The organism is Pseudomonadota bacterium (assembly GCA_034189865.1).
Classification (GTDB): Bacteria; Pseudomonadota; Gammaproteobacteria; order UBA5335; family UBA5335; genus JAXHTV01.
In genome coordinates, this window is record JAXHTV010000012.1 from 1 (window position 1) to 56713 (window position 56713).

The following is a 56713-nucleotide window of genomic DNA, read 5'->3' on the forward strand; positions in this document are numbered from 1 at the left end:
CGTGGGCGCCCAGTCCGGATATGACGCCGGCAGCAATATCCGAAAAATAGGATTGTCGGCGAAAGGGTTCGCGGGCGTAAATATTGGAGAGATGAATCTCGATGAACGGCGCAGCCACTGCTAGCAAGGCGTCCCGGATGGCGACGCTGGTATGGGTAAACGCAGCGGGATTGATCAGTATGAATGCCACCCGTTCATCTCGTGCCCGATGAACCCGCTCGACCAACTCGTGTTCGGCGTTGCTTTGGAAGCAGATGAGCTCATGGCCGGCCGCTTGGGCCTGTTGGGACAAGCGGGTTTCGATGGTTGCCAGGTCCGTATGACCATATGTGGCTGTTTCCCGGTTACCCAGCAAATTCAGGTTTGGTCCGTTTAGCAGCAATAGTTTGGCCATGTGAACGATTCGAATACCCGGATCGAGTTCGCGTTGGTGGTTTGTATGCTACAGGTACGTTTGCGGCCGCCATGAATTTCGGAAAAAGTTCGCGAAATCGCTGGAATTGGCAGAAAAACGCAACGTAACAGCAGCGAATTTCACGCTATTTTGCATGGGCGCCGTGCGAGTTTCAATACTCGTAGCCGCTCATGGAGTGGCGGGGGATTGAGCGGCGGGCCGGGCGGTGATCGGAACAATGGCCTCAAGCCAGCCGTCAAGATCGGATTGGTCCAGCAGCCCGGTGTGGCTATCGAATAGGCTTCCATCCGGTGCGACGATGACAGTGTATGGAATCCCATTGGAGCGATTTCCGAAGGCGGTCGCCAGTTTGAATCCGGTTTTGGTCGCCAGCAGTATGGGGTAATTGATCTTCAGCTCAGCGGCAAATTTTTTTACCGGTTCTGCGCGATCGACTGCAACGCCGATGACCACGACGTCACGATCGGCATATCGTTTGTAGGCGTCGATCAACAAGGGCACTTCTTTGCGGCATGGGGCGCACCATGTTGCCCAAAAATTCACGATCAGAATCTTTCCTTCCCATTCGGTTGAGCTGCGATCACGCCCGTCCAGGTCAGGTAAGGTGAATTTCGGTGCCTTATTGGGAAGTGCGGTGGTGGATGATCCGCCACCTTCTCCGGCCACGTAGTAATAAGTAAACGCTCCGGCGCCACCGGCAAGCGCCAGTAAGAAACCAATTAAAATGCCTCGCACGATATGAATCACGGGGTCCGCCGATTGCTGTCAGCGCGGGTTGCCTCCCGGAGGTGGCGGACGAATTCGTTCGGTTCCATAAAACCTAAAATCCGGTAGTTGGGGAGTTCATCGCCCCGTTGATTGAAGATCAGTAAGGTGGGCGGGCCAATGACATCCAGTTGCCGCATCAGCTCTCGATCCGTTGCGTCATTGCGTGTGACGTCAGCTTGGAGAAGCCGGAACGACGACAACAAACTCGCGACCTCGGGGTTGTTAAAGGTTTCCCGCTCCATCTTAATGCAGTCCACACACCAGTCGGCGTAAAAGTCCAGTATCGCGTATCTGCTTTCGCTGCTTGCGCGTGTGATTTCGCGCTGAAGGTCCGCAAATGACTTGATCGGGACAAATTCAACTTCGTTTAGTGTTGCCGACTGATCGGACGGGGCACGCAGGTGGGCCAGTGGCGTTTGCAAACGGTCGCCACCGCTCGCGGCTGAGATGATCAAAATGACGCCGTAAACGAATGTCGACAAACCCAGCCCCTGAATGAGTTTTTGCAAGGGCGTGGTATCAGTGGCGCTACGGAAGGCGCCAAGCAAGAGCGCGGTCGCGATCGCCAAGCCGCCCCAAGACAGCAGGCTGATCTCGGCCGGAATGATACGCTGCAGGAGCCAGATTGCAACGCCTAGCAGCAAGACGCCAAAGGCGGCCTTGACCGTTTCCATCCAGGGGCCAGCCTTGGGCAAAAAGCCGCCCGTGGAAACGCCCACCACAATCAGAGGAACGCCCATGCCCAGTGACAGGGAAAACAGGGCTAATCCTCCCAGCACGGCATCCCCGCTTTGTCCAATGTAGATCAGGGCGCCTGCCAGTGGCGGTGCCAGGCAAGGGCCCACGATCAGGGCGGAGAGCAGCCCCATCACGGCGGCGCCTGTGAGTGTGCCGCCGTGCTGCCGGCGGCTGAGCGAATCCACGCGATCCCGAATGGCACCAGGCAGTTGCAGCTCATAGAGCCCGAACATGGATAAGGCCAAGGCGACGAAAATTGCCGAGAATCCGATGAGAACAGCCGGGTGCTGGGCAAAGGCCTGGAGGTTCGCGCCGAACAGCCCGGCGAAAATCCCGGCTGCCGTATAGGCCAGCGCCATGGCCAGCACGTAGGCCAGCGACAGGCTCAGTGCTCGGGCGGTCGAACGTTCTTGTGTTTGAGCCCCGACGATGACGGCAGACAAAATCGGCACCATCGGTAAAACACAGGGTGTAAACGCCAGCAGCAACCCCAAGCCGAAGAAGGTCATCGCGATCAGCCCGAGTTGGGTGGACGCGATCACTTCCACCAAGCGGTCTTGTTCGGAGACGAAAGGCGCTGTTGGCTCGGTTGACCCCGCAGGCGCTGTCGGGGCGGTGGTCGTCAGACGTTCGAGTTCGATGATCTGTTCTTGAGGGGCATAACAGATACCGCCGTCTGCACAGCCTTGATAGGTCAAGGTGATCGGGCCCGCGCCGGCGATGGGCTGGATGCGGATTTCCAGCAGATCGGTGTAAATGTGAGTTTCGCCGAAGTATTCGTCTGTTTTTGGCTTGCCCGACGGGATCTCGACCCGACCCATTGCGATCAGGTCCTGCCCGTCTTGCTCGGCGCCCAGTTGTTCCTGGTAAAGGTAATAACCCGGTTCAATGATCCATCGGGCAAGGAGCGTACCGTCCGACATCGCTTCTGATTCAAGCCGGAAAGCTTCATCGGGGGTCAGAAATTGCCGGGGTGCTTGTTCTTCCGCGGCGAACAGATCGTTGAGAACGCCTATGGTGAACCGCTCCTGTCCGATTGCTGCTGGGGCATGGACAAGCGTTAAACAAAGCATCCACGCAAAGTGAAGGCGAACGAGGGTTTTCGTGATGTGGCTCATAACTAACGGGAAGTCGTCGACTCGTCTATCCACGCCAAGTACTCGGGCAGCCCGGCGACGATGGGAATGGCGATAATTTCCGGCACATCGTAAGGATGGGCCTCGAAAAGTGTCCGCTCCAATTCTTGGTAAGCGGTGGTGGTTGTCTTGATGGTCAGCGAATACTCCGATTCTGTCTCGACTCGACCCTGCCAGCGGTAGACCGATTTTACATCCGGCGTGATGGTCACACAGGCTGCCAAGCCCAGGGCGACCACCGTCTCGGCGATCGTTTCAGCGGTATCGCCATCCGGGCAATTGCAAAGGACCAGCAGATGAGCATGTTTCATGCAATTAAATGACGCGTGTTATCTCGGCGTGCATTGTACTGCGTCGCGTTCACTGGTGCACTTGACTCGGTCGGATTAGTCACTATTATTAGCAGTCACTCGAGGTGAGTGCTAACGTGTCCTCGACCGAGTCAATACTACGCGATGGTAGCAGTTTAAGGAGAGCATTCATGAAAATTCGTCCTTTGCATGACCGGGTGGTTGTGAAGCGTTTGGAAGAAGAGCGCACTTCCCCGGGCGGGATTGTGATTCCTGATTCCGCAGCGGAGAAGCCGATTCGTGGCGAAGTGCTTGCTGTAGGCAATGGCAAGCGTTTGGAAAATGGTGAAGTGCTGCCGCTGGATGTGAAGGTCGGTGATAGCGTCCTGTTCGCCAAATATGCCGGCACGGAGATCAAGGTCGAAGGCGAAGATGTCCTGGTGATGCGCGAAGACGACATCATGGGCGTCATCGACTAGGCTGCCCGCTGCATAGATTCCTACCAGATTAACGCAGGATTTCAGAGAGGAAGTCGATAATGGCTGCGAAACAAATCAAGTTTGCCGAAGACGCCCGCGCGCGCATGGTAAAAGGTGTCAACGTTCTGGCCAACGCCGTCAAAGTGACGCTGGGACCGAAAGGCCGCAACGTAGTGTTGGAAAAGAGCTTCGGCGCGCCGACGGTCACCAAAGACGGTGTTTCTGTCGCGAAAGAGATCGAACTGAAAGATCGTTTTGAAAATATGGGTGTGCAGATGGTCAAGGAGGTCGCTTCCCAGACTTCCGATGTCGCCGGTGACGGCACGACCACCGCAACCGTGTTGGCTCAGGCCCTGATGCGCGAAGGTATGAAAGCTGTTGCCGCCGGTATCAGCCCCATGGACCTGAAACGTGGTATCGATAAAGCCGTCGTCCAGGCGGTCGAAGAGATCAAGAAGCTCGCCAAGCCGTGTAACGACCAGAAAGCCATCGCTCAGGTCGGTTCCATCTCCGCCAACGCTGACACCGTGATCGGCGAACTCATCGCCAAGGCCATGGAAAAGGTTGGCAAAGAGGGTGTGATCACCGTCGAAGAGGGCTCGGGTCTGGAGAACGAGTTGGAAGTGGTCGAGGGTATGCAGTTCGACCGCGGCTACCTGTCCCCTTACTTCGTCAACAACCAGGAGAGTATGTCCTGCGAGCTGGATGATCCTTACATCCTCTTGTATGACAAGAAAATCTCCAACATTCGCGAAATGCTGCCGACGCTGGAAGCCGTCGCCAAATCCAGCCGTCCTTTGTTGATCGTCGCCGAAGACGTGGAAGGCGAAGCGCTGGCCACCTTGGTTGTCAACAATCTGCGCGGTATCGTCAAGGTCTGTGCCGTGAAGGCGCCAGGCTTTGGTGATCGTCGCAAAGCCATGCTGCAAGACATGGCCGTGCTGACCGGTGGTCAGGTGATTTCCGAAGAAGTCGGCTTGAGCCTTGAGAAGGTGTCTTTGGACGACCTGGGTAACGCCAAGAAGATCCAGGTCAATAAAGAGAACACCACCATCGTCGATGGTGCGGGCCGTAAGGAAGATATCGAAGGCCGTATCGATCAGATCCGTCGCCAAATCGACGAAGCGACCTCGGACTACGATCGTGAAAAGCTGCAGGAACGCATGGCCAAACTGGCCGGCGGTGTGGCCGTGATCAAAGTCGGTGCCGCGACCGAAGTGGAAATGAAAGAGAGGAAAGCACGTGTGGAAGATGCTTTGCACGCCACCCGTGCGGCGGTGGAAGAAGGCGTAGTGCCCGGCGGTGGCGTTGCCTTGGTCCGTGTCAAAGCTGCAGTGAGCGGTGTGAAGGGCGACAACGACGATCAAAACGTCGGTGTGTCCATCGCCCTGCGGGCAATTGAAGAGCCGCTGCGTCAGATCGTGACCAATGCCGGCGATGATGCTGCCGTTGTGCTGAACAAAGTCGCCGAGGCCGATGGCGCCTTCGGTTACAATGCCGCTACCGGCGAATATGGCGATATGATCGAAATGGGTATCATCGATCCGGCCAAAGTGACCCGCACCGCGTTGCAGAACGCCGCATCGGTAGCTTCGCTGATGTTGACCACCGAGTGCATGGTCGCCGAAGAGCCTAAAGAAGAGAAAGATATGCCAATGCCCGGCGGCGGAATGCCGGATATGGGCGGCATGGATTTCTAAGATCCGGCTTTTCGCCTTGATTGGGAAGGCGCCTGGCTTCGGCTGGGCGCCTTTTCTTATTCAGAGTCTGCGCTGACGCGCACCTCCACAGTCGCTATTCCACCCCTCACGTAGGGCTACCGTAGCCCGGCGCTTCCGTCATCTGTTCACGCTATGCGGCCCAGTTGCCTGCGATGGGGCAGGCGAGGCTGTGGCCATCCAGACACCAACGCATGGCATCGTATTCGACCAGTTTATTGTCGCGGATGAGTCGAAGAATATCGCGGATGTACGCACTCGACCGTTCTGAATAGCGGGAGAGGCCGGGTGCCAACGCCGGTCCACTGAGAAACTGGCCGGCGTTTCGCAGGCGTCGGCGTTCGGCCCGAAACGTCTCGTAGGCCCGGTGCGTATTGAGGTTGTGAATGTAAGATCGAACCGAAGCGGCGGCGCTGGGATATCGAGCGAGCTGGTAGCGGGCATCTTCCGGGCGTGCCGCCGGCGTGAGGCCGCATCCGGGCCGATAGCAGTATTGGCCGAAATAGTTGTTTCCTTCGCGGGCGAACCGGGATGTTCCCCAGGCCGACTCGTTGGCTGCTTGGGCTAAGGCAATGGAGGGAGGAACCATATCCACCCGCATCATGAGTTGGTTCCACGCCTGGTGGTCATTCCAGTCGACTGTGCCCAGTTTGTAACGATGAGCCAGGGCGTTCAGCCATTTCAGATCGTGACCGCTCAGCGTGGCTTGTTCGCTCAATCGGCGCAGCCGCGCGCGGTCGCTCAATAGGTCGGTGTTAACGTGTTTGATGTGGCCGTAAAGGTAGGCGAAGAAAAGCGCTTTTCGTTGACGGGTCGAAGTGAGCGCCGCGAATCTAGGGGTTTTTTGGGGGGCTGAGGCCAGGACCCGCTGCGTGGCACGGACCGTGGGGACAGGTTCCGGTCTCGTCGGTGATTGGTGGTCGGATGGCATCTCCAAAGCGTCGGGAGACTTGCCGGGATGAGGCGCAATCGCATAGACCATGGTTGCGGTGGCCATGAGCATCATCAGCGCCGAGAGACGGGGTATCGCCTGGGGTATCGGGTCCGGCTCATGCTGCATCGGGCGAGGCCTCCAAGAACTCGAGTACGGCGCGATGAAAGGCCGCCGGTTGTTCCAGATGCAAGAAATGCCCGGCCTGGCTCAGCACCACTTCGCGGCTGAGCGGATGAGGGAAATCCCGTGCCCCCCCAACATACATTTCCGGGCCGATACAATCGTCCTGTTCGCCGACGATAATCAATGCCGGCAACGGCTTACGGGAAAAAAGAATCCGGAACTGAGCGCGCCATTGAGATTGAAAAAAGAGTTTCGCCGGATTCAGCAAAAAGCGGTAGTAGGCGACTGCTTGCTCCAGGATCATCGGTTCCTGGAGCTGTTGGGCGACGCGCTCGATTTGAGGGTGGTCCGCAGGGAGACCGGGTGACCATCGTCGCCAAAGCGTTCGGATATAGGCGAGGTCGCCTTGACGAATACGACGGGTGACCCCGGGCAACTGAAAATAATACATGTATCGCGACCGCACGATCTGGCGGATATTGATGTTCCTGACGAAGCGTCGCAGCGGCGGAACGGCCGCCAGGATCACGCGATCAATGTGGTACGGATTCGTCTCACGTTGTCGATGGATGCCCGCCAGGGTTTGCGCCAGGATCGAGCCCCAGTCATGACCGCAGAGCGCGACCGATTCCCCCGGCACAACCTGGGCGAGCCAATCGTCCAGTTGTTGGGCCATCGACAGCAGTGAAGCGTCATCCCCTCCCGGGAGATCGGAACCGCCGTAGCCGGGCATGTACGGGATCAGGCAGCGATAGCCGGCCTGCCCGAAAGCTGTGACAGATGCCTCGAAAGTATGGGGCGTGTCTGGGAACCCATGCATCAGGATCAGCGGCCGACCTTGGCCGATGTCAAAATAGCGAGTATTTCCCGATGCTGTGGAGCAGTTTTTGGCTTCGTTGCTACGCACAGGCTGTCCTTTGCCCCGGAATGTCTCATTGGGGCCGGGATTGTTTGAGAGTCTATTTAAAGCAGACTCGCCACGAGGGGGCAACCGGTATCACCGATGACTCCAGTTTGCCATCGACCGCGTGTTACCATGAGCGCCCATGTTGTCCTATCCGCAAATTGATCCCGTCGCCATTCAAATCGGCCCGCTGTCCGTACGATGGTATGGGTTAATGTATGTTATCGGTTTCCTGGCCGGTTGGTGGTTGGGTCGATATCGTGCCCGCCGTTCCGATAGCCCTTTCACTCCCGAGCAGGTGGGGGATCTGGTCACCTGGGTGGCACTGGGGGTCATCATCGGTGGCCGGCTAGGTTATGTGTTGTTTTACGATTTCCAGCGTCTGCTTTCCGATCCATCGATCATTATCCGCATCTGGGAAGGCGGTATGTCCTTTCACGGTGGGCTCATTGGCGTGTTGATCGCTGCGATCTGGTTTTCCCGTGTCGCCGGGGTGAGATTTTTCCAGACCACCGATTTCGTGGCCCCCCTGGTACCTATCGGACTGGGATTCGGCCGGATCGGCAACTTTATCAATGCGGAGCTATGGGGTCGTCCCACCGATCTGCCGTGGGGTATGGTTTTTCCCATGGCCGGACCGGAACCCCGCCATCCGTCGCAGCTTTACGAGGCCGGTTTAGAAGGACTGGTCTTATTCGTGGTGCTTTGGTGGTACTCGGCCAAGCCGCGTCCGATGATGGCTGTCTCCGGTCTGTTTCTCATCTTGTACGGTTTTTTCCGTTTCATGGTGGAGTTCGCGCGCGAACCTGATGCCCATTTGGGGTTTTTATGGGGGCAGTGGCTCACCATGGGTCAGCTACTCAGCGCGCCCATGATCGCCGCGGGGTGCATCTTTATGATCGTGGCCTATGCCCGGGCCCGCTCAGGTGTCGCGTCAACCTCGTAGGGATGCTATCGAAATTATGCAGCAGTATTTGGAACTGTTGAAACATGTGCGCCGTCACGGTACTCGCAAGACGGATCGCACCGGTACCGGAACGCTCAGTGTTTTCGGATACCAAATGCGCTTTGATTTGTCGGCCGGATTTCCCGCGGTTACGACCAAAAAACTTCATTTCAAATCCATCATTCACGAACTGATCTGGTTTATTCGTGGTGACACCAATATCGGCTATCTCCGCGACAACGGGGTGACGATCTGGGACGAATGGGCAGATGAAAACGGCGATTTGGGGCCGATCTACGGCCATCAATGGCGGTCGTGGCCGACCCCCGACGGTCGCCATATCGACCAGTTGGCCGAGGTGGTGCGCGACATTCAGAACACCCCGGATTCTCGACGCTTGTTGGTCAGTGCCTGGAACGTGGCCGATCTTGACCGCATGGCGCTTCAGCCTTGCCACACGCTGTTTCAGTTTTATGTGGCCGATGGCCGTTTGTCATGCCAGCTCTATCAGCGCAGCGCCGACCTGTTCCTCGGTGTGCCGTTCAACATTGCATCGTATGCCCTGTTGACGATGATGGTGGCGCAGGTCTGTGAACTCGCGCCGGGCGAGTTCGTCCACACCTTTGGGGATGCGCACATTTATCTCAACCATCTCGAGCAGGTCGATACCCAGTTGCAGCGTGAGCCGTTGCCGTTGCCGCAAATGCGCATCAACCCAGCGGTGACCAACCTATCGGATTTTTGTTTTGAAGACTTCGAACTGGTGGATTACCAATCTCACCCGGCCATCAAAGCGCCTGTGGCGGTTTGACATGAGGTATGGGAGCTCCAGGTGCATGTAGCGTTGGTGGTGGCCATGGACCGGCAGCGGGGCATCGGCCGGGAGGGTGCATTGCCCTGGCACTTGCCCGCGGATTTGGCCTATTTCAAGCGGGTGACGATGGGCAAACCCATCATCATGGGGCGGCGCACCTATGAATCCATCGGTCGCCCCTTGCCCGGGCGGCTCAACGTCGTGCTGACCCGTAACCCCGCCTATACCGCACCCGGCTGTGAGGTGGTTGCCACACCGGAGGCGGCCCTCGCCTGTGCGGCCCAAAGCGGTACGGAGGAAGCCATGGTGATCGGTGGCGCGGCTGTCTACCAGGCATTTCTCGGTCGGGCCGACCGTCTTTACGTCACCGAGGTCGCGACCGAAGTCGTGGCTGACACGCGGTTCCCGGCCATCGACCGCGAGCAATGGCAGGAAATCCAACGAACGGACCGCGCTGCGGACGATCGCAATCCTTTCGCCCTGTCCTTCGTGGTGTTCGAGCGACGCTCCGCTCAAAAAGATTAAGCGTTAGCGCGTTCAGTCGTCCCCAGGGGGTTGTTTCGCTTGGCAGCGGATGCAGGTCGCCGGCGGTGGGCTGGTATCCGAGTCCAGGCGCAAGGCGGTCAGTTCCCCGCCCCACAGGCATCCCGTATCCAGGGCATAAACGCCGGGGGCATCAACCGTACCCAAGGTCGACCAGTGTCCGAATACAATCTTCAGATCCCGGCTTCGTCGGTTCGGAATTTGAAACCACGGCACCAATTCGGAAGGTTGAGTGCCCGGTGCGCCCTTGTAGCGCAGGTCCAGACGTCCATTCGGGTCTACGAATCGCATGCGGGTAAACGCATTGGTAATGTAGCGCAACCGCGAGGTGCCGCTAAGATCGGAACGCCACTGTTTCGGCTTGTTTCCGTACATTTTTCGCAAGAATTTTGGGGCGCCGTCTGAGCGCAGGACCCGCTCGACTTCCGCCGCACACGCCATGGCCGTGGGCAAATCCCACGCCGGGGGCAAGCCGGCATGGACCATCGTGAAACCGAGTTCGGCGTCGTGATGCAATAACGGGCGATAACGGAGCCAAGTCATCAACTCCGCTCGGTCGGGGGCATCGAGGATAGGGCGTAAGGTCGGGTTTTCCTTGTCCCCGCCGAAGCCTTGATCCAGCGCCAGCAGATGGAGATCGTGGTTTCCAAGCACCGTGATTGCCGAATCACCCAGGGCTTTGACAAAACGGAGTGTTTCAAGGGACTGGGGGCCTCGGTTGACCAGATCCCCGGTTAACCAGATCCGATCGACCGAAGGGTCGAAGGTCACGCGGTCCAACAATGCTTGGAGCTCGTCGAAACAACCTTGTATATCGCCTATCGCGTAAACGGCCATGCTCGTTGTTTGCTCAATCGTCCCAGGTTAGCGTTGCCGGCGTGCAACGACGGAAAGAAACACCATGCCGCTATTTGCGTCGATCTCTCGGCGAGTTTTCGCTAAAAACGGCGTGAACCAGTGCCGTTAGACGGGTCGATGCGTGGTCGGCAACACCGCCAAGACATCACAGGGCGCACCGTGTAGTACGGCATCTTCCGTGTGGCCGAACAATACGGCCAGGCCATGTCGTTCGTGCCGGCCGATGACGATCAGATCTGCCGCCAGTTCTCTCGCCGTTTCAATGAGTTGCTGTTTCACGCTGCCGAGCCGTATCAGGCAATTCGCTTCGGCAAATCCTATGGCTTGGGCCATGTCCCGTAAGCGCGATTGTTCCGCTTCCAGAAGCTCAGCCGGCGGCAGGCCGACGTCCGGCAGCAGAGATTCGGCGGCGGGATCGGTGAGCAAATACTCGGTGACATGGAGCAAAGTCAGTCGGGCACCGCAGCGTCTGGCCAACGCGGCTGCTCGTTTGCCGACAGCCAGGCTGTCGGGTGACATATCCAGTGCCAGCAGGATATGTGAGTAGGCGCTCATCATCGATCGCTCCTCCCGAGAGACTCGATTCAGGGTACGGCGATATCTGCCAGCTGCGCAAACTGTTCGGGGGTGACTTGTTCAGGGCGAACGGTCGGTTTCAGCCCCGCGGCTTCGATCATGGCTTCCGATGCCAAGCCTTTGACCGCATTACGCAGGGTTTTGCGCCGCTGTGAGAACGCCTGGTTGACGATTCGCGCAAATCGCTCATGATCGCGTACCGAAAGCGGCGGTGGCTCCAGCGGGATCACCCGGACGACCGCCGATTCCACCTTCGGCGGCGGCTTGAACGCCCCCGGTCCCACGGTGAACAGCGATTCCACCCGGCAGCACTGAGCCAACATGACCGTCAGCCGTCCGTAAGCCTTCTGGCCCGTGCGAGCTGCCATTCGGTCGACCACTTCTTTTTGCAACATCAAGTGCATGTCCTCGATGGCATCGGCCTGATCGAGCAAGTGAAAAAGCAGTGGGGTGGAAATGTTGTAGGGCAAGTTGCCGATCACGCGCAGCTTTTGGCCTCGTTCTTTCGCCAGCTCGCGGAAATCGAAGCGCAGGGCGTCGTTTTCATGGACGCGCAGTTTGGAGCCAGGCGGGAAACGGTTTCTTAAGGCGGCGACCAGATCCCGATCGATTTCAATGACGTCCAGTTCGCCGAAGGCGGCCAGCAGCGGCACGGTGATGGCCGCGCGTCCTGGGCCGATCTCTACCGCGGCCTGGTCTGGCCTTGGGTTAATCGCACGAACGATGCGTTCGATGACCGCGGCATCATGCAGGAAATTCTGTCCGAATCGTTTGCGTGGTCGGTTCATGCGGGCAAGCGTCCCTGGGCGCAGCGGACGGCTTCGGCAACGGCCGCCCGCAGGCTACCGGGGTCAATTCCGCCGGTGCCGGCCAAGTCGAGGGCGGTGCCGTGGTCCACCGAGGTGCGGATCAACGGCAGCCCGAGGGTGACGTTTACCGCATCCCCGAAGCCTTTGTGCTTCAAGACCGTCAGGCCTTGGTCGTGGTACATGGCCAAGACCACATCGCATTTTTCCAGCTGCGGAGGCGTGAAGGCCGTGTCGGCGGGCATGGGCCCGAACACGTTCAACCCTTCCGCGGCGAGCTGTTGGATCACCGGTCGGATCACCCGGATTTCCTCATCGCCCAGATGCCCGTCTTCGCCAGCGTGGGGATTGAGCCCGCAGACCAAAATACGTGGTTGGTCGAGATGGTATTTGCTTTGCAGTTCCCGATGAAGAATCTCGACCGTGGTGCGCAGACGTTCCGGAGTGATGGCCTTGGGAACGTCCTTTAACGGCAGGTGCGTGGTGACCAAGGCCACGCGTAAGCCGGGGCAGGTGAGCATCATTACCGGAAGCGGGGCGCCGGTCCGTTGGGCCAGCCATTCGGTATGGCCGCTGAAAGGGATGCCGGCGGCGTTGATCACCGATTTTTGTACCGGCCCGGTGACCATGGCGTCGAATTCCCCGGACAGGCAGCCGGTCACCGCCCGCTCGAGTGTGGCGAGTACGTAAGGCGCGTTGTTCGGGTCGAGACATCCCGCCACGGTTGTGTTTTTCAGCGGCACCGGGATGACATCAAGACATCCCGCGGCTGAAGGGCCAGATTGTTCATGGTCTTTGAGTTCGCGGATTTGCAGCGGCAACCCCAGTTGGTCGGCTCGTTCGCCGAGTAGCGCCGGATCTGCCACGACCGCGATGTCGCACGGCGGATGGTCCTGGGCCAGCAAGACGCACAGATCCGGCCCGATACCTGCTGGCTCCCCAGGAGTTAAGACAATCCGTGGCGTGCGGGTCGGCGAACCGTTCAACTTTGATCGGCGGGGTTCAGGCGGATTTCCACGTAGGCTTCATCCCGCAACTGCCGGGCCCAGTTGGCAGTTTCCTCTTCCAATTTGCGCTGAAAGATGATCTGTCGGGCGCGTAGCCGCTGACTTTCTTCGGTGGTGTCGCGCTCCCGCCGCTCGAGCACCTGCACGATATGCCAGCCGAATTGGGAGCGGAACGGCGGGCTGATTTCTCCCGGATTCAGAAGGTCCATGGCCTGTTGAAATTCGGGAACCACCACCCCGGGCGGCAACCAGCCCAACTCACCCCCGCGGGACGCGGAGGACGCATCATCCGAGTGTTGTTCCGCCAACGCGGCGAAATCGGCGCCGCTTGAGATTTGTTCTCTCAGTTGCCCCAACTGGATTCTGGCTTGGCTGTCACTGGTCAGTGCGTTGGTTTGAATCAGAATGTGCCGCGAGCGGGTTTCTTCGATGCGGGTCTGGGTGCTGCCCCGGCGGTCGGCGAGCTTCAGGATGTGAAATCCGTTCGGGCTGCGCAGCACTTCAGTAATATCGCCGACGGCCAAAGAGTCCACGGCGTCCATAAAGAAGCGGGGCAGCTGGTTGGCACGCCGCCAACCTAAATCGCCTCCTTGCAGAGCGTTTTGTCCATCGGAGTAGCTCAGTGCGACCTGGGTGAAATCGGCACCGTCCATCAGCTCGGTGTGGAGCCGGTCCGCTTCTTCCCGACGGGATTTCAGTTGTTCGGGCGTGGCGCGCTCGGGGGCGGCGATGAGAATGTGCTGGAGACGCACTTCGATATCGGCTTCCGCACCACGGAGCCGCTCGTTCTCCAGCAGATTGTCGATTTCGCGATCGGTCACGGCGATGCGTCGCGCCACATCCCGCTGCCGCAGCTGTTCCATGCTGATTTCACGCCGGATACCTTCGCGAAAATCAGCGTAGTTCATACCATCGGCCTCCAGGGCCAGAACGAACTGATCCAGGCCCATGCCGTTGCGGCGGGCAATGCCGCTGATGGCGTTGTTCAAGTTCTCTTCGGTGACCTGAATGCCGGTTTTTTGTGCCAGCTGGACTTGCACTTCGGCGGCAATCATGCGCTCGAGCACTTGGCGTTCCAGGTCGGCCTGCGGCGGGATACGGGCGTTGACTTCGCGCAAGCGGCTGACCACTACTCGAACTTGATCATCCAGTTCGCTGGCCAGGATGACGTCATCGTTGACCACGGCCACGACCCGGTCGAGCACCCGCGGTGCAGCCATTGCGGGCGAGAGGGTGCCTCCAACGATCGTCAAAGCGAACATAAGGCCCATGATGTGCTTAGTCATTCGTTCCATAGCCTGAAATACTTCGATTAAGGAGCTCGTCGATATCGTTGCCCAGCGCGCCCAGGCCCTTGAGCTCGAGTTGTAAATAGACGCCGGCGTTGGTCTTGCCGTCCTCACCCCGAACATATTCTCGCGCCGCCACGCGTAGCGCCCAGCAGCAACTCTGGTACTCCACGCCGGCTAGCGTTTCCAGGTTTTGATCACCACGCAGCGAGTAGTTCCAGCGGCCCACCACCCGCCATTGCGGGGCCACGGGCCAGGCGAAACTCAAATCGACCTGTTCCAGTGGTTGTTGGGTATCTCGCCGCAGTCGGTAGCCCAGATTCAGCACCCGTTCATCGTCCGGGTGGTAACGAATTTGCGCCAACTGCCGGGTCAGGCGGTCGGCATCGGGGTTCCATTCTAACTGAAAGTAGCCGCCAATCTGTCGGTCTTGTCCGGCCTCCAATTCGGCCAGCACGTTGGAGTAGGACCGGTCCAAATTCGTTTCGTTCGCCAGTGCCACTTCGCGGTCCTCGAAGTAGTAGATCTGGCCAATACGGGCCGCCAGCTCGGTTCGGCCGGAACGCGCATCGATCCATCGGCTGCTAAGCGCGGTGCTCACTTGCGCTGTGTCCCCGATGCGATCGGCACCGATGTAGCGATTGGTGTCGAACAGCCGCACAAAATCGAATTCGCCGGCGCGGGTATCGAACAGGGGCAGCTCGTCTTGGGAGCGTTCGGGCACCCATAGGAAGAAAGCCCGCGGCTCCAGGGTCTGGATGAAGGATTTGCCGACAAGGGTCCGTTCGCGTTCCAGGCGCACGCCGGTATCCAGGCTGGCGCTGGGTACGCCCCGATCGGGATGTTGATCGCCATTGTCTTCGGTGGCTTGGTCTAAGGCGTAAGCGGTATAGCGGTAGGCCGCCCGCGGTATGACGAAGTATCCGCCGCGGTCCCAGGGGATCTGAAGGCCGAGTTCCACATCGGCGCGATCGCCCGTCAGTTGGTCTTCGCCTTCGAACCCGGTGGCCTCGGCATACAGATCCCAGGCTACCGGTCCGATGAGCGAAACCGGCTGGCGGGTTCGCAGCAGCAACTGGGGTAGCCGTTGATAGGGCTCGGGTTGGTTGACCAAATCCGGATCCACCAACTGAAAATCCTGGGCACGCAGCAAGAGATCCCATTGCGGTCCGGCGTAGCCGGCGCTGGCCCGGCGATTGAGATAACGCGAGCTGGTGTCCCGAAGGCCGTTGCCGAGATCTTCCTGGTATTGTACGTCGCTCACTTCGGTGAGATTGATATCCGCGTACCAGTCGCGCGCCGGTCGGGCTTGGTGGCGAAAAGCCCACAGCGTGCGGTCGTCGCCGAAATCTCGATCATCCGGGAGATACTCGTTGTAGATCATCCCCCGACCCCAATGGCTCAGATAGCGATATTCCGTCTGCAACTGAGCGCCTCGTTTGCTCATGACGCGGGGTGTGAAGGTGGCATCCTGGTTGGGTGCGATATTCCAGTACCACGGCAGGGCTAAATCGAAACCGGTATCGTCGGAGTTGCCCAGCCTGGGGGCAAGGAAACCGCTCATTCGACGATCGCTGATGGGAAACTGTAGATAGGGGCTGTAGAGAATCGGCCAGCCTTGAAACCAGAGGCTGGTACCCCACGCTTGACCGCGACCGGAATCCGGGTCGAGAGACAGCTCGCCGGCCCGCAAATACCAGGCTTCGTCGTCCACTGCGCAGGTGGTGAAGGTGGCGCTTTCCAATCCGATGGCGCCGCGCTCTTCGAGCTCGATCCGTACCGCCGTGCCGCGTCCTGACCGCGGCCTGATATAAAAGGCCGTATCCGTGAACTGCCCCGCCCCTGAGCTGGGGTGGAGTTTGGCCGATTGCGCTTGGACGTCTAGAAATTCTCCCAAGTAGCTCAGCGATTCTGAGGTTTCGATGAGGTCATGTTCCAGATCGACGTAGAGCTGTTCCGTGCGCAGGAAACGGTCGCCACGCTGGATGAGTACATCGCCGGTCAAAAGGCCCAGCCCTTCGTTTTCCATGTCGATCTGGCCGGCAAACGCCTGAATGCGCGTCAGATCCGGATCGGCTGGGGGCAGGCCAAGGTGCTGACTTTCCAAGGGGTTGGTGGTGCCGCACCAGGCGAGAGGTTCGGCGCCCGCCGGCGGGCTAAATATCAACCAGGCGAGCAACAGCAGGTGGCCGCGGCGTTTCATGCGGCCGTGAGATTGCCTAGAGCGACCACGGAGATTGCGCTCCTGCCGGACGAAGGCTTTTCGGGTACTATGCGCTGCATCCAATGGTTTGAAATTGTTGCCTTGGCTCGCCGGTGGAGCAGCATAGCAGCCCGGCGTGATGGAGTGAATGGTGTTGGGTACCGCGGGAGATGGTGAACGAATGACACCGCGCGAACAGGCGCGGGCCGTGTGGTTGTCGAGCACCCTGGGCGGTGAGCCCGAGCGTGTGGAAGCCTTGCCGGTGGATGCCAGTTTTCGCCGCTATTTTCGGGTTTGGCGAGGTGGCGTCAGCCGAATTGTGATGGACGCGCCGCCGGATCGGGAGAACGCCGAGCCGTTCGTGCATGTGGCGGGTTTGATGCGCCGCGCCGGTGTTCACGTGCCGGAGGTGTTGGCTTACCAGGCCGAGCGGGGCTTTTTGCTGCTCACGGATCTTGGCAGCCAAAGCTATCTTGATGTAATCGACGAAACCAACGCTGACGGCTTGTTTGCCGATGCCCTGGAAGCGTTGGTGCGCTGGCAAGGCGCGACCCGCGCCGGCGCGCTACCGCCTTATGATGCGGAACTGTTGGGTCGTGAGCTGGATTTGTTTCCCACCTGGTATGTGGAGCGTCATTGCGCCGTGCAATGGTCCGAGGCCGAGTGGGTGCGGTGGTCTCGAATTCGTCAAGATCTGATCGATAGCGCCGTATCGCAACCGCAGGTTTTTGTTCACCGAGACTACATGCCCCGCAACCTGATGATCAGTGAGCCCAATCCCGGCGTGATCGATTTTCAAGACGCCGTGATCGGACCGGTCACCTACGATGTGGTGTCACTGTTTCGGGATGCGTTCCTCTCCTGGGACGATGCGCACGTTTCGCGATGGTTCGAAGACTACTGGCAAAGGGCCCGTCTGGCGGGCATCGCGCTTCCGGCGGAGTTCGGCGCATTCCGGCGGGCGGCGGATTGGATGGGGGTCCAGCGGCACCTCAAGGTGCTGGGGATTTTCGCCCGGCTGAAGTATCGCGACGGCAAAGACCGGTACCTCGGTGAAGCGCCCCGTTTTATCGCCTATTTACGACGGGCCATCGCCTGTTACGGTGAGCTGGCGCCGTTGGGCGGTCTGCTGGACGGTCTATCGCCCACGGCCGGCGAGACCGTGCGGGACTGACGCCGGTGAAGGCCATGATTCTCGCCGCGGGCCGGGGAGAGCGGATGCGACCGCTCACCGACGAAATTCCCAAGCCACTGCTGAACGTGGGTAGTCAGCCTTTGATCGCCTACCATCTGCAGGCGCTGGCCGAGGCCGGTATTCGCGAGGTGGTGATCAACCTCTCTTGGCTGGGAGAGCGGATTCGCTCGGCGATTGGCGACGGCGGTGCCTTCGGCTTGTCGGTGGCGTACTCCGATGAAGGTTCCGAAGCCCTGGAGACCGGCGGTGGTATATTCCGGGCGCTTCCCCTGTTGGGCACCGAGCCGTTCATTGTGGTCAACGGCGACGTTTGGTGCGAATACGAGTTCGCTTCCCTGACCTTATCGGACGATGATCTCGCGCAGTTGGTTTTGGTGGACAATCCGCAGCACCATCCGGGCGGAGATTTTCATTTGTCTGATAACCGGGTGTGTGCGAAGGGCGAGCCGCGGCTGACTTTCTCCGGCATTGGCCTCTACCGTCCGCAGTTATTCGCCGGTTGCGAAGCTGGGGCTTTTCCTTTGGCGCCGCTGCTGCGGCAGGCCATGATGGACGGGCGAATCGGCGGGGAGTATTTTCGGGGCGCATGGTGCGATGTGGGTACCCCGGATCGATTGCGGCAGCTGGACACGCGATTGCGTCAGGCGCGTCACTAAGCCACCTCGGGTTTGCCGTCCGGGCCTGGCGCGTAAAGCTGCACCCGCAGCGCGGCTTCGAGCTGCGTTCGGACGCGCTCTAAGTCGACCGGTCCGGCCAGGTCGCTGAGCTGGGTGACGCGCAGACCGGCAAAGCCGCAGGGGTTGATACGGGCAAATGGCTCCAGATCCATATCCACGTTGAATGCCAAGCCGTGGTAACAACAACCGCGGCGCACGCGCAGCCCCAACGCGGCGATCTTCGCATCATTCACGTAGACACCCGGGGCGTCCGTGCGGGCCTCGGCCGCGATGTCGTAGCCGGACAAAACCTGGATGACGGCCTGTTCCAGGCGCGTCACCAGGGTGCGAATACCGATGTTCAACCGGCGCAAATCGAGCAAGGGGTAGACCACCCACTGTCCCGGACCGTGATAAGTGACTTGTCCGCCGCGATCCACCGCGACCACCGGGATATCCTCCGTGGCCAGCAGATGGGTTGCTCGACCGTTCATTCCCTGCGTAAACACCGGCGGATGCTGGAGAAACCAGATTTCGTCCGGGGTCGCCTCGTCCCGTTCGTCGGTGAACTGCTGCATTGCGCGCCAAGTGGGCTCGTAAGCCACTTGACCCAACAGACGGATCACGGGCGCGGGTGTGGAGGTCATAGCGCCATCAGGATTCGTGATTCAGCCGTCAACGCGCCGTAGATCCGGTCGAGTTGATGCTGGCTCTCGGCTTCGATGGTGACCGTCACCGAGCAGTATTTGCCGGCCCGACTGGGGCGGGTCTGGTGGGAGAGAATCTGCTCGTCGGCGACGTGCTGTCGGACAATGGCCAAGACCAAGGCCTCCAGGTCGGCCGCGTTCTCTCCCATCGCCTTGATGGGAAACCGGCAAGGAAAAACCATCCCCTCGGCGGTCATGTCGTTGCGGATTCCTCTATCTGTTCCGCCAGCCAAGTATGCAAGGACTGCCGCCACAAATTTCGAAGACGCAGCGAGACCGGCCCCGGCCGTCCGGTGCCGACGGGTTGATGGTTCAAACGGGTGATGGCCAGAACTTCTTTGGTCGAACTCGTCATCAGCAGCTCGTCTGCGCTGGCAAGCTCCGTTTGGTCCACTGGCCGCTCGTCGACCGGTATCCCGCCGTTACGTGCGACGTCGATCAAGGCGTCCCGCGTGATGCCGGGGAGAATGCTTTGGCTCTTCGGCGGTGTGATCAGAACACCTCCTTTCACCAGAAAAATATTGCTGGCGGCACCTTCGGTCAGCCGGCCATCGCGAATGTAAATGGCCTCGTTGGCATCGGCGTGGCGGGCTTCCTGCCGGCTCAGCACATTGGCCAGCAGCGTGATCGCTTTGACATCGCAGCGGGCCCATCGGGGGTCGTCCACGGTGATCGCTGACACGCCGTGCTCAATGGTTTCGGCCGGCGGTTCGCCTCGGCGTGAGGCCATGGCAAACACGGTAGGCGTCGTGTCATCGCTATAGAAATGATCCCGCCGCGTCTCAACGCCCCGTGTTACTTGAATATAGACGGCCAAATCGCCCCCGCCGTTTTGATGGATCAGTTGGGTGACCATCTGGTGCCATTCGCCACGCGTGAGCGGATCGGCGATTTGCAGTGCATCCAGGCTCTGCGCCAGCCGGTCCAAATGGGCATCGAGGCGGAACGGTTGGTTTTCGTAAACGGGTATGACCTCGTAGACCCCGTCACCGAACAGAAACCCGCGATCGAGGACGGAAATTCGGGTCTCGCTCAGTGCTTGAAACGCGCCGTTCAGGTAAGCGATTTGCGGGTTTGTCGTGGCTGCGTTCATGGTCGTCGTCATTGCCATAACAGCAGGACTTCGTCCCTTAGACGGCGCCAAAGACCGCCCTCCGGTACGGGTTCTAGTGGATATAAGGGGCGCTCGGCGAGTAACTCCTCGTGCAGCATCACCCGGGCAGTGCCGACGGACTGTTCCAGGCCGATGGGTGCGGTGATCAATTCGTTGAGGGTGATTGTGGCCTCCAAAGACTCGTATTGCCCTCGGGGGATGGTGACATAGAGCGGTTCTTCAATGCCGACCGCCACGGTGTCGCGGTCGGCCTTCCACACCGGCGCGGTGGTCAGGCCTTCGCCGGCGCCGTAAAGGCGGTAGGTTTGGAAAAATCGGAATCCGTAGTTCAACAGGGCTTGCGACGCGCTCTCGCGGGCGTTCTCGTTGTCCGTGCCCATGACCACGGAAATCAGGCGCATATCATCCCGCAATGCAGTGGCCGCAAGGCAATAGCCGGCGGCTTCAGTATGGCCTGTTTTCAGACCATCCACGGTTTCGTCCCGCCACAACAGGCGATTCCGGTTGTATTGATCGATGCCGTTGTAGCTGAACTTTTTAACGGCGTACCAGGCATAGTACTCGGGAAATTCATTGATCAAAGCACGGGAAAGCGCCGCCACATCGCGGGCCGTCGTGTAGTGATCGGGGTCGGGAAGCCCGGTCGCGTTCATAAAATGGGTGTTGGTCAAGCCCAGTAATTCGGCATGGTGGTTCATCAAGGTAGCAAACGCCGTTTCGGTACCCGCGAGATGTTCTGCCAGCGCCACGGAGGCGTCGTTGCCCGACTGAACGATCATGCCTTTGAGCAGCACTTCGGCCGGAACCGATTTACCCACCTCCACGAAGCTTCGCGAACCCGGCATGCGCCAAGCCTTTTCGCTGATACGAACAGGGTCGTCCAGTTTCAGCTCGCCTGATGCCAGCGCATGAAACACCACGTAAGAGGTCATGAGTTTGGTGATGCTGGCCGGTTCAACTCTAAGATCCGGCTGGTTTTCCGCCAGCACTCGCCCACTGTGGTGGTCAATCAAGACGTGGCTGTTTCCGGCCACCGGGGGTGGCGCCGGCACTGGCGCGGGTATTGCGCTGGCCGGAGAGGAGAATCCTGTCGCCAGGGTGGCCCAGAGCATGATCAGGGTGGGGAGAGTCAAGCGCAAAGGTAATAGGCTCATGTTTCCATCGTTTCGTCAGCGGATGGGTCCGCCCTGCCGGGCGTTCCGGAATAAAATCGTTTCGTGACCGAGGTCGATCCCGGTCGGTTCAGCATACATTCGGGCGCGTCATGATCACCCGACCCAGTTTAAAGATCACAAAACGCCTTGAATACATCAATCGATCACCACATGACGGGCTTGGATGCCAAGGCTTTCTACCCGATCACTGATGCGATTCAGGGAGTCGAGGTCCGCCAAAGGGCCGATATGGACCCGATATAATAACGAGTCGCCTTGGGATGTCTGGCGAATTGACACTTGTTCAATTCGGGCATTCTGCAGGCGATTTTGCATGCGTTCGGCGTTTTCCCGCTCTGAGAACGCACCGACCTGCAGGTATAGGTTCGTTTGGGGATCAGGGTTGGGTGGCCTCGGCGTTGCCGCTTCTTGCACGTTGATTGCTTCCACCTCCACCCGTGCTGTTCCGGCGGTGAGCATATCGAGCTTGGCAGCGGCGACGTAGGACAGGTCGATCAGTCGATTGTCTTTGAACGGTCCGCGATCATTGACCTTGACGATGACCGAGCGGCCATTTTCCACGTTACGCACGCGCACATAAGTCGGCAGCGGCAAAGTCTTATGAGCGGCGGTCATGGCATACATGTCATACGGTTCCCCGCTGGATGTCCGGCGGCCATGAAACTTGGTGCCGTACCACGATGCCACGCCCCGTTCCCGATAACCGAGACTGGATTGCTGAACATAATAGGTTCGGCCGAAGACCTCGTACTGGTCGGGGTTGCCATAGCGAGAGCGCGCTTCCGGGCGCGGCGTGGCGTCGGCGATCTGGCTGACGTCGGGTACGTCGCGCGCGTTGGGCGCACCGTCAGACGTGGGTGAACCCGGGGTGGGGAGGGTGCTGCAACCGCTCAGCATCACGCCGGCGATCACCACGGAGAGCAGCGTGAGGTGCAAACGTGATTCAAGCCTCAGCAAAATAGGCCTCCCGAATGCGTTGGCTCAATTGATAAACCGCCATGGCGTAATGGACGCTGTGGTTGTAACGGGTAATGACATAAAAATTCGGAAATCCGACCCAGTACTCCAGCTCGCTCGGTTGTTCCAGCGCGATGAGGTTGGCCGGAGCGCTATCTGGAAGCTGGGATTCGAAGCTTACGCCCTGCTGGCGGAGTTTCGCCAGTGTATAGGGTAAATCTCGATTCCGATTACCCAACGCCCGCCCGTTGCCATTTACGAGCGCGGGGGTGGCAATGGGGCTGCCTAGGGTCCAGCCATGACGATGGAAGTAGTTGGCTACACTGCCGATGATATCGGCGGGACTGGATAAGAGGTCGCGTCGACCGTCCTGATCAAAATCCACCGCATAGGCCCGATAGCTGCTGGGAATGAATTGCGGCCAGCCGATCGCGCCGGCGTAAGAGCCTCGAATACCGGTTGCATCCAGTTGTTCTTCACGGGAGAGCAAGAGGAACTGTTCCAGCTCCCGGAGGAAAAAATCACCGCGCGGCGGGTAGCCAAAGCCCAGGGTCGCCAGCGCTTCCACCACACGGTGGCGGCCGGTGAATTGGCCATACCGGGTCTCCACTCCGATGATGGCCACGATGATCTCGGGCGGGACGCCGAATTGGGCTTGTGCCGCCTCCAATAGTGATGCGTGGGAGCGCCAGAACTGGACCCCGTCGGCAATCCGGCTCTCGGTGACGAAGATCGGCCGATACGCGTGCCAAGGCTTGGCTTCCCAGGGGCGTTGGATCGCGTCCAGGATTTCCGGCTGCATACTGGCCTGTTGGAACAGCGTCCTGAGCGCATCGCCGTCGAATCCGTGGGTTTCACTCATGCGCGCCATGAATGCACGCACATCGGCTCGATCGGCGAGCGGTGTGCCAGCAGCCGGCTCGTTGCTGTTTGCTGTGGCCACGGGTAGCAGCCATACGGCGAAGACGATAAGACAAAAACGCAGATTCATTGGGCCAGTAATTTCCGATGGGTTTGAATGGACATCAGGATACCGAAACTCGCCATTAGCGTGACCATGGACGTGCCACCGTAACTCACCAAAGGCAACGGCACGCCCACCACCGGCAGGATACCGGTCACCATGCCGGTGTTGACGAAAACGTAAACAAAAAAGGTCAGGCTCAGTCCGGCGGCGAGCAACCTCTCGAAGGTGCTCTGCGCCGATGCAGCGATTTGCATGCCGCGCAGAATGATTACCAGGTAGATGATCAGTAGCATGATCAGTCCCAGAAAGCCGAACTCTTCGCCATAAACGGCAAAAATAAAATCGGTGGAGCGTTCCGGGAGGAATTGCAGATGGGCCTGACTGCCATTGAGCCAGCCCTTGCCGAATAACCCGCCGGAACCCAATGCGATTTTGGATTGGATGATGTGATAGCCGGACCCCAGGGGGTCTTTCTCGGGATCCAGCAGCGTGAGTACACGCTGACGCTGGTAGTCGTGCATCGTCAACCACAGCAAAGGCAGGGCGGCCGTTGCCGCGCCACCGAGTAGGGCGATGGTCAGCCAGCTCAAGCCGGCGATAAAAAGCACCGACAGGCCTGCAGTCGCAACCAGCAGGGCTGTTCCAAGATCCGGTTGTTGGGCAATGAGTGCGGCGGGGATGCCGAGAATGGCCAGAACGGCGAGCACATGGCGGTAGCGCGGAGGCATGCCGTGGTCATGAATAAATCGCGCAACCGCGATGGGTACCGCCAGTTTCATGATTTCCGAGGGCTGAAAGCGGATGAAGCCCAAATCCAGCCAGCGCTGGGCACCTTTGCCGGTGACACCGAGCAGGAGAACCAGGACCAATAAGCTCGTACCGATCAGAAAAACCGGCGCACTCCAGCGGTAAAGGGTTTGGCCTGGGATTTGTGCCATCACGAACATCACGGCGAACGCGATCCCCAGCCGGACGCCCTGTTTGCTCATCAAGGTGGTGGACTCGCCGCTGGCACTGAACAGGATCGCCAGCCCCAGGCCGGTCAGTGCCAGCAGGGCAACGAATAAGGGGGGATCAACATGTAAACGCGGTGCCAAGCCTGAAATGCCCCGGTTGCGGGGGGCTCGGTCACGGTACTCCGGTTCGAAAATCATGGGCTATCCAACTCCCGGAGTAAGTATGAATCTAACAGCGCGCGCGCCACGGGGGCGGCGGTTCGACCGCCGCTGCCGCCGTGTTCGGCTACGATCGCCAGTGCAATTTTGGGGTCATCCAATGGTGCGAAGGCGATGAACAATGCATGGTCTCGCAGGTGCGCCGCGACTTCCGATTCCTCATACTCCTCGTCTTCGCCCAAGCCGAATACCTGCGCGGTGCCGGTTTTTCCGGCATAGCGATACGGCGCGTCGCCGCCGCTGGAAAAGGCGGTGCCACTTTGGCGTTGCACCACATCATTCATGGCGTTAATGACATAGTCCCAGTGGTTTGCCGAGTTCACTTCCACACTCGGGCCCGCTACCGGCGTCAGCGATTCTCGTGTGCCGGCCACGGGATCTTGAATTTCCCGAACCAGTCGGGGCAAGGCGCTTTTACCTCGTGTCGAAAGGATCGCGGTGGCCTGAGCGAGCTGCAGCGGTGTCGACAGCATAAACCCTTGACCGATCGAGTTAATCAGCGTTTCACCAAGGTACCAGCTTTCCCCTCGGGATTGCTGCTTCCATTCGCGCGATGGAACGAGGCCGCGCCGCTCACCGGTCAGATCGATACCGGTTTTGTCCCCCATCCCGAAACGGGTGAGATAATCATGGATGCGATCAATGCCCAATTCGAGCGACAGCTGATAGAAATAGACATCACAGGATTCGGCGATGGCCTTGCGCAGATTGGTTTGGCCATGTCCCCAGCGTTTCCAGTCGCGATACTGCCGCTCAGTGTTGGGTAGCTGAAAGTGCCCGGGGCAATAGACGCCTTTCCCTCCCAGGGGGTGTCCGATGTCCAGGTCAGCTAAACCAAGAAAAGGTTTCACCGTCGATCCCGGGGGATACTGCCCCTGGATGGCTCGGTTGAACAACGGCCGGCCCGGGTCCGATTGCAGTTGGCGATAGGTCGACACGCTGATTCCGCCGACGAAAAGGTTGGCGTCGTAGCTCGGTACGCTGGCCATCGCAAGCACCTCTCCCGTGCTAGGCTCGATGGCCACCACGGCCCCCCGCCGTCCTTTGAGAGCGGCCTCCGCCGCCCGCTGAAGCTGAATGTCGATGCTGAGGTGAAGGTTTTTTCCAGGAACCTGCGGTTCGATGGTGAGACTCCGCAGGGGGCGGCCTTGTGCATCCACCTCGGCCTGCTCGTACCCCGGGGAGCCGTGCAGCGCCCGCTCATAGAACTGTTCGACACCGGTTTTGCCGATATGGGTCGTACCGCGATAGGCGGCACGGTCCATTTCTTTTAGATCGTCTTCATCAATGGCGCCGACGTAGCCGATAACGTGGGCCGTACTCTGGCCATAGACGTAATGCCGGGTCAGGTCGGCGCGCATTTCCACACCGGGAAAGTGGATTCGGTCAACGGCGAATCGCGCCAATTCCTCTTCGCTCATTCGGTAGCGCAGCGGCACCGAGTCAAACACCCGATGGCGCTTGAGTTGCTGCTGGAAACGGGTGATCTCATCGTCTGAAAGGTTGACCACCTGTTTCAGCCGGGCCAGGGTGTCGTCCAGGTCGTCGACCTCTTCCGGGATGACATCGAGACGATAGGAGGGCAAGTTCTCCGCCAGAAGCACACCGTTTCGGTCGAAGATCAAACCGCGGGTGGGCGCGATCGGCTGGATGCGTACCCGGTTGTCCTGGGACAGTGTCGCGTAGTGCTCGTGGCTATAGATTTGCAGATAGGCTAAGCGGGCGATGAGCAGGGTAAACAGCAATACCATCGCGCCCACGGCGATGATGCCCCGGCTTGCGACGATTCGCCGCTCGGCGGCGGTATCCTGCATTTTGACGGGACGGGCCATGGTCGGGCAGGGTCCTCTATTCCCTCAGGCGAGTTCGTAATGGCGGCGGATGCCGCGCAGCAGAGCAAAGACCCAGGGCCACAGCAAGCCGCTGGCGATAACCGCTTGCCAACCCAGTACGGGTTCGACTCGACTGCTCATCCCGCTTATCCAGAACAAGGGGAATTTGTAAACCAATAACAGCAGCATAACGACCAGGCTCTGCTGCCAGACGGGAAACGATCGCAGCTGGAGATAAAATCGTTGGATCAAATAAGCGACCAGTACCAGGGCCAAAGCATGTTGACCTAGCGTTGCCCCTTGCAAAACGTCCAGCAGCAGACCCAAACACCAAGCGGTGCCGATACTGACCCGCCACGGCATGGCCATACACCAGTAGATCATAGTCAAGGCCACCCACTCCGGGCGGGCGATGTCGACCCATTGGGGCAGCGGCACAATCGTCAGGCCGATCGCGACGACAAAGGTGGCGATCAGGACGATCCATTGAAAGGGCAGGGGTGCGCTCACGGTGACGGTTTGACCTCGCCAGCGGGAGCGGGTTCCGACTCTGTGCGTTTGACCGCCATTTGGTTGGTCCAAACCAACAGGACTTCCCGGCTGCGATCCAGGCGGGCCGAAACCAAGGCGCTAATGTCGGCGAAGCGTTCACTGGGATTGCGTTCAACTTGATAGACGATGCCCACCGGATATCCGCGCGGGAAGCGGCCGCCCAGACCGGAAGCGACCAGCAGATCGCCCACCTCGATGTCGGCGTTGTTGGGCAGATAGGGCAATGCCAAGCGATCGCGCTCGCCTGTCCCGACGGCCAGAGTTCTAAGGCCGTTTCTATTTACTTCGATGGGAATGGAATGGCTTGTGTCGGTGATCAGCAGCGCCGTCGACGTATAAAGACCGATTTCTGTGATCTGCCCCGTGATGCCCTGGGCATCAATCAAGGGCTGGCCGACGAAAACGCCGTTGATACGACCACGGTTAATGGTGATGCGCTGTCGGTAGGGGTCGAGATCCAAGGCAAGGATTTCGGCGACGCTCAAGCGTTCGCCCATACGGGAAGTGGATTCCAGCAGTTCACGCAGCCGAGCGTTTTCCGCCTCCAGGGCTGCCAATTTGAGCATTTGTGCTTCCATGAGCAGCTGGCGGGTTCGCAATTCCAGGTTTTCTTCCCGCAACTGGCGTCGGCTTTTGATTCGATCCTGAGTCCACCGGCCGACCCGAATGGGCAGGTCGACCGCCACTTGCACAGGATAAATTACCGCGCTCAAAGCGATTCGGATCTGTTCGCCTTGATCTAACCGGCTATCGAGCCACATCAACCCGATCGACAGGGCTGCAAACAGCACCAGTCTGAGATGAAGCGCCCCCGTTTTTTGAAACAGCGGTTTGATAGTGGTTCGCCTTCACACTCGGATTAAATCGGTGAATCGGCTCATCCGCCGAGCCACTATTGGCGTGCGGCTTCTTATCGCCGGGCCGTCTACTCCAAGGCGAAAATATCCACACCGTGTTCGTCGATCAATTCCAGAACGCGGCCGCCGCCCCGCGCAACGCAGGTTAGCGGATCATCGGCCAACACGACCGGAATGCCCGTTTCTTCGACCAGCAAGCGGTCCAGGTCTCGCAATAGGCTGCCACCGCCGGTCAGGACCAGGCCGCGCTCGGCCACATCGGCGGCCAGTTCCGGCGGGGTTTGCTCCAAGGCCGTCTTGACGGCACGTACGATGACGCTGAGCGGTTCCTGCAGCGACTCGAGAATCTCATTGCTGTTGAGCGAGAAACTGCGGGGCACGCCTTCGGACAAGTGCCGGCCTTTTACTTCGATCTCGCGCACTTCCTTGCCGGGAAACGCGGAGCCGATCTCCCGCTTGATAATCTCTGCGGTGGATTCGCCGATGAGCGTTCCATAGTTGCGACGAACATAGTTGATGATCGCCTCGTCGAATTTGTCGCCACCCACCCGAACGGAAGCCGCGTAGACGATCCCGTTGAGGGACATGACGGCGACTTCCGATGTGCCGCCACCCACATCCAGGACCATGGAGCCCCGCGCTTCGTGGACGGGCATGCCCGCGCCGATGGCAGCGGCCACGGGTTCTTCGATCAGGTAGACGCGGCGGGCGCCGGCACCGGTGGCTGACTCCTTGATTGCCCGGCGCTCCACCTGGGTGGAACCATAGGGCACGCATACCAACACCCGTGGGCTGGGTCGAAAGTAAGGCGAGTCATGGACCTTGCGGATAAAATGCTGCAGCATTTTTTCGGTCGCGGTGAAATCCGCGATCACACCCTCTTTGAGGGGGCGAATGGCGGTGATATGCCCCGGTGTTCTACCCACCATGGCTTTGGCTGCGGCACCGACGGCTTCGATGGTTTTGCCGCGGGTGGAATCTTCGCGGATCGCGACGACCGACGGCTCGTTTAAAACAATCCCTTTTCCACGAGCATAGATCAGTGTGTTCGCGGTGCCCAGGTCGATCGAAAGATCATTGGAAAAAAAGCCGCGCAAGCCGCTGAACTTGAACATTCGGTGTGTATTTCCCGTCGTTGGACTAATTCGAGGCTGCAACTCTAACAACGGCGCCTGATTTCGGCAAGTGAGTAAAAAATATGGTAGTTTTGGCGGTTTAAATCCACGTCCAGTGAGGCGGTTTTCATGTCTCTAAGTGCCGATGAAGTCAAAGCTATCGCCCACCTCGCCCGGCTGTCGATCTCTGATGCCGAAGTCGACGGATATGCGCGGGAGCTATCTCATTGTCTCGATTTGCTGCAACAGATCAACGAGGCGAACACCGACGGCGTGGTGGAAATGTCGCACTCGTTGGATATGGTTCAGCGTTTACGGTCCGATGACGTGACCGAGTCGGATCAGCGGGACGTTTTTCTGGACCAGGCGCCGGCGGCGGAAGCCGGTCTTTTCTTGGTTCCCCGCGTTATCGAGTGAGGCGGCAGCCTCTCCCTTCTGTCAAGCCAAGGAATCGCTGGCATGTACGATCTTTCTGTGAGCGAAATGTCCGAAGCTCTGCAGCGCAGAGCCTGTTCCAGTGAGGAAGTAACCGAAATCCTGCTGGACCGAATCGCGGCATTGGATTCTCAGCTCAATAGTCTTATCACCGTGGATCGGGAACAGGCACTGGCCCAGGCACGGGAAGCCGATCAGCGGATACAACGCGGGGATGGCGGGCCCCTGACCGGTGTTCCTCTCATTCACAAGGATATTTTCCTGACGCAGGGGGTTAAAACCACTTGCGGATCGAAGATGCTGAGCAATTTCGTGCCGCCGTTCGACGCCACTGTCGTCACGCGCTGTCGCGAGGCCGGACTGGTGTCCCTCGGCAAGGCCAACATGGACGAATTCGCGATGGGTTCTTCCAACGAGACCAGCTATTTCGGTCCCGTGAGGAACCCCTGGGATACCATGCGAGTGCCGGGAGGCTCATCCGGCGGTTCAGCGGCGGCGGTGGCAGCGCGTTTGGCGCCGTTGGCCACGGGAACCGATACGGGCGGATCGATCCGCCAGCCGGCGGCCTTGTGCGGCATCACCGGCATCAAGCCCACCTACGGCCGGGTTTCCCGCTGGGGCATGATCGCTTTCGCCTCGAGCCTGGATCAGGCCGGTGTGTTTGCCCGGGACGCGCGTGACGCGGCGCTGCTGCTGGAGGCGATTGCCGGTTTCGACGGCAAGGATTCAACCTGCGTCAATCAGGCTGTTCCGGCCTACCGCTTCATGCTGGAACAACCCCTGAAAGGCCTGCGTATCGGGCGGCCCGAACAGTTTTTCGGCGACGGGATCGATCCTGAGGTCCGGCGATGCATCGAGGAAGCTGAAGCGGTACTGGTGGAACTGGGTGCCGAGGTGCGTCCGGTGACCTTGCCCAACCTGGATCTGTCGGTTCCCACCTATTATGTGATTGCTCCGGCCGAGTGTTCCTCCAACTTGTCTCGTTTCGATGGCGTGCGTTACGGCTATCGTTGCGAGGACCCCAGGGACCTGGAGGATATGTATAAAAGGACTCGCTCGGAGGCGTTCGGTGCCGAGGTCAAACGCCGGATCATGATCGGAACCTACGCCTTATCGGCGGGCTATTACGATGCGTATTACCTCAAGGCGCAGAAATGCCGCCGCCTGATCACCGAAGACTTTATCAAGGCGTTCGAAGAAGTCGATGTCATCATGGGGCCGACTTCGCCCGAAACCGCCTTTAAACTCGGCGAGAAGACGGATGACCCGGTCAAAATGTATCTCTCCGACATCAACACCATCGCGGTCAATCTGGCGGGCTTGCCGGGATTGTCCATGCCGGTGGGTTTTGCCGGTGGTTTGCCGGTGGGCGTGCAGCTTATCGGCAAGCATTTTGACGAGGGCAAGCTGCTCAATGTGGCGCATCAGTACCAACGGGAAACCGACTGGCATCGGCAAGTCCCACCGGGGTTCGAGTAGGGCGTCCCGCCTGCGATCTGAAGAGGTTTCACGGAATGGAATGGGAAGTTGTCATCGGCCTGGAAGTCCATGCCCAGCTGGCTACCAAGAGCAAGTTGTTTTCCGGTGCCGCAACGCAGTACGGCGCATTACCCAACACCCAGGCCTGTGCCATTGACCTGGGTTACCCCGGCGTTTTGCCGGTATTGAACCAGGAGGTCGTGCGCATGGCGGTGCGATTCGGCCTTGCGATTGACGCCGAGGTGGCGCCGCGATCGGTATTCGCTCGCAAAAATTATTTCTACCCCGACCTGCCCAAGGGTTATCAGATCAGCCAGTACGAGCTACCGGTAGTCCAGGGCGGAAAGTTGGTCATCGACCTGGACGATGGTGTGCAAAAGACCATCGGCATCACCCGGGCGCACTTGGAAGAAGACGCCGGCAAGTCCCTGCACGAAAGTTTTCACAACATGACCGGCATCGATCTCAACCGCGCCGGCACACCGCTGTTGGAGATCGTCTCTGAGCCCGACATGCGATCGGCGAAAGAAGCCATTTCCTACATGAAGAAGCTGCATTCGCTGGTGCGCTACCTGGAGATCTGCGACGGTAACATGCAGGAGGGGTCATTCCGCTGCGACGCCAATGTGTCGATTCGGCCCAAAGGCGAGAGTCGGTTCGGGACGCGAACCGAGCTTAAGAACCTGAACTCGTTCCGCTTCGTGGAGAAGGCCATCAACTTCGAAGTTGAGCGCCAGATCGATGTGATCGAGAGCGGCGGAAAAGTGATCCAGGAAACCCGCTTGTACGACCCGGACCGGCACGAGACACGGTCGATGCGGGGCAAGGAAGAAGCCAACGACTATCGTTATTTCCCCGATCCGGACTTGTTGCCGGTGGTCATCGAACCGGGTTTCGTCGAGCAGGTTCGTGGTGAGCTGCCGGAACTTCCGGATGCCAAGCGCAGTCGCTTTGTCGAGCAATACGAGTTGTCCGACTATGACGCCGGTGTGCTCACTGCCACCCGCGAGATGGCCCAGTATTACGAGGCCGTGGTGGAGAAAAGCAGCAGCGAGCCCAAGCTGGCGGCCAACTGGGTGATGGGCGAGCTGGCGGCGGCTTTGAACAAGGCGACCGTGGAGATCGCCGATAGCCCGGTCAGCGCGGAGGATTTCGCCGGTTTGTTGAATCGAATCAGCGACAACACCATCTCCCAGCGGGTGGCGAAAGAAGTATTCGAAGCCATGTGGAACGGCGAAGGGAGTGCCGATGCGGTGATCGAAGCCAAGGGCTTGCGTCAGATCACCGATACCGACGCCATCGCCCGATTGGTTGATGAAGTCGTGGCTGCCAATCCGCAACAGGCAGAGCAGTACCGTGCCGGTAAAGACAAACTGTTCGGTTTCTTTGTCGGCCAGGTAATGAAGGCCTCTAAGGGCAAAGCCAATCCCCAGCAGGTGAACGACTTGTTGAAGGAGAAGTTGTCTTCGTGACAGATCGAACCGGCGATGTCGTCAGCCGTTTCCATTTCGAACATTTTCCGGTGCGCGGTGAAGTGGTGCATCTCGATGCCACGTGGCAGGAAGCCCAACGGCGTGCGGATTATCCCGCGCCGGTTCGTGATCTGGTGGGCGAGGCCATGGCGGCCGGTGCGTTGCTGGCGGCGACACTGAAGTTCAAAGGCCGTCTGAGTCTGCAAATCGAGAGCGAAGGCGCGGTTCGCTTGCTGTTGGTGCAATGTGACCACCAGCTGCACTTGCGGGCAACCGCCCGATTCCAGGAACCGTTGAGCGATCCGCTGCTGATTGGTGGTCGGGTGATGATTACCATCGAGCCGGAAGGTCAGGGTGAGCGGTACCAGGGGATCGTCGCGTTGGAAAGCGGCGGCGTTGCCGCAGCCTTGGAGCATTACTTCGAGCGTTCCGAGCAGCTCCCGACTCGCTTGCACCTCGCTGTCGACGAGCACTGTGCATCGGGCATGCTGATTCAACGGCTTCCGGGTGAATCATCGGATGCTGACGCTTGGAATCGCTGTACCCACCTCGCGGCGTCGGTTCGTCCGGAAGAATTGCGCGAATTACCGGTGGAAACCTTGCTGCATCGTTTGTTTTTCGAAGAAGACGTGCGGGTATTCGAGCCGCGTCCCACGAGTTTTCGTTGCCGCTGCTCACGGGAGCGTGTGGCGGGCATGCTTCAATCTCTCGGCGAGGAAGAAGTGCGTGATATCGTCAAAGAACAGGGGCGGGTGTCGGTGACCTGCGAGTTTTGCGGAAAAGGTTACGAGTTCGATAAGGTCGACGTGGAATTGTTGTTTTCCTCCGGTTTCGGGTCGCCCTCCAGCGATCGGCTGCATTAGCGGCGCGCGAGGTTTTTTTGGCAATGGAAGCCTGATAATGTCGATTGACTGATGATCAAGCCTTCGTCCCCGTATTTGCGCGTTCGTTCAGCCAGCGCGCTATTTTTCAACCAAGTGGCATATAAAGGTTGGTAGGCCATGGAGCAGTTTCCGCGTCGTAGTTGGTTTTTGTTGGTGGCGCTTCTGATTGGTGGCACGGTCAGTATGACGGCCCAGGCGGAAGGGTACACCGCGTTGCAGTATCAAATCCGCTTCGGCGGGGAACGGCAGATAGAACACAATTTTCTTTTGCTTTCGAAATACCGGGGCTGGGGGCTGGATGACCAATCCGCGCCGGCGGTGGCGCACATCTACAGCACCAATCCGGAGAATCCGCATCTGTTTAATCTCGGGCCTGTCGGAGCGACAGTGCGGGTGGTTCTGCCGGCCTTGGTCGCCGGCGCGGGAAGCATCGCGGTGTTGAGTGATTACGGTGATGACGATTCGGACGACGTTCAGCCTCCCACTTTGCCGACCCAGCCAAGCGGCAATGAGCAGCGTCGGGAACTATTGATTCGGGCGGCTCAAATCGGCTTGCTCGTCGGCGGCACGGTGGTGCAGAACTTTATCGATAGCCAGACTGATCCGGATCCCGTTCCCGTAACAACGTTGACCATGCCGTAAATGGCCCCGTGTACACCGAGGACCACGGCTCGTCGTCTGAGCTGAAAAGCCATCCGCGTTGCCTAAAAGCCTCACGCCATAGCCAAGTCATCCATGCGCCGAGAAAACCGCCAACGAGTACATCGCTCAAAAAGTGAGCGGTCACGGCCACGCGGCTGAAAGCCGCGGCGATAAAAAGCGGGATCAACCATCGGCTCGCCCGCGGCGCGAGATAGATCAGGGCGGTTGCCAGTGCGATAGCCGTGGTCGCGTGGCCTGATGGGAATGACGCGAAATCATAACCAAGACGGAAAAAGTGAAAGCCGTAAGTGTCGCTTTCGAACAGCACGACGCAACGTGCGCGCCCAAACAGAATCTTGAGTATATTGACGGCAATTCCCGAGCTTGCGACACAGCTGAACACGAACGCGCACTGCAGAGCGACGCGCCGGGTATCGAAGGGGAGTCTCATCCGAATATCGGGTTGACGGCACACATAGGAAAAGATCAGCCAGCCCGCCAAACTCGGAACCAGTGAGTAACTCGAGTCGCCCAGGGCATCGAGGCGGGCAAAAAACGACTTGAAGGGTGCCTCGGGCGATCGAAAGAAGCGGGCCAAGGGCTGGTCTGCCAGGAAAAAAGACGGAATTGACAGTACTGCGATGATGCAGAGCCCCGTCAACCAGGGGTGATCGCTGACCCAGTCGGTGACGAGCTGTCGATTAGGGCGATTGGCGAGCGTGGTTCGTTTCTGCGTTGTCATGACTCAATCCGCTGGCATGCACGTGGTTAGGCCGATCAAGCGCAAGGATGGCCAAGTCCATCCAGTCGCCGCCGTTGTAGTTGAAACCGCGAATCTCGTCCCACCATGTCGCGCCCAGTCCACGTTCTTTCAATAACTCCAAAAACTTTTGCGCGTCTTGGCGGGGAATCAGGGCCACTTTGGCGTTGCCGTTTCCCAGCAGCTTTGCGGCTGCTTCGGTGCTTGCGGCCAGTTGTGTCGATCGTCCCAACAGGAAGACCAGACTGGGTTCGTGATATCCCACCGCTGTCACACGGTCACTGGCCAGTTCGTGCGCTTGCAGGGATTCGGCGATTCGGGGACTGATCCAAAGCGGCGTGAGTCTCGGTAGTAGACCCAGGTAGAAACTCATCGCAAACGCAATGGCCGTGACACTGGTCCATCGGAAGAGCCGTCGTCCGTCGGAGTCCTTCAGCGCGTAAACGATAGCGAGACTACCCAAAATGACCGTCGCAACGGTGAACAAAGAAGCCACCGGAATGCCGAAACCCAAATGCCATGGAATGGCGACGCATAGGGCAATCAAGGCGGAGCCGCCGAAAGCGCCGAATGCCCCGGCAAGCACGCGCGCTCCTGGGGCGGCTGCCTGCCACGTTCCTTTCGGGCTTGCCAAGGCGGCCGCTACCAGTAGGCTGGCGGCGGGAAAGACCGGCAGAATATAGTGCGGTAGTTTGGTGGCTACCAGTTCTAACATGAGCCATGTCGGTAACAGCCAAGCGATGCAAAAGCGCACAGCCGGATCATTTCGGGAACGCCAAACCCACGGGGTCGCAACCAAGGCGAACAAGCTCGCGGGCCAGAAAGTCAGTGCAAAAGAGAGCAGATAGCTTCCCGGTGCTGCGCCATGAGATTCCTGGCCAGATGGAACTTTGGCCAACAGATCTCCCAACAGCGCATCGCGAACGAAGCGTCCTTCCGTGGCGATGGAAATGGCAATGATCCAGGGCAACACCAAGCCAGCGACAATCAGCAAGCCCCAGCCGGGGCGGAGTGATCTGAGCCAGCGTCGGTTGTCGTCGGTGATGGTCAGCCAGGCCACGGTGAGGCCGGAGATGGCACAAATGATCGGGCCCTTGATCAGAATGCCCAAGCCTTGGGCAATCCAAAAAAGAACCGCCCAAAAGATTGGCGACGGTTTGTTTTTCGGGTCCAAATAGAGACGGGCAAGACAACCCTGGGCGAGTACGATCACGGCCAGCAGGACCGCGTCAGTCTTGGCTAATCGTGCTTCCACGCCCAGCAGCACCGAACTGGCCAAGAACAGCGCGGACAATGCGGCAACGGGTCGACTGAAAAGGCGTTGCCCCAGTTGATATGTGAGCAATACAGCCGCGATGGCACCGAGCAACGAAGGTATCCGGTAGGGCCAGATGGCTTGCTCGCCGGCGAAAGGCGCCAGGATCCGGGCAGACGCGGCCTGTAGCCAATAAACGCCCGCCGGCTTGCGATTTCGTTCATCATCCTGAAAGCGAATCGTGACCCAATCGCCGCTTTGCCACATTTGTCGGCTTGCTTGAGCGAATCGCGACTCGTCCCGGTCAGTCGGTGGTAGCGATGTGAATCCCGGCAGGAAAAAGAGTAGGCAAAGTAAGACCAACCAACCCGCGACGCGGCGGGGCGGCCGGCGGTCGAGGTCGGTCGAAAGCGCCGGCACGTTCGTGGTATGCAGCAACATGGGCGTGCCGTGTTCCTGGTGCATTGGGAGATGTGGCCTGATGTGGCACGATAGCGGCTTGATGTGACGTCCCAATGACGGATCTGCACCCCGTGGTGATTCGGACTGTCAACCGCTTGTCATGATGATCAGTCTTACTTTGAGGGCTGTGATGTTGAGTTCAGTAGCGAGCCTTGGAAGTGACCACACCGCTCCCCGCCAACCCATCAACCGGTGGCCGGCGGTGGCTTTTCTTTTCGTCAGCGCGGCGGTGACGGTTTGGCACGTCGCCTTCTTGTATCAGGGCTGGTTGAATCTGTTTTTCGACGAAGCCCAATACTGGTTTTGGTCGACCGAGCCGGCGTTCGGATATTTTTCCAAGCCGCCCATGGTGGCTTGGATCATCTATCTCACGACCAGTTTGCTGGGCGACAGCGAATTTGCCATCAAGGTCGGTTCACCGTTGGTTCACTGCGCCACGTCGTGGTTGATCTTTGCCTTGACCCGCGATTTGTATGGCCCAAAGGAGGCCTTCTGGGCCGGCCTGGGGTATCTCAGTTTGCCGGCGGTGGCTTTTTCCAGCGCCATTGTTTCCACCGACCCACCCTTACTGTTGTTTTGGGCGGCCAGCTTAGTGTGTTTGCACCGGGCGCTCACGGGAGGGCAGTGGATCTGGTGGGTCGGCCTTGGTGTGGCGATCGGGTTGGGCATGCTGAGCAAATACGCCATGCTGTTTTTCCTGATGGGCTTGGTGGTACACGGGTTGTGGAGCGGTTCGCTGACCAAGCTGTTGCATCGGCGATTCGCGCTGTCCGTGCTCATCGCGGGTTTGATTTACCTTCCGAATGTGCTGTGGAACCTGGATCATGGGCTGGTCAGTTATGTTCATACGGGTGACAACGCCCGATTGGATCGGGCTGGCCTCCGGCCGGGTGAATTTCTGGCCTTTGTTGCCAGTCAGGCGCTGGTCTTCGGACCCGTGTTCTTCGGCGCATTGGTGGCCATTTTGCTGCGATTATTTCGCAGCCGATCGGTTTCCGAGCGTACGGGTTTTTTGCTGAGTTTCTCCCTGCCCCCTCTGATCTTTTACAGCGTGTTGAGTCTGGTCTCAGGTGCGAATGCCAATTGGGCAGTGACGGCCTATGTCAGTGCTGTTCCGCTCGTGACTGCGACCTTGTATCGGCACCGAAAATGGTGGCTCTATGGCGCGTTGGTGTTGCATGCGGCGCTGGCTGTCGCACTGCATGAAATTCCCAAGAGTCCCCAGCCGTTTGGGTTCGAGCTCTCCGCCCGCAGCGACCCGCTTCGCCGGATCCGCGGCTGGGATGAGATGGGCGCACAAGTCGTCGCGCTTTGGAAGCTTTATCCCGAGGCGAAGGTGCTGGTGACCGATCGTCCCTCCGCGGCCGAGTTTTTGTACTATGCTCGCCCCGCGCCGGTCGTGAAGTGGAACGCGGACGGCGATATCGATGACCACTTCGACCTGGTCAGAGGCTTGCGCGATGAGGATACCGGGCGCTATTTGCTTGTCACCGACAAGTCACAGCCTACCGATATCCTGGCCAGGTTTGAGCGTATAATTTCGCTGGGTACGTTATCTGCGCCGCGCTGTTGCGGAGATTCGATGACCTACCACGCGTTTTTGCTCAGTGCATTTAGGGGTTACGGAACCGCTACGGACGAGCAACCCACAGGGAGGTCCCACTGATGCCGCAGCATGTCATATTCTGGGTGGCCGGGCTGACGGGTTTGATGGCGCTGGTGTTTTTGTTGTTTCCCGAGATCGATCTGTGGGTGGCTGGCTGGTTTTTCCTGGAGCCGGGGCGCTTCGTTTTGACCGACACGACAACGGCCTGGTGGTTGGGCGAAGCGGTGGATTTCATCGTCTTGGCAGTATTGCTCGGTTTGCTGTTCGGCTTGACCCGTTGCTGGCGGAGCGGTCATCAATCCTTTGGGATGAATCGCCGCCGGATCTTATACTTACTGCTGGTGATGCTGCTCGGCCCCGGTTTGATGGTCAATACCGTATTTAAGGACAACTGGGGACGTGCCAGACCATTGCACGTTTCGGAGTTTGGGGGAGATGCGCAGTTTACGCCTCCCGTCCTGGTTGCCGAGCAATGTGAACGCAATTGCTCCTTTGTCTCGGGCGACGCCTCTGTTGGGTTCTACTTTGTGGCTTTGGCATTCGTATTTCGTCGCAAGTGGTTGCGCTTGATGTTATTTGGCGGCGCGGCCGGCCTGTTTTTGGGATTCGAGCGAATGCTGCAAGGTGCGCACTTTTTGAGTGACGTCCTTTTCTCCGGGGTCGTGACCTTCGCGGTGGCATGGCTGCTTGCCCAGGTTTTCCTGCCGGAAGACCGTGTCGCATGGTGGCCATCAGTTCGTGGTCGGCCTGCATCATCCACCTGATTTTTTAATCGCGACAAACGCTTGCTGATCATTCTCTCCGCTTGCGCCATTCCATCCCGTGAGGCTTGGGTCTGCCTACATTCGTCCACCAGGATGTGATATTTGTATTTCCCTAACGCGTCGAGAGAACGCACGATGGGGGAGAGATATGGAGGGTTTGGAGCGGCCGACGGCCGAGATGGCCGAAACCTGGGAATATGGCGTAGAACCTGGGTTAACGCTCAGGGGCGGAATCATCGATCGTGGTCGCTCCACGCTGATTCATTTTTTGCCGGGAACGGCTTTTGCCTGCCGATTGTATTGGCCATTTCTTTCTCGCCTGGCCGAACACTACGATCTTTTCTGGCACGATCTCCACGGTCACGGCGAATCGGATGACGGTGGGCTGGAATTCCGGGGTTGGCGCTTTACGGTCGATGCCGCCACCGCCATGATGGATCGTTTCGGTTTGCGCCATGGCGAACGCCGTATCGTGGGCATGGGCCACAGTTACGGTGGCTGTATGACCTTGATTATGGCGGCAGAGCGGCCCGAGCTTTTCGGACAATTATTGTTGACCGATCCTTTTATGGTTCCGGAATCGCGCGAAGTAACCTACCGCAGCATGATGCCGACCCTGGTGCAGCGTACCCGCCAGCGCAATCCGGTCTGGTCCGACGAAGCCGCTGTAAGAAGTTATCTTAAAGCGCGGCTCATGTTTCAAGATTGGCACGAAGAAGCGGTCGACGCGTTCATTCGGTACAACATGTCGCCCACGGACAGCGGGCAACTGCAACTCAAGTGCCCACCCGTCATTGAGGCCGGGGTATACGACGATGTCGTCGATGCGCTTTGGCCCAGTGTAGACGTTCTCCAAACGCCGACAGTGATACTCTCCGGGGATCGTACAGTGCCGTTTTTCCGAGAGGGTCACGATCTGGCGGCGCGAATCAATCCCCACGTCGGTCTGATCCGGGTCGCCGGCGGTCACAACTTCATGCAAGAACGACCGGAAATTATCGCCCGTCAAGCCCTGGACGTGCTCGGTGCGTCCTCGTAACGAACAAGCCAGGGGCGAGCTGATTATGATTTCGGTCCAACGCCTCCCGGTCTTACCCCTTTGACGCAGATCAAAGTCCTTGCGGCTCTGAACGGCGAAAGTGAATTCGCCCCGTCGCATGGCGCGTGGGGATAGGGAGTCCGGCCGGCCCTTACCATTAAGTTGTTGGTCGAGCTGGACGGGATGAAGATAAGGAGGAGATCAAATGGGGCGCATCAAGCTCAGGGTTCTGTTGATGTTATCGCTGCTCGGTCTGGTTTTGCCGATCGTTGGCATGGCCGAGGTTCATAAGCACGAGGTGGATTACTGTGGTTTGTGTGGCAAGGAAGTTGCCAACGCCCATGTGAAGTTCGTCGTGACCTATCCCGGTGGAAAGCAGGAAACGTTAGGGTGTGCGGGTTGCGGTTTGAGTGTCATGAGCGTGCAGAAAGTCGAGGGCGGGCAAACCATGGACTTCCTGCGGGGTGAAATGCTCGATGCCAAGGTGGCGTTCTATGTCGTCGGTTCCGACTTCGGTGCTTGCTGTGCGCCATCGTGGTTGTCTTTCTCCAGCCAGAAAGAAGCGGAGAAATTCGCCAAGGGCTTCGGCGGCGAGGTTCTTGATTTCGATGGTGCCATGGCGTGGCTGGCGAAATAGTTCGCGAAGTCATTGATTAGCGCAAAGGCTAACCGCGGTCGAAACTAATCTTCGGCCGCGGTTTTTGATCGCTTGGAGAGGTGGAACGGACGCTCACCTGAGGTCTGTCGCGCCGCCGCCGCTCGCTTCATAGAAGATACATCAGATTCGGCAGTACACACCGATGTGTTCTATCCTCAGATCCGGGGCATTAGATCAACGTCTATCAACTGATATGTTTGGCAAGAACAAAGTCCGGAAGCGGTTGAGCCGTTTGCGCGCGTCGGCATCCCAAGGGGTGATGCGTCACCGCTGGAAATTCTTCGTGTTGGGTGTGGGTTTGCTGTTGCTGGGATTCTATTTCTCCCTCATGCCACCCGAAGTCGGTCAAGAGTTTCTTCGGGTGTTGGATCGGAATGCCACTGCCGGCGTGGTATTGCTGCGATTTTCAGGTTTGTTCTTTTTCCTGCTTGGCGGCATGGGTTTCAAGATGAAATTTGATCGTGACTATTTCCCTGAACGCTATCGCAATCGGAAAGACTAGCCACGCTTATACCCGCGTTCTCCCCTCGTCCCTTCTACCCCGATACCGCGTTCAAATCTCTTGGTCGTCTTTCTGGTCGGCGGTCTCGCCGAGCAGAATTTCTCGCCCGATTTCGGGGTTCTCCACCGGTCATCGAGCACTGCTAAAGGTTCTGGGTCGATAGCCGTTATTGAAAGCGTGCGACTCTCTTTTCTCTTTTTACTCAACGCTTGTTTTGAGCGTAAGCCACGGTGACTCGTTATGAACTTTACCAAGTCAGCTCTATGCGCCCTGGTCGGCGTAGGATTATTGCTGCCCGCCGCAGGTGTTGCTGCGTCAAGCGGTAAACTCTATAGATGGGTGGACGCGACCGGTCGGGTGCACATTTCCGATCAGTTGCCACCCGGCCAGGCTGAGGAAGATCGTGAGATCCTCAACCGCCAAGGGCGGGTTGTCGATCAGGTCAACATTCCCGAACCGAAATCACCCGAAGAATTGGCCGCTGAAGAGCGGCAACAAGCCATCGAGCGGGAGCAAGCTCGCCAAGATGAGATATTGCTCACCAACTATGCGAGCGCGGCGGAGATTACTCAGGCTCGTGACGAGCGTCTCGACGAACTGCATCATTTAATCCACATCGCCAAACAACAGGTCGACCGGGTTAACGAACTGCTCGAGAAGCGACGTATACATGCCGATCGCTTCCTCGGCAACAATGCTCCGGTTCCCGAATACTTGCAGTCGGAGCTGCACAAGCTTTCGGCTGAGCGCGACGCGCACCAGCGCTACATCGAGGCGCGTCAAGAGGAAATGGCGCAGACCTGGGTTAATTATCAACAGGATCTGGATCGGTTCAGTGCCCTTGGGTCGGTCACGCCGGTTGTTGCAAGCGATCACTAACGGAGTGTCTAAAGGCCTTTTGCCGGTTCCCCCAAACCGGATATTGCCGCGGGATATCATCTTATCCCGCGGCATTTTTATACCCGATCACCAATCGATTCGCCCTCACCGGCCAGTCTTTGAGAAAATCGACAACCTGAACTGATGACTTTGCGAAGCCCCGGATCGCAGGAGTGGTGATTTTTTGGCGTTGGCTTGTTTAGTGCGTTCATCAATCTCGGGTAGAGAGGTCTTATTGGCGCACGTATTTACGTGCATTGTCTGGGTGACGGCCTTCGGATGTCTGCTGTTGCCGTCAGCCGCTGACGCGTGGGGGCATGCGGGACATCGCATCATCTGCGAGATTGCCTGGCTTGAGATGAGTTCGCCGGTCCGCCGGGAGATACGCCGAATACTGGCAACGGAATCCCCGCGGACTCGTTTTACAGACGCATGCGTCTGGGCGGATCAGGTACGCGGCGATGAACGATACGATCACCTTAAGCCGCAACACTATGTGAACGTGCCCCGCAGCAGTCGACGGTTCGACATCGCTCGCAGTAGCTGCATGACACAAGGCTGTGTCGTTGATGCGGTTCGGACGTATGCTGATCAACTCGATGCTGGCGTATCGAACCCGGAAGCGCGCGCGAAGGCACTCAAACTGTTTGCCCATTTCGTCGCCGACGTCCATCAGCCGCTGCACGTGGCGTACGCCGACGACCGGGGCGGCAACGACGTCTGGGTGCGCTTTTCGGACGCTCAAGCGCTTCCTGCGAGGTGGTCCGATCAACCGACCAATCTTCACCGACTCTGGGATTCTTTGCTCGTGGACTATCTCAGTTCGGATTGGCGCAGCTACGCGCAAGCGCTGCAGAAAGACGTCTCACCGGCGGAGCGCCGACAGTGGGCATCGTTCGAGCCGGAAGCCTGGGCGCAAGAATCCTACGAGCTGACGCGGACGGTGGTTTATGCATTAGGGCCGGATCAGCGGATTGATCGCCAATACCTGGAGCGCAACTCGCGAGTGGTCAAGGCGCAACTGCGAAAAGCCGGCGTGCGGCTGGCGCAGCAACTGATCGAGCGCCTCGATCCGGTTAGGCAGTGTCCGACTCAACCCCCGGCAGCGACATGCTGGCACTAACCGGGGGTAGGTTTGGGCTCTATAGATTGCTATGGCTGATACTGATGGGGGTGAAACCCTGTAGTAGCGGCCCAAAAATCGGTCCGTATTCGGTGAAGCTCAGCCCGACACCAAGTATCAGCGTGGCCGGGGGCGAGATGATATTGGCGCTGGTGATGGCAACGCGGCGAGAGAACCGAGTCAGGCGCGGTAGCCGCTGCTCCACGATGCGTGCGGCTCCGCTGATCGGGATCGGGCCAAGCATGAGGTTTGCTTCTGTTAAGTCGTTGACTTCAATGGCAAATTGATCGGCCAGTGAGATCGAAATTGCCTGGCCATGCACCGCTCTCAGTTCACGGTCCGTTAGGGATTCAAGTTCCGCATGCGCCACCCACGGAATTAGAAACGCAATCGCTAAAATTGCCGTGAAAGCACTTCTCATAACCCCGGTCTCCTTTGTGTTGAATCAGATTCGTTGCCTGACCAAAATTTTTGGTGAGGGAAGCGTATCGAACCATTTAACGGCCGACGCCGATGTTTCCGCAGCTTCGGTTGTGAGCTGGGATGTTCAGTACGTTTCAACTTTAGCTGGCGTTCGCGGAGCTGGCGAGTCGCGCTGCTGGCGATGGGGTGTTGTGGTGTCGCTGTGCTACTTTCAGTTCGGAGTGCCGGGATCTTCGTGGCGGGCGCGTTGCGTGACATACGAGATTGTGAGGGAGCGTTTTATGATCAAAGAGGTCTTGGGGGTCGGGTTTGTTGTTATCTCCCTTTTGTGCATGTTGCCAAGTTCGGCCGCCGCCAGTTCCGATACCGATTTTAAATGGGGCCTGGTTGCCTATCATGTCAACTTCCCCGGTTACGAACTTTATCCCGATGATTTTCTGCGCATCGCCGGTAACGGTATTCAATGGATCCGTATCGATTTCGCTTGGGGGCGTTTGGAACCGACTCGGGATGCGCCGTTCGATTTCACCTACTTCGACATGGTGGTGCAGGAGGCGAGAAAGAACGGACTGCGAATCGTCGGAACCCTGGGTACTGGATACAATACGCTGCAGCGACCGGTTGCCCCGTTATGGACTCAGGCTTTGAGCGGTGGGGATTACGCGCGGAAGATCGCACAATATGCCGATGCGGTGGTTGAACGCTACGCTGCTGATGTCGACGCATGGGCACTGGAAAACGAGCAGCATTTGGCGCTCATACATGTCTTGACGCGATGGCGGTTTCGATTGTTTCGCCCCGAGATTAACGACCGGATCATGCTGGCTTTGTCGGACGCGGTGCAAGAGTACGATCCCACGGCGGAGGCCATTCTCACGGTATCGGCGGCGGGATTTGAGCCGTTTGTTCGGCGGATGGAAGGGCTGATTCAGTTCGATTCCATCGGCTTGTATACCTATCCTGTGTCCTTTGTGCCCTTTGTGGTTGAACCGGATGGCTTTGACGAACAAATCGCCAACGAGATTGCTCTCGTCAAATCGGTGGCAGATGGGCGCGATGTCATCTTGTTGGAGACCGGCTACCAAACCCCCACTCCAGGCCTTGGACGCACCGAGTCGTTGCAGGCGCGGTATATCGAGTCCATTGCCCGATCGGCCGTAGACGGCGGTGCCCAGGGCTTGTTTATCTATCAATATCTGGATAACCCGGACGAATGGCTCCCTCGGGAGGAAGCCTTCGGTTTGGTTCGAGCCGATGGCGAGCGTACCCCCAAGCCGGCTTGGATCCGCTACGGTGAGGTCATCCAGGCCTATACGCCTTAGGGGGGCGTAGCTTGCCGGTCGGGAGAGCGTGGCCACCGGCGAGGGCGCGCGCGTTGACGGCCGCGGGTTCATTTTTTCTATGACAAAAACGGTATTAATTTAGAGTTATTAATTCCTTTATTGACTATGCGAGCGGCTGATATGGTGTCGTCTATCACGGGGTTTTGCCCCTTGTCGATCATGAGTCCGGAGTCTGTCGTTCGCCATGTCCGTACTGAGGGCTGTCAATTCGAGAGAAGACAAGCTGGCCGCCATTTTAGGCAGTTTGGATTCACTCAACCACGAGTTGGAATCCGAGTCCGCCCAAGCGCGGGTGGCTTGGGCGCTCGAGCAGTTCCCCGAGCGGTTGGTTCTGTCGTCCAGTTTCGGTGCTCAGTCCGCGGTCTCTTTGCATCTGGTCACCCGTCAGCGCCCCGATATTCCCGTCATCCTGATCGATACCGGATATTTGTTTCCCGAAACCTATCGGTTCATTGACGAACTCGCCGATCGACTGCAGTTAAACCTGCACGTTTACCAACCGCGCATGACCTCGGCCTGGCAGGAAGCGCGCTACGGCAAACTTTGGGAGCAAGGTGTCGAGGGGCTTGATCAGTACCACGAAATAAACAAAGTAGAGCCGATGCGCCGCGCCTTGGAAACCTTAGGTGCGGGCGCGTGGATCACCGGGTTGCGGCGGCAGCAAGCGTCTACACGGGCCAACCTGAACGTACTCGGCGAACAAAACGGCCGCTTGAAGATTCATCCCATCGTCGATTGGACGGATCGGGATATCTTTCGCTATATGACCCAATACGACTTGCCGTATCACCCGTTGTGGCACCAGGGCTATGTGTCCATTGGCGATGTCCATACGACGCGACGATTGGCCGATGGCATGACAGAAGAAGAAACGCGTTTTTTCGGCCTCAAACGCGAATGTGGTTTACACGACAAAGTGTGAGCTGTCCGCCCACGCCGTCCGGTTGATCCCCCCCGTTTCTGATTCGCGCGTCCAACCGGGCTGTAAACCATCCACCGAGCCGGGGCGTTCGCCCGCTGTCACATCCCGCTATAATCCTTCTCTGAAATTCAGCGGCGATGATCATGATATGGGGGCGCATCAGGTGAGCGATATCGGCACCACACGGCGTGTTTATCTGTACGACAGCACCCTTCGGGATGGCCAGCAGACCCAGGGGATCGATTTTACGGTGGGCGACAAAATCGCTATCGCCCATGAGCTCGACCTGTTGGGGATCGACTATGTCGAAGGCGGTTGGCCCGGGGCCAATCCCACCGACGATGCGTTTTTCGCCGAAGCGCCCGCTTTTCATCATGCTCGGCTGAGCGCGTTTGGGATGACGCGTCGTCCCGGTCGGGCGCCTAGCGACGATCCCGCCTTGGCCGCCATTGTCCACAGTCCGGCGCCGGTGGTCTGCCTTGTTGGAAAAACCTGGGATTTTCATGTCGAGGTCGCCTTGCGGAGCGCGCTCGACGAAAATCTGGTGATGATCGCCGACAGCATCGCCTATGCCCGGGAACATAAAGACGAAGTGATGTTTGATGCGGAGCATTTCTTCGACGGCTACAAAGCCAACCCCGATTACGCCATCCGTTGTTTGCAATCAGCCCTGGACGCCGGTGCGCGTTGGATCGTGCTGTGCGACACCAATGGCGGCACCTTGCCCCATGAGGTCTCCCGCATCGCCGCGGATGTGATTCGACATATTCCGGGTGACCGGCTCGGTATTCATTGTCACGACGACACCGGTAACGCAGTAGCCAACAGTCTGGCGGCGGTCATGGCTGGCGTTTGCCAGATTCAAGGCACCCTCAACGGTCTGGGCGAGCGCTGTGGCAACGCCAATCTGATCACCTTGTTGCCGACGCTGATGCTGAAACTGGGTTTTGAAACAGGGGTGGATACTGACAAACTTCGGCAGCTCACACACGTCTCCCGGGTGGTGGATGAACGCTTGAACCGGGCACACAATCGCCATGCACCGTATGTCGGCGAGAATGCTTTTGCCCACAAAGGCGGTTTGCATGTCTCAGCGGTAGGCAAAGATCCGCGAAGCTACGAACACATCACCCCCGAGCAGGTCGGAAACAGCCGGAAAATTCTGGTTTCGGATCAGGCAGGACGGTCAAACGTGCTGTCATTGCTGAACGAAGTTGGGGTGGTTTATCCACCCAACGACCCCCGAATCGATCAATTGGTCCGGATGGTGAAAGAGCGGGAGTTCGCCGGCTACGCCTATGATGGTGCAGAGGCCAGTTTCGAACTGCTGGCTCGGGCTTTGCTCGAAGACATGCCGATGCATTTCGAGCTGGTGACTTTCCGCGTCATGGACGAGCATCGCCAAACCCCCGATGGTGGTCGTTTTAATGTGTCCGAGGCCACCATGAAGCTGTCGGTGGACGGTGAGTTACATATGACCGTGGCAGAAGGCATCGGGCCGGTCAACGCTTTGGACCGTGCCTTGCGCAAAGCCTTGCTGCCGGCTTATCCGAGCTTGGCGGATTTGCGGCTGGTGGACTACAAAGTCCGTATTCTCACCTCTAACGCCGGGACCGAGGCGGTCACGCGGGTGATGATTGAAAGCGCGGATAACTCCGGCAAGCGTTGGACCACGGTGGGTGCTTCCAGTAACGTGATTGAGGCGTCATGGGAAGCGCTGTCCGATGCCATCACCTATAAGCTTTATCACGACACAGCGAGTCCGCAAGCCGGTTAGCGGCGAGATATACCAACCTGGAGGATACCGACTATGGCGAGCATGATGGCGGCACAGATTTCTGCTCCCGGTGGCGAGTTCGAACTGGTTGAGCGGCCAATTCCCGAGCCTGGTCCTGGGCAGGTGCGGGTGCGGGTGGAAGCCTGTGGAATCTGCCACAGCGACGCTTTTGTCAAGGATGGTGCGTTTCCGGGACTGACCTATCCGCGCGTACCTGGACACGAAGTGGCGGGGGTCGTCGATTCGGTAGGCTCCGATATCGCCGCCTGGAAAGTGGGACAGCGAGTGGGCGTGGGCTGGCATGGTGGGCATTGCTTTCATTGCGATTCCTGCCGGCGCGGCGATTTCGTGACTTGCGAAAATCAGCAGGTCTGCGGCATCAGTTACGATGGGGGCTACGCGGAATACATGATCGCTCCCCCCGAAGCGTTGGTGGCCATCCCGGATGCCCTAGCTGCCAGGGAAGCGGCACCGCTGCTGTGTGCCGGAATCACCACCTACAATGCGTTGCGTCATTCCGGGGCTCGTCCGGGCGACTTGGTGGCTGTCCAAGGCATCGGCGGACTGGGTCACTTGGCGATCCAGTTTGCAGCACGAATGGGTTTTCGAACTGCGGCCTTGTCGCAAGGTCAAAACAAGGCCGTGTTGGCGCAAGAATTGGGCGCTCACCATTACATCGACGTGACGCGCGAAAATCCCGCCCAGTCTTTGCGCAGGTTGGGCGGCGCGCGCGCGATTATTGCCACGGCGCCGAACAGCGCTGCCATTTCCTCCGTCGTGGATGGTTTGGCGGTCGATGGACGTTTGCTGGTGGTGGCGGCCAGCGCCGAGCCGATTTCGGTGAGTCCGTTTCAGCTGATTATGCAAAGGCGCTCCATCATGGGTTGGCCGAGCGGGGCACCTTGCGATTCGGAGGAGACGGTGCAATTCAGCGCGTTGGCGGGGATACGTCCGCGTATCGAATGTTTCCCGTTGCGAGATGTTGCCGAGGCCTATGCCCGCATGATCGAGAATCGAGCCCGATTTCGCGTCGTCTTGACGATGGGTTGATGTCATCAGATCCGGCGGGGGCAGCGATCTCGCCGTTGGAAACTAACACGGTTCGTGTCCCAAAGATCACTGTGGGTTTGTCGATAAGGGTTAGGCGTTATCGCCAGCTTGTCGACGGAGTAACCATGCCGGATATTCATGACCTGGGACTGATCCTCAAGTCGAGGGTTCCGATCATCGTGATCGAAACCCATGAAGAGCAACGGGCGCTGCAGACGCTTACCCGGCTATCGATTTCTCAAGGGTTGGATCTGTACACCTGGAGCGTGACGGCGGGTCTGTGCCGCCAACCGGGGGACGTTGAAACCGGTGCGGGCGTTAAAACCTCGCAGCCCGACCGGGCCCTGTCCCGCATCAAAAACATGGATCGGGACGGGCTGTTCGTCCTATTGGATTTCCACCCCTATCTGGAAGACGACCCGACTATTGTCCGCCTGATCAAGGATCTCGCCTTGGCGGAAGGTCGGCCCAAACGCCATTTGGTTTTCATCAGCCATCGTTTCGACTTGCCGGCGGAGCTGCACCGCTTGGCGGCTCGTTTTCAGTTGCGTATGCCGAATGAGAAACAGCTGGAAGCCATCGTCAAAGCCGAGGCTCAACATTGGAGCGAGATGCATCGCGGCGCACGAGTACGAACGGACCGCGCGACCTTGGAGCGTTTGGTGTTCAATCTGCGTGGTTTGACGCTCGCAGACGCCCGACGCGTGGTGCGCAAGGCCATCTATGACGATGGCGCGATCACCGAGGCTGACCTTCCGACGGTCAATCAGGCCAAGTTCGAGTTGATGAATCTCGACGGTGTGCTGCACTACGAGCTGGATACGGCGAAGTTTTCCGAGGTGGGTGGGTTTTTCAATCTAAAGCGTTGGGTCGAGGCGCGGGCCCTGGCGTTTCGGACTGCGGATCGCCGATCCGATTTGGACGCACCCAAAGGTGTCATGCTGATTGGCGTGCAAGGCGGGGGTAAGAGCCTGGCGGCCAAAGCGGTGGCCGGCATCTGGGGCTTGCCGCTGTTGCGATTGGACTTCGCCAGTCTCTACAACAAGTTCTACGGTGAGACGGAACGCAATCTGCGTGAAGCCTTGGCGCTGGCCGAGCGGATGGCGCCGTGCGTGCTGTGGATGGACGAACTGGAAAAAGGCATCGCCACCGACGGAAACGATGGGGGTACCTCGCGGCGGGTGCTCGGTACGCTGTTGACCTGGATGGCGGAGCGGACTGCCCCCGTTTTTATCGTCGCTACGTCGAATGATATTTCCCGCTTGCCGCCCGAATTGATTCGTAAGGGCCGATTGGATGAGATTTTTTTCGTTGATCTGCCCGACGAAGCGGTGCGGGCAGAAATTTTTCGAATTCATCTGGAACAGCGGGGCATCGATTATTCCGAGCTTGATCTTTCCGGCCTGGCCGGCGAAACGGACGGTTTCTCCGGTGCGGAAATTGAGCAGGCTGTGGTTTCCGCGCTCTATCAAGCCACGGCGGAGGATTCGCCGTTAAATCAGGGCCGCCTGGAAAGCGAAATTCGAAATACCCGCCCACTGTCGGTGGTGATGGCGGAACCGATTCGGCAATTGAGGGCTTGGGCCCAAGGGCGTACCGTCCCGGTCGGTTAGGGCGACATTTGCGCAGCCGACGGCCAACCTTCCGCCGGGCGGTCTGTTCAATGGTGAAACACTCGGCCATTATGGTTTGGGGGTGTGTCGTGTTTCCGTGTGTCACGATGAAATAATCCGCAAGGAGGCAGGTGAGCCATGAAGCCAGGAACATGGGACCCCATACCCAGCGATGAGGCGACGACGCTGGACGGGCTTTTTCAGGCGCGGGTCGAGCGAACGCCCAACGCCATCGCCTATCGCGCATTCGACCGTGATACCCGCCAATGGCGGGATTACCGCTGGTCGGAAATGCAAGCGGCGGTACATCGGTGGCAGGCTGCGTTTCTGCGGGAGGGGCTAAAATCCGGCGATCGTGTGGCCGTCGCGATTCCCAATGGACCCGAGTGGGTGATCTTCGACCAGGCGGCCTTGGCGATGGGCTTGGTTGTGGTGCCCCTGTATGTGGATGATCGGCCCAATAACACGGCCTATATTCTGGCGGACTCCGGTTCGCTGCTGCTCCTCACGGTAGATGTCGAGCACTGGCATCGGGTAGCCAATGCCCTATCGGATTTCGACGATTTACGCCGTGTTATTTTGTTGCAAGGGCAAGCGGATGAGTTGGGAGCGGATCCCCGGCTTCGTCTGGCCGAGGATTGGCTGCCCATGCCGCCTATGGCTCTGCCCGTGGCCCACGCCAATGAACCCGGTACACTCGCGACCATTATTTACACCTCGGGCACGACCGGACGTCCCAAGGGGGTGATGCTTAGCCACGCCAATCTGTTGAGCAATGTCTATGACGTGCTGAGCGTGATCAAAGCCTATCGTGAGGATGTCCTGCTTTCGTTTTTGCCCATGGCTCACGCGCTGGAGCGTACCGGTGGGTATTACCTGCCCATGGTGGCCGGTTGCACTGTGGCCTATGCGCGAAGCTTGCAGCAGTTGGCTAAAGACTTCGCGGCGGTTCGTCCCACCGCAATCATCTCGGTACCTCGCGTCTATGAAACGGTGTTCGGGCGCATCCGGCGGCAAGTGGCTGAGAGCGGGGCCATGCGTCGGAAACTGTTCCGCTTCGCCGTGCGGGTGGGTTGGAAACGCTTTGAATTTCACCATGGGCGTGCGTTTTGGAATCCGACTTTTCTTCTTTGGCCGCTGCTCAAACGCTTGGTGGCGGCACGGGTCATGGAGCGTTTGGGTGGGCGGTTGCGCTTGGCTGTGAGTGGTGGCGCGCCCTTGCCGCCGGAAGTGGCGCGCCTGTTCATCGGCTTGGGACTGCCGATCGTGCAAGGTTACGGTTTGACCGAAGCGAGTCCGGTGGTCAGTTGCAACGCGCTGGAAACCAATTTGCCCGCCAGCGTAGGGCAAGTTCTACCGGAGGTCTCGGTGCGGATTGCCGAGAACGGTGAAGTGCTGGTGCGGGGTCCCAGCGTGATGATGGGGTACTGGAACAATTCGGCGGCGACCCGCAAGGCCATCGACGAGGACGAGTGGTTGCATACCGGGGATCAGGGGCGGCTGGAAGGGGACCGCTTGTTCGTCGGTGCCCGTCTTGACGACATCATCGTATTGTCGAATGGCGAAAACGTCTCGCCGGAAGATATCGAAACGGCGATTCGCCTCGATCCGCTGTTTCAGCAAGTGATGGTCTTCGGCGCCGGCCGTCCCTACCTGGCGGCGCTGGTGGTTTTGAACGAGGAAGTGTGGAAAGAAGAAGCCGCGAATCGGAAGCTGGACCCGAATGACCCGGCCAGCTTGGAACAGGCGCAGGTCCGTCGCGATTTTCTGGCGCGCATCAACGCAGCCTTGGGCGATTTTCCCGCTTACGCCCGTGTTCAGCGGGCTCATTTCAGCCTGGATCCTTGGACTGTCGAGAATGGCTTGCTCACTCCCACGATGAAATGCAAACGCAAGCGCCTGATGGAGCGTTTCTCCGCCGTGGTGGCCAGCTTGTATCCCAGCGCCAAGGGGGGCGTGTCGTCGTCGAGGTAGGGGCTGCTTATGCGCATCGGAATCGATCTGGGTGGAACGAAGATCGAGGGCATTGTGTTGGGTCCGGGTTCGGTGGTGTCGGCTCGCAAACGGATTCCCACGCCGCGTGAGGACTACACGGCGACCGTGGCCGCCATCGTGGACCTGGTTTGCGCGTTGGAACACCGTGTCGGGCACTCGGCGCTGCCGGTGGGGATCGGCACACCGGGAACGCAAGTGCCGCCATCGGGGGCCATAAAAAACGCCAACTCCACCTGGCTGAACGGGCGAACTTTGGGGCAGGACGTTGAGCGCGCGTTGGGGCGCCCCGTCCGCTTGGCCAATGATGCCGATTGCCTGGTCCTTTCCGAGGCCCTGGATGGTGTCGCTGCGGATGCTCGGCTGGTGTTCGGCGTGATACTGGGAACCGGTGTCGGGGGTGGCATTGTGGCCAACCGGGCATTGCTTTCGGGCCCCAATGGCATCACGGGCGAGTGGGGCCATAATCCCCTGCCATGGCCGTCATCGGCTGAAATGGCTAACGGCCCGGACTGTTGGTGCGGTCTGCAGGGCTGTATCGAAAGCTGGCTGTCCGGTCCGGGCCTGGCGGCAGACTTTGCGCGAAGCGGCGGAGGGCATTTTTCCGCCGTGGAGGTCGCGCGTCTTGCCCGCCGGGGCGATGCGCTGGCCGAGGCGGCGTTGTCTCGCTACGAAAATCGTTTGGCGCGGGCGCTGGCCGCGGTCATCAATCTCATTGACCCGGAGGTGATCGTGTTGGCGGGGGGGATCTCCGCGATCGAGCGTTTATACTCCACTGTGCCAAGATTATGGGATGCCTATGTGTTCTCGAGCACGATCAACACCCGGCTGGTTCCGGCGCGGCACGGCGACGCCAGTGGTGTTCGGGGCGCCGCTTGGTTATGGCCCGAGCGATCAGCCTGATTTGGTTTGATAGGAACAGGCGTGCCAAACTGCTCCGCCAGCCATCATTGAAGATAACGATTTCTCAACCATGGAGAAGGTTTGATGTCGAAAACGAAGTCCGTCACGGGCCAGAATGGCCGATCTCCCATCCCCAAAATCGTGGCGGGGGTTTTTGTCCTGTTGGTGCTGGTGTGCGTCGCACTGGGAGTCTACTGGTCCAATACCCCGGCCTTACCTGGCACCGTTCCGGTGAGCGAGCGCAAAGTGGTGGGATATGCCACCACCGAAACTTTGATCGATGTGGCTTCGGTGTTGCTGGAAAAGCCCGGTGGCTATCTCAGCAACGATATTGCGCCACCGGGGCTGTTTCTCGACAACATGCCCAACTGGGAATTCGGGGTGTTGGTGCAGATACGGGATCTGGCGCGCGTGATGCGCAACGATCTGAGTCGGTCGCAATCGACCTCGGTGGAAGATCCTGATTTGGCGATTGCTGAACCGCAGTTCAATTACGACAGTGAGAGTTGGGTTTTCCCCTCCACGGAAGGTGAGTACCGCGAAGGGCTCCGTGCCTTGGTGCGTTACCGCGATCGTTTGATGGACCCGGCCGTACCCGACGCCCAATTCTATGCCCGCGCGGATAACTTGGCCGGGTGGCTCGGGATCGTCGAAAAGCGGCTCGGCAATCTCTCGCAGCGTTTGAGCGCGAGCGTTGTCACGGTGCGTGAGAACACCGACTTGGCCGGTGATCCCGCGGCGCGTCAGTCCACGACGCGTCCGGAACAAATTCGAGTTAAGACCCCGTGGCTACAGATTGACGATGTGTTTTATGAAGCGCGGGGCACGACTTGGGCGTTGGTGCAATTTCTGCGCGCTGCAGAAGTGGATTTTCGAGAAGTGCTGGAGAAGAAAAACGCGCTCGTCAGTATTCGCCAGATTATCCGTGAGTTGGAAGAGAGCCAGCGCTCCTTGCGCAGCCCGGTGGTGCTGAACGGCAGCGGCTTCGGCATTCTGGCGAATCACTCGCTGGTGATGGCCTCCTACGTTGCGCAGGCACACGCCGCGACCATCGATTTGCGCGAGCTGTTACAGCAGGGTTAACGCGGCGCGATCAGCTGCCAACGGGACTCGCGCGTGGCGGTGGCGTTTGACGTCGCCGCCACGCGTTTTTCGTCCATCAATTTGAGCAGGTGGGCGTGTACCGAAAGTTCCGCAACCGGATGAAGAAATCGCGGGACGTCGGTATAGGCGCGGGTCACGATTTCCGGGATGGTCATCTCGCCCGGGGTTTCGGCCAAAGCGATAAGGATCTTGTCTTGCCGCACCAAACGGTGGTCAATGATCCGCTGCAACACCGATTGGGCGTCATCGAGAATCCGTCCGTGGCCCGGGGCGATGTGCTGAATGTTCTCCCCCATGAGCCGTTCCAGTGACGCCAGATAGGCTCGCATGTCGCCGTCGGGCGGTGCGATCACCACCGTCGAGCCGTCCATCACCTGATCGCCTGCAATGAGCAGTGCTTCCTGATCTAGTAGAAAGCACAGATGGTTGGATGCGTGGCCTGGGGTGTGTAGCGCCCGTAAGGTGAACTCGTCCGTTTCGATGGTGTCGCCGTCATTCAAAGGCTGATCGGCGCGGAAGCCGGGTACGCGCGCTGGGCCTTTGGGTATGGCTGGATGGGCATAAACGGGCGCGCCGGTCAGTTCGCTGAGGCGATGGCAGCCCGGGGCATGGTCCGGATGCGTATGGGTCACAAGAATCCAGCGAATGGGGCCGGGCGAGCCATTGATGATGCTTTGGATATGTTGGGCGTTATCCGGACCTGGGTCGATGATGGCGACTTCGCGCTTGCCGATCAGGTAGCAATTTGTGCCGGGGCCGGTCATGGGGCCGGCGTTGCCGGCGGTGATGCGACGAACCAGCGGAAACAGCTGCCGGGGCTCGCCCGGTTTGAATTCTGCACGCAGGCTTGCCCATTCGGCGGGACTCATGCTCATCGTCGGTCCATGTTTCAAGGCGTTGTCAGTGCGGGAAGTCGAGGCGGCATCTTACTACGGAGGCTGTCCACGGTCGAACGGCCGCACGGAGGCGTACTCTTCCCGCTTTCAATGTGACGTTCGCTGGCGTCAGAATGCACAAACTAGGATGGAATAACGGAGGTCGATGATGAGTCGCGCGATGATGTTGACCGGGGCGAGTTCCGGTATTGGCAAAGCGGTGGCGCTGGAAATGGCCGGGCGGGGCTATCGATTGGGGCTGACTGCGCGGCGGATTGAGTTGCTGGAGGCGCTGCGCGATGAGATTCTAGCGCGTTATCCGGACACCTTGATCGCCGTTCGGGCCTTGGACGTCAACCAATACGAGGATATCGGGCCGGTATTGCGTGATCTGGCGGAAGAACTGTCTGGGCTCGATATCGTGTTCGCCAATGCCGGTATTGGCCTGGGAGGGCGGATCGGCGCGTCGGATTTTTCCAACGCCCGCCGAACCATCGAAACCAACGTAATCGGGGCAATGGCCACGCTGGATGCGGCGGTGGCTTATTTTCGTGAGCGCGGTCAAGGCCACGTGGTGGGTACCAGCTCCGTGGCGGCTTTCCGCGGCATGCCGGGCAATGCCGCCTACTCGGCTTCCAAGGCAGCATTGGCGACCTACATGGACGCGCTCAGGAGTGAAAACTACCATCGCAATATCGACGTCACGGTACTTTACCCCGGATTCATCGACACCCCGATCAACGACATGCTTACCAGTCGTCCGTTCTTGATCACCGCGGAAAAAGGCGCCCGGATTATTGCCGACCGAATTGAACAAAAAGCAAAGTCGGCCGTAGTGCCGGCTTTTCCCTGGGTCCTGGCGCGGCCGCTACTGAAATGGATCCCGACCCGCTGGATGGCTGGGTCGGGAATGCGTTGATTCCGTGCGCATCAGTCGAGACAGCGGTAAATGCCGTACTTGCGCTGGCCGTCGGCGATCTTGGTCAGGGGGGCAACCGTATCGCCACCCATGTTAACGGCGTTGTTTTTGGCCAGACGCTCCAGATCCCGCGAAATATCCTCTTCGCGGCGAGAGAGAAACCAGATTTTTTCGAGCACCGTGACCGTGATTTCGCCAAGTTTTTCACAGTGAGTGACCCGCTCCTGCGGCAGTGCCAGCACATGTTCCGCTTTCGGCGTGACGGTGACCCAGCTGCAACCGACCAGCAGCAGTGGGAACAGCAGGGCGAAAACGTTTTTCATGGGGAGCTCCTCACATTGACTAAACCAGCGGGTCGCTGGCTACGGTGCGTATTCTAGCTCGCGTTCGGGGCGCTAGGTGAACTTTGAAAAATCGGGTTCTCTGCGTTCCAAAACCGCCTGCATGGCTTCCCGTGCCTCCGGTGATCGGAGCTGTTCGAGAAACATGTGTGATTCCTTGGTGATCGTCTGGCTAATCGATTCCAGATGGGGTGCCTTGAGCAGCGCTTTTGTTTTTCGAAGCGCTGCGGGCGGAAGGGCCGCCAAGCGTTCCGCCGCTGCCTGTGCCCTGGGCAAGTAGGCGTCGGCCTCAAAGACCGCGTTGACCAGCCCGAGTTCCGCGGCCCCCCGAGCATCCAAGGTCTCGCCGAGCATCAGCAGTTCACAGGCTCGGTGGTAGCCCATCAGCTCCGGCAACAGTTTGCTGGACCCGCCTTCCGGGACCAGTCCCAGCTTCATGAACGGCAGCTCGAAACGGGCATTCGGACCGGCATAGGCCAGATCGCAGTGGAGCAGCAAGGTGGTACCGATGCCAATGGCCGGTCCGTTAACGGCGGCTACCACCGCTTTTCTGGCGGTGCTGATGGCATGCAGAAAACGGATCACAGGGCTGTCGGGGCCGGTGGGCGGGTTTTGTAAAAAGTCGTTAAGGTCGTTTCCGGC

Annotated in this window: 57 protein-coding genes (1 of these 57 cut by a window edge); 28 read left to right on the forward strand and 29 right to left on the reverse strand. The window is 58.9% G+C overall.

What is annotated here, in order from left to right:
• The 4 genes from aroQ to cutA all read right to left on the reverse strand — a co-directional run.
• The coding region (aroQ, locus tag SVU69_07540) for a type II 3-dehydroquinate dehydratase (protein ID MDY6942851.1) at window positions 1-394 on the reverse strand (394 nt) is incomplete at its 3' end.
• A 189-nt stretch (window positions 395-583) separates the two neighbouring features.
• Window positions 584-1162, reverse strand: coding sequence for a TlpA disulfide reductase family protein (locus tag SVU69_07545; protein ID MDY6942852.1), 579 nt, complete (start codon window positions 1160-1162; stop codon window positions 584-586).
• Window positions 1159-3039 carry a protein-disulfide reductase DsbD gene (gene dsbD, locus SVU69_07550; GenBank protein MDY6942853.1) on the reverse strand — a complete coding sequence of 627 codons (1881 nt, stop codon included), beginning with the start codon at window positions 3037-3039 and terminating at the stop codon, window positions 1159-1161. The genes SVU69_07545 and dsbD overlap by 4 nt, the downstream gene beginning before the upstream one ends.
• Before the next feature lie 2 nt (window positions 3040-3041).
• A complete protein-coding gene (gene cutA / locus SVU69_07555; GenBank protein MDY6942854.1) occupies window positions 3042-3368 on the reverse strand; it encodes a divalent-cation tolerance protein CutA in 327 nt (108 codons plus the stop codon).
• A 170-nt stretch (window positions 3369-3538) separates the two neighbouring features.
• Here cutA and groES point away from each other — a divergent pair, with 170 nt between their 5' ends.
• On the forward strand, window positions 3539-3826 hold the full coding sequence (gene groES / locus SVU69_07560) for a co-chaperone GroES (GenBank protein MDY6942855.1): 288 nt from the start codon (window positions 3539-3541) through the stop codon (window positions 3824-3826).
• A 59-nt stretch (window positions 3827-3885) separates the two neighbouring features.
• Window positions 3886-5526, forward strand: coding sequence for a chaperonin GroEL (gene groL, locus SVU69_07565; GenBank protein MDY6942856.1), 1641 nt, complete (start codon window positions 3886-3888; stop codon window positions 5524-5526).
• Between the two features lie 151 nt (window positions 5527-5677).
• Here the strand turns inward: groL and SVU69_07570 are convergent, their stop codons facing one another.
• Both SVU69_07570 and SVU69_07575 read right to left on the reverse strand, forming a co-directional pair.
• Entirely contained in the window at window positions 5678-6604 is a 927-nt protein-coding gene (locus SVU69_07570; protein MDY6942857.1) for a glucosaminidase domain-containing protein, read from the reverse strand.
• Entirely contained in the window at window positions 6594-7508 is a 915-nt protein-coding gene (locus tag SVU69_07575; GenBank protein MDY6942858.1) for an alpha/beta hydrolase, read from the reverse strand. Before SVU69_07575 ends, SVU69_07570 begins: the two co-directional genes overlap by 11 nt.
• Before the next feature lie 139 nt (window positions 7509-7647).
• On the opposite strand from SVU69_07575, the gene lgt reads away from it, so the two are divergent.
• From lgt to SVU69_07590, 3 genes are read left to right on the forward strand one after another with little or no spacing between them, the layout of a single operon-like run.
• Window positions 7648-8451: a prolipoprotein diacylglyceryl transferase gene (lgt, locus tag SVU69_07580; protein MDY6942859.1), complete on the forward strand. Its 804-nt coding sequence runs from the start codon at window positions 7648-7650 to the stop codon at window positions 8449-8451.
• Window positions 8452-8467: 16 nt separating this feature from the next.
• On the forward strand, window positions 8468-9262 hold the full coding sequence (locus SVU69_07585; GenBank protein ID MDY6942860.1) for a thymidylate synthase: 795 nt from the start codon (window positions 8468-8470) through the stop codon (window positions 9260-9262).
• Between the two features lie 21 nt (window positions 9263-9283).
• Window positions 9284-9790, forward strand: a complete 507-nt coding sequence (locus SVU69_07590) for a dihydrofolate reductase (GenBank protein ID MDY6942861.1) — start codon at window positions 9284-9286, stop codon at window positions 9788-9790.
• Window positions 9791-9802: 12 nt separating this feature from the next.
• Here the strand turns inward: SVU69_07590 and SVU69_07595 are convergent, their stop codons facing one another.
• The 6 genes from SVU69_07595 to lptD form a co-directional block, all read right to left on the reverse strand.
• Window positions 9803-10645: a symmetrical bis(5'-nucleosyl)-tetraphosphatase gene (locus SVU69_07595; protein MDY6942862.1), complete on the reverse strand. Its 843-nt coding sequence runs from the start codon at window positions 10643-10645 to the stop codon at window positions 9803-9805.
• 126 nt (window positions 10646-10771) lie between these two features.
• The gene (locus SVU69_07600) at window positions 10772-11224 is read right to left on the reverse strand and encodes a universal stress protein (protein MDY6942863.1); all 453 of its coding nucleotides are present in this window, start codon (window positions 11222-11224) and stop codon (window positions 10772-10774) included.
• A 26-nt stretch (window positions 11225-11250) separates the two neighbouring features.
• Entirely contained in the window at window positions 11251-12030 is a 780-nt protein-coding gene (rsmA, locus tag SVU69_07605; protein MDY6942864.1) for a 16S rRNA (adenine(1518)-N(6)/adenine(1519)-N(6))-dimethyltransferase RsmA, read from the reverse strand.
• Window positions 12027-13034, reverse strand: coding sequence for a 4-hydroxythreonine-4-phosphate dehydrogenase PdxA (gene pdxA, locus SVU69_07610; protein MDY6942865.1), 1008 nt, complete (start codon window positions 13032-13034; stop codon window positions 12027-12029). The genes rsmA and pdxA overlap by 4 nt, the downstream gene beginning before the upstream one ends.
• Window positions 13031-14341, reverse strand: coding sequence for a peptidylprolyl isomerase (locus SVU69_07615; protein ID MDY6942866.1), 1311 nt, complete (start codon window positions 14339-14341; stop codon window positions 13031-13033). Before SVU69_07615 ends, pdxA begins: the two co-directional genes overlap by 4 nt.
• Window positions 14334-16547, reverse strand: a complete 2214-nt coding sequence (lptD, locus tag SVU69_07620; protein MDY6942867.1) for an LPS assembly protein LptD — start codon at window positions 16545-16547, stop codon at window positions 14334-14336. Before lptD ends, SVU69_07615 begins: the two co-directional genes overlap by 8 nt.
• A gap of 181 nt (window positions 16548-16728) precedes the next feature.
• Here lptD and SVU69_07625 point away from each other — a divergent pair, with 181 nt between their 5' ends.
• Both SVU69_07625 and SVU69_07630 read left to right on the forward strand, forming a co-directional pair.
• A complete protein-coding gene (locus SVU69_07625) occupies window positions 16729-17721 on the forward strand; it encodes a phosphotransferase (GenBank protein MDY6942868.1) in 993 nt (330 codons plus the stop codon).
• 5 nt (window positions 17722-17726) lie between these two features.
• Window positions 17727-18398 carry a nucleotidyltransferase family protein gene (locus tag SVU69_07630; protein ID MDY6942869.1) on the forward strand — a complete coding sequence of 224 codons (672 nt, stop codon included), beginning with the start codon at window positions 17727-17729 and terminating at the stop codon, window positions 18396-18398.
• Here SVU69_07630 and lipB read toward each other — a convergent pair.
• The 11 genes from lipB to SVU69_07685 form a co-directional block, all read right to left on the reverse strand.
• Window positions 18395-19045, reverse strand: coding sequence for a lipoyl(octanoyl) transferase LipB (gene lipB, locus SVU69_07635; GenBank protein MDY6942870.1), 651 nt, complete (start codon window positions 19043-19045; stop codon window positions 18395-18397). The two genes, SVU69_07630 and lipB, sit on opposite strands and share 4 nt — an antisense overlap.
• On the reverse strand, window positions 19042-19302 hold the full coding sequence (locus SVU69_07640) for a DUF493 domain-containing protein (GenBank protein ID MDY6942871.1): 261 nt from the start codon (window positions 19300-19302) through the stop codon (window positions 19042-19044). Before SVU69_07640 ends, lipB begins: the two co-directional genes overlap by 4 nt.
• Window positions 19299-20198 (reverse strand): D-amino acid aminotransferase, encoded by a 900-nt coding sequence (locus SVU69_07645; GenBank protein ID MDY6942872.1) that lies wholly within the window; start codon window positions 20196-20198, stop codon window positions 19299-19301. The genes SVU69_07640 and SVU69_07645 overlap by 4 nt, the downstream gene beginning before the upstream one ends.
• An 8-nt stretch (window positions 20199-20206) precedes the next feature.
• A complete protein-coding gene (locus SVU69_07650) occupies window positions 20207-21373 on the reverse strand; it encodes a D-alanyl-D-alanine carboxypeptidase family protein (protein ID MDY6942873.1) in 1167 nt (388 codons plus the stop codon).
• A 156-nt stretch (window positions 21374-21529) separates the two neighbouring features.
• The gene (locus SVU69_07655; GenBank protein MDY6942874.1) at window positions 21530-22351 is read right to left on the reverse strand and encodes a septal ring lytic transglycosylase RlpA family protein; all 822 of its coding nucleotides are present in this window, start codon (window positions 22349-22351) and stop codon (window positions 21530-21532) included.
• Window positions 22338-23342 (reverse strand): lytic murein transglycosylase B, encoded by a 1005-nt coding sequence (gene mltB / locus SVU69_07660; protein ID MDY6942875.1) that lies wholly within the window; start codon window positions 23340-23342, stop codon window positions 22338-22340. The genes SVU69_07655 and mltB overlap by 14 nt, the downstream gene beginning before the upstream one ends.
• Window positions 23339-24472 carry a rod shape-determining protein RodA gene (rodA, locus tag SVU69_07665; GenBank protein ID MDY6942876.1) on the reverse strand — a complete coding sequence of 378 codons (1134 nt, stop codon included), beginning with the start codon at window positions 24470-24472 and terminating at the stop codon, window positions 23339-23341. The genes mltB and rodA overlap by 4 nt, the downstream gene beginning before the upstream one ends.
• Entirely contained in the window at window positions 24469-26325 is a 1857-nt protein-coding gene (gene mrdA / locus SVU69_07670; protein MDY6942877.1) for a penicillin-binding protein 2, read from the reverse strand. The genes rodA and mrdA overlap by 4 nt, the downstream gene beginning before the upstream one ends.
• A gap of 24 nt (window positions 26326-26349) precedes the next feature.
• On the reverse strand, window positions 26350-26835 hold the full coding sequence (gene mreD / locus SVU69_07675) for a rod shape-determining protein MreD (protein MDY6942878.1): 486 nt from the start codon (window positions 26833-26835) through the stop codon (window positions 26350-26352).
• Complete coding sequence (gene mreC / locus SVU69_07680; protein ID MDY6942879.1) at window positions 26832-27713, reverse strand: rod shape-determining protein MreC; 882 nt, start codon at window positions 27711-27713, stop codon at window positions 26832-26834. Before mreC ends, mreD begins: the two co-directional genes overlap by 4 nt.
• A gap of 89 nt (window positions 27714-27802) precedes the next feature.
• Window positions 27803-28849: a rod shape-determining protein gene (locus SVU69_07685; protein ID MDY6942880.1), complete on the reverse strand. Its 1047-nt coding sequence runs from the start codon at window positions 28847-28849 to the stop codon at window positions 27803-27805.
• 129 nt (window positions 28850-28978) lie between these two features.
• Here SVU69_07685 and gatC point away from each other — a divergent pair, with 129 nt between their 5' ends.
• The 5 genes from gatC (at window position 28979) to SVU69_07710 (ending at window position 33761) form a co-directional block, all read left to right on the forward strand.
• Window positions 28979-29266, forward strand: a complete 288-nt coding sequence (gene gatC, locus SVU69_07690) for an Asp-tRNA(Asn)/Glu-tRNA(Gln) amidotransferase subunit GatC (GenBank protein MDY6942881.1) — start codon at window positions 28979-28981, stop codon at window positions 29264-29266.
• A gap of 42 nt (window positions 29267-29308) precedes the next feature.
• Window positions 29309-30763 carry an Asp-tRNA(Asn)/Glu-tRNA(Gln) amidotransferase subunit GatA gene (gatA, locus tag SVU69_07695; GenBank protein ID MDY6942882.1) on the forward strand — a complete coding sequence of 485 codons (1455 nt, stop codon included), beginning with the start codon at window positions 29309-29311 and terminating at the stop codon, window positions 30761-30763.
• Window positions 30764-30798: 35 nt separating this feature from the next.
• A complete protein-coding gene (gatB, locus tag SVU69_07700) occupies window positions 30799-32235 on the forward strand; it encodes an Asp-tRNA(Asn)/Glu-tRNA(Gln) amidotransferase subunit GatB (protein ID MDY6942883.1) in 1437 nt (478 codons plus the stop codon).
• Entirely contained in the window at window positions 32232-33098 is an 867-nt protein-coding gene (gene hslO / locus SVU69_07705) for an Hsp33 family molecular chaperone HslO (protein MDY6942884.1), read from the forward strand. The genes gatB and hslO overlap by 4 nt, the downstream gene beginning before the upstream one ends.
• 138 nt (window positions 33099-33236) lie before the next feature.
• Window positions 33237-33761, forward strand: a complete 525-nt coding sequence (locus SVU69_07710) for a hypothetical protein (GenBank protein MDY6942885.1) — start codon at window positions 33237-33239, stop codon at window positions 33759-33761.
• Here SVU69_07710 and SVU69_07715 read toward each other — a convergent pair.
• Window positions 33703-34503, reverse strand: a complete 801-nt coding sequence (locus tag SVU69_07715; GenBank protein MDY6942886.1) for a phosphatase PAP2 family protein — start codon at window positions 34501-34503, stop codon at window positions 33703-33705. The two genes, SVU69_07710 and SVU69_07715, sit on opposite strands and share 59 nt — an antisense overlap.
• A complete protein-coding gene (locus SVU69_07720) occupies window positions 34463-36241 on the reverse strand; it encodes a glycosyltransferase family 39 protein (GenBank protein MDY6942887.1) in 1779 nt (592 codons plus the stop codon). The genes SVU69_07715 and SVU69_07720 overlap by 41 nt, the downstream gene beginning before the upstream one ends.
• A gap of 127 nt (window positions 36242-36368) precedes the next feature.
• Between SVU69_07720 and SVU69_07725 the strand changes: the two genes are divergently transcribed.
• From SVU69_07725 to SVU69_07755, 7 genes are all read left to right on the forward strand, one after another.
• Window positions 36369-37904, forward strand: a complete 1536-nt coding sequence (locus tag SVU69_07725; protein MDY6942888.1) for a glycosyltransferase family 39 protein — start codon at window positions 36369-36371, stop codon at window positions 37902-37904.
• Entirely contained in the window at window positions 37904-38608 is a 705-nt protein-coding gene (locus SVU69_07730; protein ID MDY6942889.1) for a phosphatase PAP2 family protein, read from the forward strand. Before SVU69_07725 ends, SVU69_07730 begins: the two co-directional genes overlap by 1 nt.
• Before the next feature lie 148 nt (window positions 38609-38756).
• Window positions 38757-39647, forward strand: coding sequence for an alpha/beta hydrolase (locus SVU69_07735; GenBank protein MDY6942890.1), 891 nt, complete (start codon window positions 38757-38759; stop codon window positions 39645-39647).
• Window positions 39648-39852: 205 nt separating this feature from the next.
• A complete protein-coding gene (locus SVU69_07740) occupies window positions 39853-40284 on the forward strand; it encodes a nitrous oxide reductase accessory protein NosL (GenBank protein MDY6942891.1) in 432 nt (143 codons plus the stop codon).
• A gap of 244 nt (window positions 40285-40528) precedes the next feature.
• Complete coding sequence (locus tag SVU69_07745) at window positions 40529-40807, forward strand: hypothetical protein (protein MDY6942892.1); 279 nt, start codon at window positions 40529-40531, stop codon at window positions 40805-40807.
• Window positions 40808-41047: 240 nt separating this feature from the next.
• Complete coding sequence (locus SVU69_07750) at window positions 41048-41686, forward strand: DUF4124 domain-containing protein (GenBank protein MDY6942893.1); 639 nt, start codon at window positions 41048-41050, stop codon at window positions 41684-41686.
• A 235-nt stretch (window positions 41687-41921) separates the two neighbouring features.
• Complete coding sequence (locus SVU69_07755) at window positions 41922-42809, forward strand: S1/P1 nuclease (GenBank protein ID MDY6942894.1); 888 nt, start codon at window positions 41922-41924, stop codon at window positions 42807-42809.
• Between the two features lie 19 nt (window positions 42810-42828).
• On the opposite strand, the gene SVU69_07760 is transcribed toward SVU69_07755, so the two are convergent.
• Window positions 42829-43230: a hypothetical protein gene (locus SVU69_07760; GenBank protein MDY6942895.1), complete on the reverse strand. Its 402-nt coding sequence runs from the start codon at window positions 43228-43230 to the stop codon at window positions 42829-42831.
• A 283-nt stretch (window positions 43231-43513) separates the two neighbouring features.
• Between SVU69_07760 and SVU69_07765 the strand changes: the two genes are divergently transcribed.
• From SVU69_07765 to SVU69_07800, 8 genes are all read left to right on the forward strand, one after another.
• Complete coding sequence (locus tag SVU69_07765; GenBank protein MDY6942896.1) at window positions 43514-44554, forward strand: beta-galactosidase; 1041 nt, start codon at window positions 43514-43516, stop codon at window positions 44552-44554.
• Window positions 44555-44759: 205 nt separating this feature from the next.
• Complete coding sequence (locus SVU69_07770) at window positions 44760-45497, forward strand: phosphoadenylyl-sulfate reductase (GenBank protein ID MDY6942897.1); 738 nt, start codon at window positions 44760-44762, stop codon at window positions 45495-45497.
• Window positions 45498-45660: 163 nt separating this feature from the next.
• Window positions 45661-47274, forward strand: a complete 1614-nt coding sequence (gene cimA / locus SVU69_07775; protein MDY6942898.1) for a citramalate synthase — start codon at window positions 45661-45663, stop codon at window positions 47272-47274.
• A gap of 33 nt (window positions 47275-47307) precedes the next feature.
• The gene (locus SVU69_07780) at window positions 47308-48324 is read left to right on the forward strand and encodes an alcohol dehydrogenase (GenBank protein MDY6942899.1); all 1017 of its coding nucleotides are present in this window, start codon (window positions 47308-47310) and stop codon (window positions 48322-48324) included.
• Window positions 48325-48449: 125 nt separating this feature from the next.
• A complete protein-coding gene (locus SVU69_07785; GenBank protein MDY6942900.1) occupies window positions 48450-49937 on the forward strand; it encodes an AAA family ATPase in 1488 nt (495 codons plus the stop codon).
• Window positions 49938-50075: 138 nt separating this feature from the next.
• Window positions 50076-51911 (forward strand): long-chain fatty acid--CoA ligase, encoded by a 1836-nt coding sequence (locus tag SVU69_07790; protein MDY6942901.1) that lies wholly within the window; start codon window positions 50076-50078, stop codon window positions 51909-51911.
• A gap of 9 nt (window positions 51912-51920) precedes the next feature.
• The gene (locus SVU69_07795; GenBank protein ID MDY6942902.1) at window positions 51921-52832 is read left to right on the forward strand and encodes an ROK family protein; all 912 of its coding nucleotides are present in this window, start codon (window positions 51921-51923) and stop codon (window positions 52830-52832) included.
• Between the two features lie 84 nt (window positions 52833-52916).
• On the forward strand, window positions 52917-53915 hold the full coding sequence (locus SVU69_07800; GenBank protein MDY6942903.1) for a DUF2333 family protein: 999 nt from the start codon (window positions 52917-52919) through the stop codon (window positions 53913-53915).
• Here SVU69_07800 and SVU69_07805 read toward each other — a convergent pair.
• On the reverse strand, window positions 53912-54811 hold the full coding sequence (locus tag SVU69_07805; protein ID MDY6942904.1) for an MBL fold metallo-hydrolase: 900 nt from the start codon (window positions 54809-54811) through the stop codon (window positions 53912-53914). The two genes, SVU69_07800 and SVU69_07805, sit on opposite strands and share 4 nt — an antisense overlap.
• A gap of 166 nt (window positions 54812-54977) precedes the next feature.
• On the opposite strand from SVU69_07805, the gene SVU69_07810 reads away from it, so the two are divergent.
• Window positions 54978-55730, forward strand: a complete 753-nt coding sequence (locus tag SVU69_07810) for an SDR family oxidoreductase (protein ID MDY6942905.1) — start codon at window positions 54978-54980, stop codon at window positions 55728-55730.
• An 11-nt stretch (window positions 55731-55741) separates the two neighbouring features.
• On the opposite strand, the gene SVU69_07815 is transcribed toward SVU69_07810, so the two are convergent.
• Window positions 55742-56053 (reverse strand): DUF4156 domain-containing protein, encoded by a 312-nt coding sequence (locus SVU69_07815; GenBank protein ID MDY6942906.1) that lies wholly within the window; start codon window positions 56051-56053, stop codon window positions 55742-55744.
• 72 nt (window positions 56054-56125) lie between these two features.
• Window positions 56126-56713, reverse strand: partial view of an enoyl-CoA hydratase gene (locus SVU69_07820; GenBank protein MDY6942907.1) — the 3' portion only. 183 nt of this gene lie beyond the right edge of the window; the window shows 588 of its 771 coding nt (coding positions 184-771); its start codon lies off the right edge, out of view; it ends in the stop codon at window positions 56126-56128.

Coding starts and splice junctions, on each gene's coding strand:
- dsbD (MDY6942853.1), bottom strand. CDS start 3,039: ATGAGCCACATCACGAAAACCCTCGTTCGCCTTCACTTTGCGTGGATG.
- cutA (MDY6942854.1), bottom strand. CDS start 3,368: ATGAAACATGCTCATCTGCTGGTCCTTTGCAATTGCCCGGATGGCGAT.
- groES (MDY6942855.1), top strand. CDS start 3,539: ATGAAAATTCGTCCTTTGCATGACCGGGTGGTTGTGAAGCGTTTGGAA.
- groL (MDY6942856.1), top strand. CDS start 3,886: ATGGCTGCGAAACAAATCAAGTTTGCCGAAGACGCCCGCGCGCGCATG.
- SVU69_07570 (MDY6942857.1), bottom strand. CDS start 6,604: ATGCAGCATGAGCCGGACCCGATACCCCAGGCGATACCCCGTCTCTCG.
- lgt (MDY6942859.1), top strand. CDS start 7,648: ATGTTGTCCTATCCGCAAATTGATCCCGTCGCCATTCAAATCGGCCCG.
- SVU69_07585 (MDY6942860.1), top strand. CDS start 8,468: ATGCAGCAGTATTTGGAACTGTTGAAACATGTGCGCCGTCACGGTACT.
- SVU69_07595 (MDY6942862.1), bottom strand. CDS start 10,645: ATGGCCGTTTACGCGATAGGCGATATACAAGGTTGTTTCGACGAGCTC.
- SVU69_07600 (MDY6942863.1), bottom strand. CDS start 11,224: ATGATGAGCGCCTACTCACATATCCTGCTGGCACTGGATATGTCACCC.
- rsmA (MDY6942864.1), bottom strand. CDS start 12,030: ATGAACCGACCACGCAAACGATTCGGACAGAATTTCCTGCATGATGCC.
- SVU69_07615 (MDY6942866.1), bottom strand. CDS start 14,341: ATGACTAAGCACATCATGGGCCTTATGTTCGCTTTGACGATCGTTGGA.
- lptD (MDY6942867.1), bottom strand. CDS start 16,547: ATGAAACGCCGCGGCCACCTGCTGTTGCTCGCCTGGTTGATATTTAGC.
- SVU69_07625 (MDY6942868.1), top strand. CDS start 16,729: ATGACACCGCGCGAACAGGCGCGGGCCGTGTGGTTGTCGAGCACCCTG.
- lipB (MDY6942870.1), bottom strand. CDS start 19,045: ATGACCTCCACACCCGCGCCCGTGATCCGTCTGTTGGGTCAAGTGGCT.
- SVU69_07640 (MDY6942871.1), bottom strand. CDS start 19,302: ATGACCGCCGAGGGGATGGTTTTTCCTTGCCGGTTTCCCATCAAGGCG.
- SVU69_07645 (MDY6942872.1), bottom strand. CDS start 20,198: ATGAACGCAGCCACGACAAACCCGCAAATCGCTTACCTGAACGGCGCG.
- SVU69_07650 (MDY6942873.1), bottom strand. CDS start 21,373: ATGAGCCTATTACCTTTGCGCTTGACTCTCCCCACCCTGATCATGCTC.
- mltB (MDY6942875.1), bottom strand. CDS start 23,342: ATGAATCTGCGTTTTTGTCTTATCGTCTTCGCCGTATGGCTGCTACCC.
- rodA (MDY6942876.1), bottom strand. CDS start 24,472: ATGATTTTCGAACCGGAGTACCGTGACCGAGCCCCCCGCAACCGGGGC.
- mrdA (MDY6942877.1), bottom strand. CDS start 26,325: ATGGCCCGTCCCGTCAAAATGCAGGATACCGCCGCCGAGCGGCGAATC.
- SVU69_07685 (MDY6942880.1), bottom strand. CDS start 28,849: ATGTTCAAGTTCAGCGGCTTGCGCGGCTTTTTTTCCAATGATCTTTCG.
- gatC (MDY6942881.1), top strand. CDS start 28,979: ATGTCTCTAAGTGCCGATGAAGTCAAAGCTATCGCCCACCTCGCCCGG.
- gatA (MDY6942882.1), top strand. CDS start 29,309: ATGTACGATCTTTCTGTGAGCGAAATGTCCGAAGCTCTGCAGCGCAGA.
- gatB (MDY6942883.1), top strand. CDS start 30,799: ATGGAATGGGAAGTTGTCATCGGCCTGGAAGTCCATGCCCAGCTGGCT.
- SVU69_07710 (MDY6942885.1), top strand. CDS start 33,237: ATGGAGCAGTTTCCGCGTCGTAGTTGGTTTTTGTTGGTGGCGCTTCTG.
- SVU69_07715 (MDY6942886.1), bottom strand. CDS start 34,503: ATGACAACGCAGAAACGAACCACGCTCGCCAATCGCCCTAATCGACAG.
- SVU69_07720 (MDY6942887.1), bottom strand. CDS start 36,241: ATGCACCAGGAACACGGCACGCCCATGTTGCTGCATACCACGAACGTG.
- SVU69_07725 (MDY6942888.1), top strand. CDS start 36,369: ATGTTGAGTTCAGTAGCGAGCCTTGGAAGTGACCACACCGCTCCCCGC.
- SVU69_07730 (MDY6942889.1), top strand. CDS start 37,904: ATGCCGCAGCATGTCATATTCTGGGTGGCCGGGCTGACGGGTTTGATG.
- SVU69_07735 (MDY6942890.1), top strand. CDS start 38,757: ATGGAGGGTTTGGAGCGGCCGACGGCCGAGATGGCCGAAACCTGGGAA.
- SVU69_07740 (MDY6942891.1), top strand. CDS start 39,853: ATGGGGCGCATCAAGCTCAGGGTTCTGTTGATGTTATCGCTGCTCGGT.
- SVU69_07750 (MDY6942893.1), top strand. CDS start 41,048: ATGAACTTTACCAAGTCAGCTCTATGCGCCCTGGTCGGCGTAGGATTA.
- SVU69_07760 (MDY6942895.1), bottom strand. CDS start 43,230: ATGAGAAGTGCTTTCACGGCAATTTTAGCGATTGCGTTTCTAATTCCG.
- SVU69_07765 (MDY6942896.1), top strand. CDS start 43,514: ATGATCAAAGAGGTCTTGGGGGTCGGGTTTGTTGTTATCTCCCTTTTG.
- SVU69_07770 (MDY6942897.1), top strand. CDS start 44,760: ATGTCCGTACTGAGGGCTGTCAATTCGAGAGAAGACAAGCTGGCCGCC.
- SVU69_07780 (MDY6942899.1), top strand. CDS start 47,308: ATGGCGAGCATGATGGCGGCACAGATTTCTGCTCCCGGTGGCGAGTTC.
- SVU69_07785 (MDY6942900.1), top strand. CDS start 48,450: ATGCCGGATATTCATGACCTGGGACTGATCCTCAAGTCGAGGGTTCCG.
- SVU69_07790 (MDY6942901.1), top strand. CDS start 50,076: ATGAAGCCAGGAACATGGGACCCCATACCCAGCGATGAGGCGACGACG.
- SVU69_07795 (MDY6942902.1), top strand. CDS start 51,921: ATGCGCATCGGAATCGATCTGGGTGGAACGAAGATCGAGGGCATTGTG.
- SVU69_07800 (MDY6942903.1), top strand. CDS start 52,917: ATGTCGAAAACGAAGTCCGTCACGGGCCAGAATGGCCGATCTCCCATC.
- SVU69_07805 (MDY6942904.1), bottom strand. CDS start 54,811: ATGAGCATGAGTCCCGCCGAATGGGCAAGCCTGCGTGCAGAATTCAAA.
- SVU69_07810 (MDY6942905.1), top strand. CDS start 54,978: ATGATGAGTCGCGCGATGATGTTGACCGGGGCGAGTTCCGGTATTGGC.
- SVU69_07815 (MDY6942906.1), bottom strand. CDS start 56,053: ATGAAAAACGTTTTCGCCCTGCTGTTCCCACTGCTGCTGGTCGGTTGC.